The organism is Cribrihabitans neustonicus (assembly GCF_048820895.1).
In the GTDB taxonomy this organism is placed as follows: Bacteria; Pseudomonadota; Alphaproteobacteria; order Rhodobacterales; family Rhodobacteraceae; genus Cribrihabitans_A; species Cribrihabitans_A neustonicus.
This window is the reverse complement of sequence record NZ_JBMERQ010000007.1, coordinates 109,331-158,279: the sequence shown is the minus strand read 5'-3', so window position 1 is coordinate 158,279 and position 48,949 is coordinate 109,331. Positions and strand designations below refer to the sequence as shown.

Annotated in this window: 46 protein-coding genes (1 of these 46 only partly in view); 35 read left to right on the top strand and 11 right to left on the bottom strand. The window is 64.6% G+C overall.

What is annotated here, in order from left to right; genetic code table 11:
- Nucleotides 1–586, top strand: a 586-nt coding sequence (locus ACOHWE_RS15250; RefSeq protein ID WP_420667572.1) for a calcium-binding protein, incomplete at its 5' end; no start/stop codon positions are given.
- On the opposite strand, the gene ACOHWE_RS15245 is transcribed toward ACOHWE_RS15250, so the two are convergent.
- Nucleotides 508–1,110, bottom strand: coding sequence for a LysR family transcriptional regulator (locus ACOHWE_RS15245; RefSeq protein WP_420667575.1), 603 nt, complete (start codon nucleotides 1,108–1,110; stop codon nucleotides 508–510). The genes ACOHWE_RS15250 and ACOHWE_RS15245 overlap by 79 nt on opposite strands.
- Nucleotides 1,111–1,329: 219 nt before the next feature.
- Between ACOHWE_RS15245 and ACOHWE_RS15240 the strand changes: the two genes are divergently transcribed.
- From ACOHWE_RS15240 to ACOHWE_RS15225, 4 genes are all read left to right on the top strand, one after another.
- Nucleotides 1,330–2,994, top strand: a complete 1,665-nt coding sequence (locus ACOHWE_RS15240) for a GMC family oxidoreductase (RefSeq protein WP_420667571.1) — start codon at nucleotides 1,330–1,332, stop codon at nucleotides 2,992–2,994.
- A 213-nt stretch (nucleotides 2,995–3,207) separates the two neighbouring features.
- On the top strand, nucleotides 3,208–3,345 hold the full coding sequence (locus tag ACOHWE_RS15235; protein ID WP_420667570.1) for a hypothetical protein: 138 nt from the start codon (nucleotides 3,208–3,210) through the stop codon (nucleotides 3,343–3,345).
- A 484-nt stretch (nucleotides 3,346–3,829) separates the two neighbouring features.
- Complete coding sequence (locus tag ACOHWE_RS15230) at nucleotides 3,830–7,261, top strand: trifunctional glycoside hydrolase family 18/polysaccharide deacetylase/glycosyltransferase family 2 protein (RefSeq protein WP_420667569.1); 3,432 nt, start codon at nucleotides 3,830–3,832, stop codon at nucleotides 7,259–7,261.
- Nucleotides 7,258–9,825 (top strand): DUF3131 domain-containing protein, encoded by a 2,568-nt coding sequence (locus ACOHWE_RS15225; RefSeq protein ID WP_420667568.1) that lies wholly within the window; start codon nucleotides 7,258–7,260, stop codon nucleotides 9,823–9,825. The genes ACOHWE_RS15230 and ACOHWE_RS15225 overlap by 4 nt, the downstream gene beginning before the upstream one ends.
- A 60-nt stretch (nucleotides 9,826–9,885) precedes the next feature.
- Here ACOHWE_RS15225 and ACOHWE_RS15220 read toward each other — a convergent pair whose 3' ends face one another.
- Entirely contained in the window at nucleotides 9,886–10,515 is a 630-nt protein-coding gene (locus ACOHWE_RS15220) for a hypothetical protein (RefSeq protein WP_420667567.1), read from the bottom strand.
- Nucleotides 10,516–10,824: 309 nt separating this feature from the next.
- Between ACOHWE_RS15220 and ACOHWE_RS15215 the strand changes: the two genes are divergently transcribed.
- Complete coding sequence (locus ACOHWE_RS15215; protein ID WP_420667566.1) at nucleotides 10,825–12,219, top strand: MBL fold metallo-hydrolase; 1,395 nt, start codon at nucleotides 10,825–10,827, stop codon at nucleotides 12,217–12,219.
- A gap of 11 nt (nucleotides 12,220–12,230) precedes the next feature.
- Nucleotides 12,231–12,680, top strand: coding sequence for a protein tyrosine phosphatase family protein (locus ACOHWE_RS15210; protein WP_420667565.1), 450 nt, complete (start codon nucleotides 12,231–12,233; stop codon nucleotides 12,678–12,680).
- Between the two features lie 442 nt (nucleotides 12,681–13,122).
- Here the strand turns inward: ACOHWE_RS15210 and ACOHWE_RS15205 are convergent, their stop codons facing one another.
- The 5 genes from ACOHWE_RS15205 to ACOHWE_RS15185 all read right to left on the bottom strand — a co-directional run bounded on the left by ACOHWE_RS15205 (nucleotide 13,123) and on the right by ACOHWE_RS15185 (nucleotide 19,662).
- On the bottom strand, nucleotides 13,123–14,121 hold the full coding sequence (locus ACOHWE_RS15205) for a C45 family autoproteolytic acyltransferase/hydrolase (protein WP_420667564.1): 999 nt from the start codon (nucleotides 14,119–14,121) through the stop codon (nucleotides 13,123–13,125).
- Nucleotides 14,122–14,126: 5 nt separating this feature from the next.
- Nucleotides 14,127–15,578 (bottom strand): biotin carboxylase, encoded by a 1,452-nt coding sequence (locus tag ACOHWE_RS15200; protein WP_420667563.1) that lies wholly within the window; start codon nucleotides 15,576–15,578, stop codon nucleotides 14,127–14,129.
- 20 nt (nucleotides 15,579–15,598) lie between these two features.
- Nucleotides 15,599–18,340, bottom strand: a complete 2,742-nt coding sequence (locus ACOHWE_RS15195) for an aminotransferase class I/II-fold pyridoxal phosphate-dependent enzyme (protein ID WP_420667562.1) — start codon at nucleotides 18,338–18,340, stop codon at nucleotides 15,599–15,601.
- A gap of 51 nt (nucleotides 18,341–18,391) precedes the next feature.
- Nucleotides 18,392–19,360, bottom strand: coding sequence for a carbon-nitrogen hydrolase family protein (locus ACOHWE_RS15190; RefSeq protein WP_420667561.1), 969 nt, complete (start codon nucleotides 19,358–19,360; stop codon nucleotides 18,392–18,394).
- Between the two features lie 122 nt (nucleotides 19,361–19,482).
- Nucleotides 19,483–19,662 carry a hypothetical protein gene (locus tag ACOHWE_RS15185; protein ID WP_420667560.1) on the bottom strand — a complete coding sequence of 60 codons (180 nt, stop codon included), beginning with the start codon at nucleotides 19,660–19,662 and terminating at the stop codon, nucleotides 19,483–19,485.
- A gap of 340 nt (nucleotides 19,663–20,002) precedes the next feature.
- Between ACOHWE_RS15185 and ACOHWE_RS15180 the strand changes: the two genes are divergently transcribed.
- The 3 genes from ACOHWE_RS15180 to ACOHWE_RS15170 are packed head-to-tail and all read left to right on the top strand — an operon-like array spanning nucleotide 20,003 to nucleotide 22,829.
- Entirely contained in the window at nucleotides 20,003–20,722 is a 720-nt protein-coding gene (locus tag ACOHWE_RS15180; protein WP_420667559.1) for a hypothetical protein, read from the top strand.
- 5 nt (nucleotides 20,723–20,727) lie between these two features.
- A complete protein-coding gene (locus ACOHWE_RS15175) occupies nucleotides 20,728–21,723 on the top strand; it encodes a hypothetical protein (RefSeq protein WP_420667558.1) in 996 nt (331 codons plus the stop codon).
- A complete protein-coding gene (locus ACOHWE_RS15170; protein ID WP_420667557.1) occupies nucleotides 21,720–22,829 on the top strand; it encodes a hypothetical protein in 1,110 nt (369 codons plus the stop codon). Before ACOHWE_RS15175 ends, ACOHWE_RS15170 begins: the two co-directional genes overlap by 4 nt.
- 20 nt (nucleotides 22,830–22,849) lie before the next feature.
- Here the strand turns inward: ACOHWE_RS15170 and ACOHWE_RS15165 are convergent, their stop codons facing one another.
- The 3 genes from ACOHWE_RS15165 to ACOHWE_RS15155 form a co-directional block, all read right to left on the bottom strand.
- On the bottom strand, nucleotides 22,850–23,419 hold the full coding sequence (locus ACOHWE_RS15165) for a hypothetical protein (protein ID WP_420667556.1): 570 nt from the start codon (nucleotides 23,417–23,419) through the stop codon (nucleotides 22,850–22,852).
- 377 nt (nucleotides 23,420–23,796) lie between these two features.
- The gene (locus tag ACOHWE_RS15160; RefSeq protein WP_420667555.1) at nucleotides 23,797–26,307 is read right to left on the bottom strand and encodes an ATP-binding protein; all 2,511 of its coding nucleotides are present in this window, start codon (nucleotides 26,305–26,307) and stop codon (nucleotides 23,797–23,799) included.
- A 5-nt stretch (nucleotides 26,308–26,312) separates the two neighbouring features.
- On the bottom strand, nucleotides 26,313–27,029 hold the full coding sequence (locus tag ACOHWE_RS15155) for a response regulator transcription factor (RefSeq protein WP_420667554.1): 717 nt from the start codon (nucleotides 27,027–27,029) through the stop codon (nucleotides 26,313–26,315).
- A 252-nt stretch (nucleotides 27,030–27,281) separates the two neighbouring features.
- Here ACOHWE_RS15155 and phnD point away from each other — a divergent pair, with 252 nt between their 5' ends.
- From phnD to phnE (ACOHWE_RS15135), 4 genes are all read left to right on the top strand, one after another.
- The gene (gene phnD, locus ACOHWE_RS15150) at nucleotides 27,282–28,265 is read left to right on the top strand and encodes a phosphate/phosphite/phosphonate ABC transporter substrate-binding protein (RefSeq protein WP_420667553.1); all 984 of its coding nucleotides are present in this window, start codon (nucleotides 27,282–27,284) and stop codon (nucleotides 28,263–28,265) included.
- Between the two features lie 110 nt (nucleotides 28,266–28,375).
- Nucleotides 28,376–29,179 (top strand): phosphonate ABC transporter ATP-binding protein, encoded by an 804-nt coding sequence (phnC, locus tag ACOHWE_RS15145; RefSeq protein ID WP_420667552.1) that lies wholly within the window; start codon nucleotides 28,376–28,378, stop codon nucleotides 29,177–29,179.
- Complete coding sequence (gene phnE, locus ACOHWE_RS15140; RefSeq protein ID WP_420667551.1) at nucleotides 29,176–29,970, top strand: phosphonate ABC transporter, permease protein PhnE; 795 nt, start codon at nucleotides 29,176–29,178, stop codon at nucleotides 29,968–29,970. The genes phnC and phnE (ACOHWE_RS15140) overlap by 4 nt, the downstream gene beginning before the upstream one ends.
- Nucleotides 29,970–30,779, top strand: coding sequence for a phosphonate ABC transporter, permease protein PhnE (gene phnE / locus ACOHWE_RS15135; RefSeq protein ID WP_420667574.1), 810 nt, complete (start codon nucleotides 29,970–29,972; stop codon nucleotides 30,777–30,779). The genes phnE (ACOHWE_RS15140) and phnE (ACOHWE_RS15135) overlap by 1 nt, the downstream gene beginning before the upstream one ends.
- Nucleotides 30,780–30,822: 43 nt before the next feature.
- Here the strand turns inward: phnE (ACOHWE_RS15135) and ACOHWE_RS15130 are convergent, their stop codons facing one another.
- A complete protein-coding gene (locus ACOHWE_RS15130; protein ID WP_420667550.1) occupies nucleotides 30,823–31,755 on the bottom strand; it encodes a LysR substrate-binding domain-containing protein in 933 nt (310 codons plus the stop codon).
- A gap of 230 nt (nucleotides 31,756–31,985) precedes the next feature.
- Between ACOHWE_RS15130 and arsQ the strand changes: the two genes are divergently transcribed.
- The 21 genes from arsQ to ACOHWE_RS15025 form a co-directional block, all read left to right on the top strand.
- A complete protein-coding gene (gene arsQ, locus ACOHWE_RS15125; RefSeq protein ID WP_420667549.1) occupies nucleotides 31,986–33,164 on the top strand; it encodes an arsinothricin export permease ArsQ in 1,179 nt (392 codons plus the stop codon).
- Between the two features lie 30 nt (nucleotides 33,165–33,194).
- Nucleotides 33,195–34,271, top strand: coding sequence for a methyltransferase domain-containing protein (locus ACOHWE_RS15120; protein WP_420667548.1), 1,077 nt, complete (start codon nucleotides 33,195–33,197; stop codon nucleotides 34,269–34,271).
- Nucleotides 34,272–34,330: 59 nt separating this feature from the next.
- Nucleotides 34,331–35,602 carry an arsinothricin biosynthesis radical SAM protein ArsL gene (arsL, locus tag ACOHWE_RS15115; protein WP_420667547.1) on the top strand — a complete coding sequence of 424 codons (1,272 nt, stop codon included), beginning with the start codon at nucleotides 34,331–34,333 and terminating at the stop codon, nucleotides 35,600–35,602.
- Between the two features lie 29 nt (nucleotides 35,603–35,631).
- Nucleotides 35,632–36,693 (top strand): hypothetical protein, encoded by a 1,062-nt coding sequence (locus ACOHWE_RS15110; RefSeq protein WP_420667546.1) that lies wholly within the window; start codon nucleotides 35,632–35,634, stop codon nucleotides 36,691–36,693.
- 34 nt (nucleotides 36,694–36,727) lie between these two features.
- Nucleotides 36,728–37,894, top strand: coding sequence for an acetylornithine deacetylase (gene argE, locus ACOHWE_RS15105; RefSeq protein ID WP_420667545.1), 1,167 nt, complete (start codon nucleotides 36,728–36,730; stop codon nucleotides 37,892–37,894).
- Between the two features lie 61 nt (nucleotides 37,895–37,955).
- Nucleotides 37,956–38,789 carry a phosphate ABC transporter substrate-binding protein gene (locus tag ACOHWE_RS15100; RefSeq protein ID WP_420667544.1) on the top strand — a complete coding sequence of 278 codons (834 nt, stop codon included), beginning with the start codon at nucleotides 37,956–37,958 and terminating at the stop codon, nucleotides 38,787–38,789.
- A 71-nt stretch (nucleotides 38,790–38,860) separates the two neighbouring features.
- Entirely contained in the window at nucleotides 38,861–39,700 is an 840-nt protein-coding gene (locus ACOHWE_RS15095) for a PstC family ABC transporter permease (RefSeq protein ID WP_420667543.1), read from the top strand.
- 1 nt (nucleotide 39,701) lies between these two features.
- Nucleotides 39,702–40,553 (top strand): PstA family ABC transporter permease, encoded by an 852-nt coding sequence (locus ACOHWE_RS15090; RefSeq protein WP_420667542.1) that lies wholly within the window; start codon nucleotides 39,702–39,704, stop codon nucleotides 40,551–40,553.
- A gap of 84 nt (nucleotides 40,554–40,637) precedes the next feature.
- Nucleotides 40,638–41,414, top strand: a complete 777-nt coding sequence (locus ACOHWE_RS15085) for a phosphate ABC transporter ATP-binding protein (protein WP_420667541.1) — start codon at nucleotides 40,638–40,640, stop codon at nucleotides 41,412–41,414.
- 20 nt (nucleotides 41,415–41,434) lie between these two features.
- Nucleotides 41,435–41,929: a GNAT family N-acetyltransferase gene (locus ACOHWE_RS15080; RefSeq protein WP_420667540.1), complete on the top strand. Its 495-nt coding sequence runs from the start codon at nucleotides 41,435–41,437 to the stop codon at nucleotides 41,927–41,929.
- A gap of 261 nt (nucleotides 41,930–42,190) precedes the next feature.
- Entirely contained in the window at nucleotides 42,191–42,958 is a 768-nt protein-coding gene (locus tag ACOHWE_RS15075; protein ID WP_420667539.1) for an urease accessory protein UreD, read from the top strand.
- Between the two features lie 2 nt (nucleotides 42,959–42,960).
- On the top strand, nucleotides 42,961–43,263 hold the full coding sequence (locus ACOHWE_RS15070) for an urease subunit gamma (protein ID WP_420667538.1): 303 nt from the start codon (nucleotides 42,961–42,963) through the stop codon (nucleotides 43,261–43,263).
- Between the two features lie 11 nt (nucleotides 43,264–43,274).
- Nucleotides 43,275–43,478: a hypothetical protein gene (locus ACOHWE_RS15065; protein WP_420667537.1), complete on the top strand. Its 204-nt coding sequence runs from the start codon at nucleotides 43,275–43,277 to the stop codon at nucleotides 43,476–43,478.
- Nucleotides 43,478–43,783 carry an urease subunit beta gene (locus ACOHWE_RS15060; RefSeq protein ID WP_420667536.1) on the top strand — a complete coding sequence of 102 codons (306 nt, stop codon included), beginning with the start codon at nucleotides 43,478–43,480 and terminating at the stop codon, nucleotides 43,781–43,783. Before ACOHWE_RS15065 ends, ACOHWE_RS15060 begins: the two co-directional genes overlap by 1 nt.
- Nucleotides 43,780–44,100: an antifreeze protein gene (locus ACOHWE_RS15055; protein ID WP_420667535.1), complete on the top strand. Its 321-nt coding sequence runs from the start codon at nucleotides 43,780–43,782 to the stop codon at nucleotides 44,098–44,100. The genes ACOHWE_RS15060 and ACOHWE_RS15055 overlap by 4 nt, the downstream gene beginning before the upstream one ends.
- Nucleotides 44,101–44,107: 7 nt before the next feature.
- Entirely contained in the window at nucleotides 44,108–45,820 is a 1,713-nt protein-coding gene (ureC, locus tag ACOHWE_RS15050; RefSeq protein WP_420667534.1) for an urease subunit alpha, read from the top strand.
- A gap of 7 nt (nucleotides 45,821–45,827) precedes the next feature.
- Nucleotides 45,828–46,358: an urease accessory protein UreE gene (ureE, locus tag ACOHWE_RS15045; RefSeq protein WP_420667533.1), complete on the top strand. Its 531-nt coding sequence runs from the start codon at nucleotides 45,828–45,830 to the stop codon at nucleotides 46,356–46,358.
- Complete coding sequence (locus ACOHWE_RS15040; RefSeq protein WP_420667532.1) at nucleotides 46,330–46,995, top strand: urease accessory protein UreF; 666 nt, start codon at nucleotides 46,330–46,332, stop codon at nucleotides 46,993–46,995. Before ureE ends, ACOHWE_RS15040 begins: the two co-directional genes overlap by 29 nt.
- Entirely contained in the window at nucleotides 46,992–47,609 is a 618-nt protein-coding gene (gene ureG, locus ACOHWE_RS15035; RefSeq protein ID WP_420667531.1) for an urease accessory protein UreG, read from the top strand. Before ACOHWE_RS15040 ends, ureG begins: the two co-directional genes overlap by 4 nt.
- A gap of 120 nt (nucleotides 47,610–47,729) precedes the next feature.
- Complete coding sequence (locus ACOHWE_RS15030; RefSeq protein ID WP_420667530.1) at nucleotides 47,730–48,770, top strand: potassium channel family protein; 1,041 nt, start codon at nucleotides 47,730–47,732, stop codon at nucleotides 48,768–48,770.
- Nucleotides 48,771–48,847: 77 nt separating this feature from the next.
- A protein-coding gene (locus ACOHWE_RS15025) for an ATP-binding protein (RefSeq protein ID WP_420667529.1) crosses the window boundary here: on the top strand, nucleotides 48,848–48,949 show its 5' portion. Its footprint extends 3,132 nt past the window's final position; only the first 102 of its 3,234 coding nucleotides appear in the window; the start codon lies at nucleotides 48,848–48,850; its stop codon lies beyond the right edge, outside the window.

Below are 48,949 nucleotides of genomic sequence, written 5' to 3'. Positions count from 1 at the left end.
GATGCTGACCGGCAATGCCGACGGCATCGTCTCGCACGACTACCTGGCGGGGACGGCCGGTGCGGCGGACTTCTTCTACGGCGGCGCGGGCAACGACACGCTTGAGGGCTTTGGCGGCGGCGACCATCTGGACGGCGGTTCGGGCAATGACGTGCTGAGGACGGCCGGCAGCCCCGGCGGCATGATGAACACGCTCCTGGGCGGCAGCGGCGGCGACACGCTCCATGGCGGCGAAGCGGACGACATGCTCGACGGCGGCGCGGGCGACGATGTGCTGACCGGCGGTGCGGGCGCCGACCGCTTCGACTTCGGAATCCAGTCGGACGGGTTTGAATTCAGGTCTTTTGGCGCTGACACCATCATCGATTTTTCTGAAGGTGACATGCTTGAGGTAAATGGCTGGGGCTTGGGTTCTATGGATGCAAGCTTCAGCCTGCAGGGCAGCGACACCCTTATCCTTATTGAGCAGGGAACGTCTCATGAAGCCACAATTCTGCTTTCGAACTATCATCTCTCTGCGGACGGCTGGAACCTTTCCGGGGAATACCTGACAGTGCTGGGGGCTGGCACGAGTGAAATGCTCTGACTGCAGGCCCAAATGCGGCAGCGGTGCTGCACGGCCTTCTTTGCGGTGGGGGTGCGCGGCTGGTCCGACGGCATGGCATCCACTTCGTCTGGTGCGGCCAGGTAATACCCTGCGCCGATCTGGCGGCGCTCCAACTTGCCGAGAATCTCGCCGCTGACGCCGTGCGCCAGTTCGGTGCTGATAATCGGATGCGCCGTGCCAGGGCCGCTGAGCAGACGGCCTAGGCGAATGAACTCCGGGTCGACAATGGTGCCGGTTCTGAGCCTGCCCGAGACCTGTCCGCACCGCGGGCTGGTGCTGCGGCGGTACTCGGCCATCGCGTTCAGCAGTTGCGCAGCCTTGGGCAGGATCGCCGCGCCGCCCGAGGTCAGGCCCAGCCCTCGCGGCGTGCGCCGGAACAGGGTGATCCCGGTGTCCTGACGCAGCCGCTTGAACTGGTGGCTGACCGCCGGCTGGGTTAGGTACAGCACCTCCGCCGCCCGCGACACGCTGCCTTCGCGCGCGGCGGTGACGAAAGCGAGGATGCTGTCCAGGTTTGAGTATCTGTCCTTATTACGATCCCTATTATCGCGCTGAGAAATTTGGCATTAGGAATGTGCCGTAAGTCTCTTTATACCCATGGAAGATTCTGCGCCGGCAGGAAAGTGCTGCACCGCCTGCGCTCCGGTCCCGGTTCCGGCCCGGCTCACCGGCGGGCGGACCTTTCTCTGGGCGCTGCTGGGACAAAAAAGGGGGACACCGCCATGCCGGATAGTGGAACGGAATTCGACTTCATCGTGATTGGCGGCGGCTCCGCGGGCTGTCTGCTGGCCAACCGGCTGAGTGTTGATCCGGGCAACCGGGTGCTTCTGCTGGAGGCCGGCAAGGCGGACAATTACCTGTGGATCCATATCCCCGTAGGTTATCTTTATTGTATCGGCAATCCGCGCACGGACTGGATGTACAGGACCGAGGCGGACGAGGGATTGAACGGCCGCGTGCTGCGGTACCCGCGCGGCAAGGCACTGGGCGGCTGCTCGTCGATCAACGGGATGATCTACATGCGCGGCCAGGCCCGCGATTATGACAACTGGGCGCGGGTCAGCGGAGAAGAGGAGTGGAGCTGGAACAGCTCGCTCAGCGATTTCAAAGCCCATGAAGATCACTACAGGCTTGACGGCGGTGCCGATCCGGAGAGGGGCGGCAATGGCCGGGTTTCCGACATGCACGGCCATGGCGGCGAGTGGCGGGTGGAGAAGCAGCGGCTGCGCTGGGACGTGCTCGACAGCTTTGCAGAAGCGGCAGTGCAGGCGGGGATCGAGAAAACTGACGATTTCAACAGCGGCGACAATTCCGGTGTCGGCTATTTCGACGTCAACCAGCGCTCGGGCTGGCGCTGGAGCACGTCGAAGGCATTCCTGAGACCGATTAAGTCGCGCCGCAACCTGACAGTTTGGACCGAGGCGCAAGTCGAGAAACTAACGTTCAGCAAAGACGCCAGTGGCGGGCTGCACTGCTCGGGCGCGCGAGTCCACAGGAAGGGCCAGGTGCTGGATGTCACCGCCCGGCGCGAGACGCTGCTTTCGGCCGGGGCGATAAACTCGCCGCAGATTCTGCAGCTGTCGGGCATTGGTCCGGCGGCGCTGCTGCAATCGCACGGGATCGAGGTGCTGCGTGACGCGCCGGTGGGCGGGAACCTGCAGGACCACCTGCAGATCCGCGCAGTGTTCAAGGTCAAGGGCACCCGCACGCTCAACACCCTGGCGGGAAACCTGCTGGGAAAGGCGATGATCGGCGCAGAGTACCTGTTGAAACGCTCGGGCCCAATGAGCATGTCGCCCAGCCAGCTCGGCGCCTTCACCCGTTCTGACCCGCACCGAAGCCATGCCAATCTCGAATACCACGTGCAGCCGCTTAGCCTTGAGGCCTTTGGCGAGCCGCTGCATGATTTTCCGGCGATGACCGTCAGCGTGTGCAACCTCAACCCGACGAGCAGGGGCCATGTGCGCATACGTTCCGCCAATTTCCGTGATGCTCCGATGATCTCACCCAACTATCTGGCGACCGAGGACGACCGCAAGGTCGCTGCCGACAGTCTGCGGCAGGTGCGTGAGATCATGTCGCAGCCAGCGATGCAGCCTTATGCGCCCGAGGAATTCAAACCCGGTCCGCAATATCAAAGCGACGAAGACCTCGCCAAACTGGCCGGCGACATCGCCAGCACGATCTTCCACCCGGCAGGCACCGTGAAAATGGGCCACCCCGAGGATGAAAGCGCCGTGCTCGATCCGCATTTGCGGCTCAAGGGGGTGGCGGGGCTGCGTGTCGTTGATGCCAGCATTATGCCCGAGATCACCAGCGGCAACACCAACTCCCCCACCTTGATGATCGCGGAGAAGGCGGCCCGCTGGGTCCTTGCAGGCCAATAAGCCCGGGCCTTTCCCCCCCCTTTCACGCCCTCCGGAGGAGCCATGCGAAACTGGTTCTCCAACCTTCCCCTGACCAGGAAAAAGTGTTCGGCTTCGGGCAGTATATCGCCAGGCTTGGTCCGAAGAGGCAGTTGGGCGGCGCACAGTCTCCGCCGCTCAGTTGCAAGGAGCAACCAGAAGTATCGCCGCGCAGGCAGTTCAAGTAAGCGGTTCGTGTTCGCCGACAGCCTTTATAGCCTGACGCAAAACGCTGAAGGATGCCGAATTCCCGATCAGCCTAAGGACATCCGCCGGCCTACTCGGCAGCAGCACCCGGCCGAGGAGAAGATCCGCATCGTGCTGGACGGCTAGCGTGGCGGAAAGATCCCCGCCGGGCTGTGTTGCCGGTTTAACAGAGGATACGGAACCGGCGCCTGTCCGAGAGTGTGCTGGTTGCGAAGTTCAGTCTCCAACGCCGGTCAGGTCATCGCGGAATCGCCATCCGCGCCCTTGGGCATCTCAACGCGACGATGTTTCGGGGACCAAAAAATGAACCAATCGCGGCTGCTCACGCCGGACTGTTAACAGAGCATGGAGGTAATCGGGGAACTTTGTCGCAAATTTGAAGTTATTTTGACAAAGGGAACAGCAATCAGCAGGCTGGACCCTATCTGGCTTGATCTGCATGCCGTCGCGGGAAGAGTTGTGGGGACAACCGCCGCGGCCTGTCGGCAGCAGTGCTGGCCTGATCTGGGGGACGGGGGACCGTGGCTGACGTTGTCGGTAGTAAGTGTTTGGCAGCTGTGTGCCTGCCGACGTCTGGTGCGCATTTCTCGCTTATGCGGAGTGCGGCCGGGTGACGCGGTTTGTCTTTCACCAGGACAAGCTCGTGTCCAGCAAGGCTGCAGCCAAAGTGTTTGAGGATCCCCAGAGGATCCGCGGCCGCCGGGTGCGGGCTCTCGTTATTTTTGCCGTCACAGCTATTCTGTGCTGGGCGATATTGTTTCTCAACGGAGCGTTTTCCCTGCAGTCTGCCCTGCGCGAGATGAACCCGTTCTACGGCGCTGCGCGCGGACATGATCATGTTGCCGGAGGCGGTCACGACCTGTCCCATCACGCCGGTTATGCCAGCCCGGGCCCTGGTCAGTCATCTCCGCAGGCATCGGGCCTCTGCCGCGCAGGGCCCAAACAGCCTTATCTTTCTGCTATGGCTGACACCGCGGCACCCAGGGTTTTTGCTCACGTTCCGGTTGGCATGGAGCGCGCGCATCTGTCGCTGGAGGAGAGCTGCGGACATGCTGGTGTTGTCGTGCCGGATTGGATCCGCATTGGCGCGGAGCACGGCAGCCCGGGGGTATCTTTGGTCAGCAAAGATATGCGGATGGCAATGGAGGAATACATTGCCAGCTCTGAAATCAAACCTGTGGTCCTTCCGATTGTTCAGCTGGATCCGGCGTTCAAGGTGGGGGCCCTTCTCGGCAAACTTGCGGATTCTGAACAAGCTGTCTCAATTGCTGCCCGCCTCTCTCTGGCGGTCACCGCATTGCAAGCGCAAGGCGCGTGCCTTGATTTTTCCGGGCTGACGGCAGAAGGCGCCACGCGCCTGCGCCAGTTCGCAGCCTATTTCTCCGAAAGCTTCCGGGCCCAGGGGCTGACCGCCTGTGTTGTCCTGAGCGGTATGCAGCCATCATGGCGGGATCCAGACGTCGCTAAACTGTTCGACCAAGTTATTCTCAAGGTGTTTCAGCAGCCCTGGACAGGTTCGGTACCCGCCCCGCTCGCCCCGGAGAACTGGTTCGCAGAGGTAGCGGAAGGAGCAGTACAAGCGATTGGGGCGGACAAACTCATCATCGCGCTTGGTAACTATGCCGTCGAATGGACATCCGGCGTGCCGGAGCCGGAGACCCTGTCCTATGCGGCGGCGATGCACAGGATTTCGGCCGCGGGTGCGGGGCTTCGGTTCAGCGCCAAGACCTCCAACAGCTTCAGCCGATACCGGGATGAACAGGGGCGCCAGCGCCAAATCTGGATGCTGGATGCGGCTTCGGCTCACAATCAGATGCTCCGGTTGGAGCAATTGGGCGTCGCCAACATCGCTATTTGGTCACTTGGAAGGGAGGACCCCGGGGTTTGGAAAGTTCTGCAGAATTGGAATGCCACCCAGGATGTACTGGGTGCCGAACTTTCTGTGGCCGAGCTAGGGAACTTTGTGAACTACATCGGGGAAGGCGCGTTCATGAGGGTTGCTCAGCAGTCTTCCGCCGGGGTGAGGCAGCTCGAGTTCGATCCCGGTACCGGCCGTATCTCCAGCCAGACATACAGCATTTTGCCCAAACCCTACACCATCGAACGCTATGGAAAGGCCGGCAGCCGGAAACTGGTGCTGACCTTTGATGACGGCCCGCATCCAAAGTACACCAAGCAGATTCTGGACATTCTGCATGAAGAAAAGGTGCCTGCGGCATTTTTTGTTGTCGGCACCAGCGTCATGAATGCTCCCGAACTGATTGCACGGATGATCGACGAGGGACACGAAATCGGGGCCCACACGTTTTCGCATCCGCGAATGGATCAAATCTCGAAGACCAGGGCGGAGCTGGAGTTTTCTCTCCTGGACAAAATCCTGGCCGGGACGGCGGGCCGCAAGACGCTGCTCTACCGGGAACCGTTTCTGCGCAGCGGCGGTCCGATCAGCGCAGAGGGTGTCGCGTCATTGGAGGCCGCGCAAGCCCGCGGATCGATTATCGCCGGCATGGACATCGTGCCCAGGGACTGGGAAGGCTGGGACAGCGAGCGGATTGCAAGTCATGTTATCGGTCAAGTCGAACAGGGCGCGGGCAATGTAATACTGCTTCATGACGGCGGTCAGGACCGGACCGCAACAGTCGCTGCGGTCAGATCCATAATCGGCGCGCTCAAGGCTAAGGGGTATGAATTTACTGCCCTTGCAGACCTTCTCGGCACCGACAGGGCCTCGCTGATGCCGGTGGCGGCGGGGGGGGCGCCTGCCTTCGACCGGGTGTCCTTCTCCATGGTCTGGTTCGCGCAGCAGGCAGTCATTTTTGTGTTTTGGACTGTCCTTGTTATTGGTGTGCTGCGCTCCGCAGCGGTCCTTGTGCTGGCCCTTTCCAACCGGCGTGAGAAATACGTTCCGCTTCGCAGGCTGCCGAAAGTCGCAGTGGTCATCCCTGCTTACAATGAGGCAAAGGTTATCGCTCGAAGCATCGAAAGTGTGCGCGCCAGCGGTTATAAGAACCTCGAAATCATCGTGGTGGATGACGGCTCCACGGATGACACGCTGATTGAAGTCCTCAAATTCGGCCGCCAGAGCGGGATACGCCTGATTTCGCAGCCTAATCAGGGAAAATGGAGCGCCTTGAACCGGGCTATCTTAAGCGCCGGCACCGAATTCGTGGTTTGCATTGATGCGGACACCCAGGTTTGCAAATCCTCCATCGCCGAGCTGATGAGGCATTTCGCAGATCCGAAGGTCGGCGCGGTGGCCGGAAAGATCATTGCGGGCAACAGGGTCAACCTGCTGACCCGCCTGCAGGCGCTCGAATATGCGACCTCGCAGAACGTGGACCGCAAGGCCTTTGACAAGATCAACGGGATCCTGGTCGTCCCCGGGGCGATCGGTGCCTGGCGGGTGGAAGCGTTAGAAAGGGCCGGGCTTTTTACCGACGAAACACTGACCGAGGACACGGACCTCACCATTCAGGTGAATCGCGCGGGATACCGCGTGATTTATGAGCCCCGGGCCAGAGGCTATACCGAAGTTCCCGAGACGACAGGTGAGCTGCTGAGGCAGCGGCTGCGCTGGTCCCTCGGCATGTTCCAAAGCGCATGGAAGCATAAGAGGGCAGTTTCCGAAGGGCGCTCAGTGGGTCTCATTTCTATTCCGGACATGTTTGTGTTCGGCTACATCTTTCCGCTGCTGGCGCCGGTTGCGGATCTGTTCGTGATACTCTTGCTGTACAAGCTGGCAGCGGGCGGCTGGGCAGGAGATGTTGGCGCATCGCAGTCCGCACAACCCGCGCAGTATCTGCTGGCCTATCTGGCCCTGCCGGCGCTTGAATTCCTCGTTGCCGCTGTTGCCGTCGCTTCGGATGACGACGAAAGCAACTGGACTCTGCTTCTGTTCCCGCTGCAGCGCCTGATCTACCGTCCGCTGCTGTATTTCTCGGTCATTCGAGCCATACTTCGCGCAGTTAACGGCCGCTTGGCCAGCTGGGGCACCCTGAAACGACAAGGCCGGGACTACGGTCTCGCAGCAGCGAAAACATGAAACGCAGATCCTTCCTGAAATCGGCTGCTGCCAGCATGTCCGTGTTCCCGGCAAGCGGAATGGCCTCGGTGCTTCCGAGCCCCGTTGCACAGGCCTATCCGGTTCTCACTGGCATCACTGAGGATGTGTCGGTTCCGCATCTGATTGCGGTCTTGGATGCCTTCATCGACCGGAACCTGCCGCTGACCTGTGTGGTTTCCCCTTTTGGCAGGGATGGAAAGCCGCTTGCCCCCGGCTCCAAACTTGCTCAGGTGCTCAATGGGTACCAGCTTGGCAACAGCGGTCTTGAAATCGCGGCCTTCGTGCCCGACTTGCCGGTACTCTCCGAGCATTTCCAGGCCCGGGCGGCGTTTGAGGCCGTCCAGGCTGTGCAGAACACTTTGCGGACTTCCATTGCCGCCGGGAAATCGGGCCCGGCCGTGAAAACACTTGCCTGTGCGGAGGCGGCAATCCCCATGTCTCCCCGTGGCGTGCGGTCCGCCGGGGTTTTCAATGTCTTGGTTATCCCTGCCCGGAGCGGCAGCGTCCGGTCGGAGACATGGGACAACGGCGTGGTGCGGCTTTTCGGCGGCAGCCTTATATCCCTGAGCGGCCTTGCGGCACCGACGCACGGAACTGACCCGCAGGCTACCCAGAACCTCTATTATCTGCCTGCCGGAGACTTCTCCAAATATCCTGTTGCGCAGCTGAAACGGGCCGTGAACCATTTTGCCAGTACGCTGGAAGAGAAAGAGGTTGACGGTGAGCATTCGCTTCTCTCCGTGTCCGACGTCCAGCTGAGGGATGACTACCGCTTCAGCCAGTCCCTGTGCTTGCACCTGCTGCGGCCGTTGCCGGAAGAGGCAGCGAGGATGGGCGCGTTTTCTGCCTTTGCCGGGTTCCTGGCCAAGGAAGGAATTGCGTACACCGCCGGTCCGGATGTGGCGGCGGCGAACGGGCCGGGCGCCGACGGTTATTGGATCCCGATGGACATGCTGCCAGCGCCCGAGGCCTCCCGGTCCGGTCCGGCCGGAATGAGTGCCATCGGGGTCGACTTTCCGGGTGCAGCGGACCGCCCGGAAATAAAAACTGTCATGCCGCTGGGTCCGGGGATCGGAGTGCTATTTTCCGCTGACAGCACCGGGCCGCAAGGCTTGAGCCATAATGGCTTTCTCCACCTGCCCAGGCACGTGATCAGCGCGGGCAGGCCGGTTGCGTCATTGCAGCAGGTTTTGCACGGCACCGGGGACAGGATCGTCTTCGTGGAAGCCGATGCACTCCTTTTCCCGCCAGAGAGGAAGGCCCTGGAAGCCATGCTGAAGGAGCTGCACGCCGGTAGCACGGTTGAGTTTATCCCGCTGGATCAATACACCCGGCGGATTGCTCCGGCAGGACCCATCCCGAAGCGGTACCGCAGGGCGGCCGCGGCTGCTCCTGGGCTGTCAAAGGCACGCACTCCGCTATCGCAGAAGATGCGTGCGGAATTGCTTGACGATGCCCGCGTGGCTTGGCGGTACTTCGAGAACTTCACCGATCCGGGTACCGGCTTGTGCCCCGCAACCGTGAATTTCGCGCCGGGAGGGCGGCAGCACAAGGCTGTCACGATGTGGGATGTCGGCAGCCAAATAAACGGACTGATCGCAGCGTCGCAGATCGGCTTGATCAGCCGCAATTCCCTCGAAAGTGCCATCCACAGAATTCTGCCCAACATCGCGGGCCGCACATCACAGCAGCGCCACCTGCCGCAGGGTTGGATCAGGACCGACCGGCACAAATGGGGCAACAGGGATTTCGATGGCTCCGACGCCGGCCGCCTGCTTGCAGCCCTGGACAACCTGCGGCGTCACAGCAGGGCGGGGGACCAGCTTGCCGAACTGGTCGGTGCCTGGGATTTGGAGAAAGTGATTATCGGCGGCGAAATCTTTTCCGTTAAGGATGGAGTGCTGAAAACATCGTTTGTGTCCCACAGCGCCCACTATTCGGCTTTGGCATTCCGCCGCTGGGGTCTCTCTGTCAAATCCCCGTATGAGGTCTTCTCCCAGCGATCTGTCCCCGATGGGCAAATGGCCCTCCTGGAAGCGGCGGCCAGGATCGGGCCGATCGGTGCCGAGCCGCTGCTGCTGGAAGCTATGGAACTCGGCATGTCGGCTGAGAGCGCGTTTCTAGCCGACGTGCTGTTTTCGGCACAGCTGGAGGAATATGGGGAAACAGGGCGGCTAATTTGTGTGTCGGAAGGGCCAGTCGACAGGTCCCCATGGTTTTTCTACCAAGGATTGCAATTAGATGCCGGCAGCCGCACTTGGGCTATTGATACGGTCGGCCAGGAACCGGAATACAGAACCCCCGCCTTCCGCGAGGCGAACCTGGTTTTCAGCACTAAGGCCGCTTACCTTTGGTCTGCCTACCAGCCGCATGACTACTCCAGGAAGCTTCTCAGGTTCGCCCGTGACAAGGCCAGGACAGAGAACGGCTTTTGCTCCAGCATATATCTGAAAAGCGGTGAGCCCACATCCGCTTACACCGATCTGAACACCAACGGGGTCATATTGCAGGCCATCGCCCATCACCTGACAAACGCGGGCTGATGGCTGCCCGAAAGCCACCAGCCAACAGAGGCACCCGGAAGCGAGGTTCTTTCCGCTGCTTCAGAATGTGGCGCAACCGGATGCTGCAATCTCACCCGGAGCAACCGGATAGCCTGGCGCGGGGTTCATGATTACGGTTTGGATTCCAGTAATCCGGTTCATGCAGGCGTCAACCCAGCCTTCGTCGAGGCCGCGCCCGCCGACATAGATATCCAGCCAGTCATGGCCCTGATACCCGGTGTGGCAGGGGCCCGACTGGGGCTTCGGGCCATCTCCGCAGAGATCTTCGACGATGGCGTATCTTTTCAGGTTCTGGATATAAAATCTTGTGCCGGCAGGGTAGTCCATGTAACTGCGCCCGTTGCGTTTCGAGTGCCCTACTGCAAGGGTCACAGGATCGTCATAGGTGCCGGTTCCGCCTGCCTGCCTATGGATAACCGGGCGCGCGATTTGGGCTGAACCGCGGGGTGTATTGTCCCAGAAGCTGTAACCGGTCAGGAATATGTTCATGTTTTGTTCTTGTGTGCCGTCCGCGAAACGCCCGATTTCGCCGACAAACCCGTCTTCGATGCTCAATCGGGTACTCTGCGCGCCGTAGTTGTTTACCCCTGTTTCGACCCGTCCTCCGCATGCGGCGAGGGCAAGCAAAGCGCCGGATGCAAGTCCCGCTCTGGTGAAATTGACGTTCATACCATCATCCTATTCAACCCAATATCCAATTGCTGCGAAAGCACGGTCAGAGTGCAGCCGCCGATGGGGGGAAGTATTGCGCGAAATAAATTACAGCCGCTTAATGTAATTGGTAAAATTCTAAATAGATGCGGGTTTTGCGGAGCTGCGGCTTCGCTCCAAAACCCTTTTCATTTTGTTTAATTTGAAATGGAAGCTGCCGAAACCAGAGGGTTCGATTAACGGGTGACCCCGCCGGCCAGAACGCGGCGGACTGGTAGTGGAACGAAACCGATCGCCAAAGCGTTACCCGCGAGAGGAGGTGCCGCGATGACTTTGCGTTTCGAACAGATCCTGGCCGACGGCGTTGCCGAGTGCTCCTACTTGCTGGGGGATGATGCCGCTCATGTCTGTGCGGTCGTCGATCCCCGGCCCGACGTCGATATCTATCTGGAGGCTGCACGCCGCTTCGGCCTCGCTATCACCCATGTTTTCGAGACGCATATCCACGCCGATTTCATGAGCGGCGCACGCGAGTTGGTGGACCGTCTCGGCGGGCAAGCCAAGCTCTGTGTCAGCACGGAAGGCGGCGCCCAATACGGCTTTGATCACGAGGCCGTCCGCGATGGCGACGAATTCCGTTTCGGTGAATTGCGGTTGCGGGCCCGCTTCACACCTGGCCACACCCCCGAGCACATGAGCTATCTGCTTTATGAAGGTGAAACCGAGACCCCTTGGGGTGTACTCTCGGGAGACGCATTTTTCGTCGACAGCGTCGGGCGCCCCGATCTCCTGGGGGATGATCAGACGGAGGAACTGACGGAGAAGCTGTTCCACACTGTTCGCGATGTCTTCATGGCACTCCCGGACGGCGTGATTATCTATCCGTGCCACGGGGCAGGTTCGGCCTGCGGGCCTGACATCGGCGACCGAATGTCGAGTACCGTAGGTTATGAACGGCGTTTCAACAGCTACGCCCGGATCGAAAGTCTCAAGGATTTCAAGGAGGCGGTGCTGGGTGACGCGCCGCCGGTGCCAACGCACTATCCGCGGATGAAAAAGGTCAACGCAGAGGGGCCTGAGGTGCTGCGGAACCTGCCGCGCGCGGTACCCATGACCGCCGAGCAATTCGCAAAGGCGGCTAAGAACGGCGCCCAGATTTTGGATACGCGCGACATGATGGCGTTTGGTGCGGGTCACGTGAAAGGCGCGCTGAACATCGGAGCGCGCCCCGAACTCTCGGTTTGGGCCGGCTGGCTGCTTGACCCGGAGCGGCCGATCTATCTGGTGCTGAATGCGGATGACGATCTGCCCGGCGTGCTCAAGCTGTTGTGGCGGACAGGCTTCACCAAATTCGGGGGGTATCTCGCAGGCGGGATGAGGGCGTGGCGGGAAGCGGGCCGGCCTTTTCAGCAGATCCCGCAGGTGTCAGTCCACCAACTGAAGGAAGCAAGCGACATCACGCCGCTGGATGTCCGTAAGCCCGACGAGTGGGAAGCGGGGCACATTCCGGGAGCCACTCACGCATTCCTCGGCACGCTGCGGGAACAGCTCGACGGCCTGGACCGGTCGGCCGCCTACGCGACGTACTGCGCAAGCGGTTTTCGTGCAAGCATTGCTTCCAGTCTTCTCTCCGCTCACGGCTTCACGAACATCCGGAACGTCCCCGGCAGCTGGAAGGCCTGGACCGCAGCCGGCTACCCCGCAGAGAAGCCAAGCAATTGATGGAGGAACTAATGGACGAGATCGCGACTATTGGCAGCAATCACATCGTTGCCCTTTTCGCCCCCGGAGAGGACGCCCTTCGCAAGGCGGCCTCTTCGGGCATGGCCAGCCTTGTCGATTTCAGAACCGAGGGCGAGAAAGGCCTCTCCTTCGAAAAGGAGCGCCAGGTGGCGGAGACCTTGGGTGTGAACTATTTCCATTTTCCGGTGGCAGCGGAGGCGCTGAGTGACGAGCTTGTGGATGAGTTCCGGCGCTCTCTCGACGATCTGCCGCAGCCGGTATTCCTGCATTGCGCTTCTGGCCGCAGGGCGGGAGCGATGACGCTGATGGCTTTGGCGGCGGATAAGGGCTGGGATGGCGACACTGCTATCGCCGAGGGACGGAAGCGGGGTATCGACCTTGGGGAGGAGGCGATCGGCCAGTTCGTGAAGAAATACGCCGATCGCAAGAGCGGCGGCTGAGGCGGCCGCAGAGCTGCGCGGAAGGGGAAACCGCCAACTTGGAACTGGGACCTTCGCGGAGCCTCCGGAGTGCGGCACCTTATGGGGATTGGCGCATGAAATCGCCTGCCCGGAACGGGCCTAAGGCCAGGCGTTCAAGCCATGCAAGATTCCGAAGCAGGCGTCATCTGCTCCTCTCGTCGGCGCCTGCGCCGGTATCATAAGCCGCTAGCCTGTCCATCGCAGTCTGCGCGGTCATCGCGAGCCCATTCCCCTCCTGGAGCGTCGTGGCTTAAGTCTGCCTGCAGCGCCCGAGACGGGCGGCGACGACCCGCCCGGCGTGGACTTCAAGTCTCGCAGCGCCGCCAGGGCAGGGCGGCTGAAGGGATTGGGGGCGCCGGCCGGCCTGTCTTGAGCCGGCGCCTGCGGCCCGTCTTATCAGCATGGCGTGGTCCGGCAGGCGTCAGGGGCGCATGGCAGGCTGAGATCGGGGATCGGGGTAGCCGACCCCCAGGTGGCCGGTTTCAAACCGATCCAGCTGCTGCCGCCAGGTGCGGCCGGGCCAGAGTAGGTCCACGGAGCGTTCGGCCGGGTGGTAGGCGGCGGTATAGAGCGTGCCGAAGCCGCGGTCGAATGCCAGGGAATAGAGCGGCGGTTTGAGGAAAGCACCAACGAACTTTGCCTTGGGCTCCTCGTGCAATGTCAGACGCTGCAGGAGGAAGCGCTCCCGCTCGACGGAGGCGGTAAGGCGCGCGTGGCTGGTCCATTCGACGCGTTCCTGATGGTTCGTGGCAACCGCCGCGCGGGTGATGAGGGCAGGGCGGTCGGGGGCCAGGAAGGCGGTGAAATAGTTCCGGTGGCGGTCCAGCACCGTCACGTTGTAGCTCATGTGGCAGGGCACCCGGCGCAGCACCTCCTGCGCCTCCTCCAGCGTGCCGCAGGTCTGCAGCAGGTAGCGCAGGATCAGGGGTACGCCGAAGCCGTCCCTGATTGCCCGGCGCCCGCCAAAGGTGAGCGAAACGGAGAGCCCGGCATCGTTCAACCCGTCCAGCAGGCCGAACAGCCCGTCCGATGTTCCCATGACCTGCCGCCCGTCCCAGCTCGTCTTCAGATAAACAGCGTCAAAGGCCGCCGGGTTGTAATCGTAGTTGCGTACCAGAAGCGGTTCCTGGCCGGGCCAGACCGCCTGGCTGCACCCCGCCAGATAGCGTGGGGGGCAGTAGAAGCTGAGGAAACGCGCCTCCATGTCGCCGCCGCCCACCGCCGTGCAGAGCTGGTCGTAGATCCCTACGATTTCCGGCATGTGGGTCTCCAGCGCCCGGCGGCATTCGGCATAGGTCGGCCGGCCTGCCAGGCCCTCGCAGGCCCACCAGTCCAGGTAGGCGGCGCGGTATTCAGAAAAGAGCCCGGACAAAACCTGTCCAGGCTCGGTTTCTTGCAGGGCGCGGAAAGTAAGTTTCATGCCCCCTACATAATCTTGAATGCCGGGTCCTCAAAGGCCTGGGCCGAGGGCAGCGGGCGCGCGGTATAGGCTGACTTGATGCCGTCGATCCAGCGCTTCGATTTGTCGGTCAGCTGGAAGCCCTTGGTCATGGACCGGCCGCGGGTCACCAGAATGCCGAGATCGGCGCCTTCGTAGCGGTAGTCGCCCGCGTTGGAGATGCGCAGAAAGAACGCTTCGTCCTCACTTTCGACTGCGCGGCGGTGGTAGTCGAAGCGGTCAAACACCACCTTGCCGTCCGGACGCATCCGGTAGATGCCAGACTCCGGCGCGGAGGTGACGATGTCGACGTTATCCTCGGTGTGCTTGATCACCATCTGCGACCAGGAATCGATCATATCCGGGTCTGCCCAGCGGTCGTTGAGCTCGCCCACGTCCAGCTTGAACGGCTTCTTCGAGAACTCCAGCAGGTGGAACAGGAACAAAGGCGCATCGGCATGGGCAAAGGCCGCGTGGTTGGTCATGGAGGACGCCCCGGTGATACGCGGGTTCAGCTCGCCCAGCCAGATCTCGCCGGTCTTTTTGTCGATCAGGAAATCCAGCTCGAAATAGCCGCGGTAGCCTTCCTTGCGGAGCTGTTCGCCGAACTTAAAGGTCAGCTCCCGCGCCCGCTCGCGGGTCTTGGGCGGGAAGGCGGTGGAGAAGATCTCGTTGCCGCACCAGCCGCCGCGGTAGGGCGTCAGCTCCTTGAAACCGACCAGCTCGGTCATCAGCGGCCCGACGATGGTGCCCTCGGAGGTCGCGCAGGCCTCGATCGCAGAGCCGCGGCAGTCGATCCGCTTCATGATCTTGATTTCGCCCTGGCCGATGATCTCGTGCTCGTGCTTGCGGAAATCGGCTTCGGATTTGATGAAGAAGGTCGTGTGGCCGGAATCTCCAAAGGCGCTCTGCAGCACCAGGTCGTTGCCCAGATCCGCCTTCTGGCAGATCTCCTTCAGATGCTCGTAGCTCTCCACCTCGGACAGTGTGTTGGGCACCGACGGCACGCCCGCCTTGTTGCCGACGCGGACGGTTTCGATCTTGTTGTCCATGTTGGTGCGCAGCTTCGCTTTGGGGAACCACAGCTCGCCGCCAAGCTCCTTCACCAGCTCCTCGGTCTTTTCGTCGAACATCAGGAACACGAACTTCGGCTTGCCGCCGCGGGTCTTGACGTAGTCGATCACTTCCTTGTGCTGCAGCAGGTAATTGTTGATGTCCTCGATCGACTGGAATTCGTCATGCGGCAGCTCGGAGGGCACAAGGACATTCGGATGGCGGCCGTCGAAACAGTCCATGTAGCAGATGTACTTGAAATTCTTCACCCATTCATCAAGTCCAAGAAGATTAAAGTTCGTCGCTGAGACAAAATAGACCGGGTCCGGGTTGGTGTGAAAATAGCGGCGGATTTCCGAAATGTTTTTCAGAACTTTCTTCGGCATGTATGTTCTCCCTGTGAATTCTATTTCTTGACGGACATCAAAGCCTCTTTGGTGAACACGCGCAGCCCGAGATCCTCGCGGTAGCCGTGGATCTCGCTCACATCGAGCGCCCGCATGAAGGACAGGATTTCCGGGCTGATGACCTGCCCCGGCACCAGGATCGGAAAGCCGGGCGGGTAGGGTATGATAAAGCTGGTTGAGACCAGTTCCTCCCCCGCCTCCAGGCGCTGCATCAGGCGGTCGTCGGTCGGGATGTAGTCGCAGTTGTCCTCGTTGTAGGCGAGGAAGAAGGCGGTGCGGATGTCGCCTTCCGGCGTGTCGGTGCCCGCCCGGAAAGCATCGTGAAAGCGGCTGAAGTCGGGCAGCGGCGGGACGTGCTCGATCAGGGCGGAAACCCGGTTTTCGAACGAGCGGCGCTCCATCTTGGAGGCATCGTCCAAAAGCTCGTCCAGTTCGTTTGCGATCTCCACCAGCACTTCTATCAGATAGGCGACCGAGGACCGGGTGGTGCCGATATTGGTCATGAACAGCACCGTGTTGCGGGAGGTCTTGTTGATCTGGATGCCGTATTTGTCCATCAGGATCTTGGTCTTGAAAGTATCGCCGTCCCAGCCGGTACCGCCCACTGCAAGGGTGACGCGGGTCGGGTCCAGCACGAACTCGTCCTCCCGCCACATATGCCAGGTATCGGCCCAGCCGTGATCGGGGTCGTAATAGGCTTCCACCCCGCTGTCGCGGAACTGCTCGGGGATCATCTCCCCGGCGGTCAGGATCCGGAAGTATTTGTTCAGCAGCGGATTGTCGGAAATGGCACGGCGGATCGACATCGCGCTTTCGATCTGCTTCTGCACAAACTCGAACCCCTCCAGCTCCACCTGGCGCCGCCCGACGTCGAGCGAGGCGATGATCTGGTAGTTGGGGGAGGTCGAGGTGTGCGTCATGTAGGCTTCGTGGAAGGACTGCTCGACCTCCCCTTTGAAGTCCTGGTCGTTGACATGGATCATTGAGCCCTGGCGCAGTGCGGTCAGCGTTTTGTGGGTGGACTGGGTGGCATAGACCCGCACCCGCGCATCTGGCGGCGGCACCAGCCGCGTGTTCAGCCACTGGGCCTCGTCCGCGTCTTTAAGTTCCTTCTGCTGGGCTTCCCAGGCTGCTGCGGCCTCAGGCGTGCGCAGCGTGTGACGAAGCGTGTTGGCCACCCCCATCGCGGTGCGCTGCCGGTAGGTCGGGTCAAAGCGCGCAAATCCGAACCAGGCCTCGTCCCAGAGGAAGATCAGGTCCTTCTTGATTGCGAGGCATTCCTCCATCACCCGCTGCACGTTGTAAACGATGCCGTCGAAGGTGCAGTTGGTGAGCAAAACCATCCGGACCCGGTCCAGCTTGCCCGCGGCCTTCAGCTGCAAGAGCGTGTGCTTGATCTCGCGCAGCGGCACCGCGCCGTACATCGAGTGCTCGTGCAGCGGGTAGCTGTCCATGTAGACCACGCTCGCCCCCGCCAGCACCATGCCGTAGTGGTGCGACTTGTGGCAGTCGCGGTCGACCAGCACGATGTCGCCGGGCCGGACCACCGATTGCACCACGATCTTGTTGCAGGTGGAGGTGCCGTTGGTGGCAAAGAACGTGTGCTTGGCCCCGAAGGCGCGCGCCGCCATGTCCTGGGCTTCCTTGATCGGCCCGCGCGGCTCCAAGAGGCTGTCGAGCCCGCCGGAGGTGGCGGAGGTTTCGGCGAGGAATATGTTGGACCCGTAAAAGGCCCCCATGTCCTGGATCCAGTGCGACCGGCTGATCGACTTGCCGCGGCTGATCGGCATGGCGTGGAAGACACCGGTGGGCTGTTTCGAATATTCCTTGAGGGCGGTGAAGAACGGCGTCTTGTAGCGGCGGTCGACACCGCGGAGGATGTTGAGGTGCAGCTCCTGGAAGTCTTCCTGATTATAGAAGACGCGGCGGCAGCGGCCCAGATCGAGCCCGGCAATATCCTCGGCCGAGCGGTCGGTGACTAGGTAGGCGTCCAGCTCGGGGCGGATCTTCTCGATCAGGCGGCAGGATTCGGGGCCGTATTCATGCGGCTCGATCGCATCGACCTCTTCCGCTTCGCTCACCCGGGTCAGGTACTGGCTGAGGATCGGAAGCTCGATCTTGGATTTCAGCGACAAGCCGGGACGCACCACCACGGCCTGGACGTTGTAGTTGAACAGGACGCCGATCAGCGCATCCTCCAGCGAGGGCACGATCACCGGCTCGTAAATGAACGGGTCTTCGACCCGGCGCATTCTCAGCAGGTTCTGCCTTAGAAACCGCTCCTGGGATTCCGAGACATCATCGACGATCAGAACCTCGAAGTAGGGCCGCCCCAGGGCGCGGGCTTCGGGGGCGAGTGCGGCCTCGTCCTCATAGTCCTCGTTGTCGATCTCCTCCGAGGTCAGCGGGATCGACCGCCGCCGGTAGGCGCCGGAAGTCAGCGCCCGAGCGATGCGCCGCACCGCGATCGAAAGATCCCCGGTATTGCCCTGGTGCAGGAGCCGCCGCAGGTGCTCAAAGGCATGGATGCCGGGAAATGCCCAGTACCGTTCAATGGGAGCCAGCACCTCGAACAGGTGCTCGGCCGTGTTCATCAGCTTCTTGCCTTGCCGGCTGTCTGCGCTGTGCCGCGAAAGGCCTTCGGCGGCCTCCCGCAGTGCGCTCCACCGGTCTGCGCGCAGTTGTGTCGCGCTGTAATAGTCTCGGATCGACGGGAATTTCTTTTCAGATTGCAAGTTCAAGACCTGCCCCCCTTTCTGTCGTGTCCGGACCAGCGCCGCTATCCGGTCCGGTTAACCTGAGCCCGCCTTTCCGGGAAAGGCAGAGTAGTATTGCGGCGATAGTATCGATTGGTCGGCCTGTTCCAGCGAGGTCCGGGGATCCGGCGTCTGCAGTCCGCGGGCCGAGCCCTGCCTGGGCGTCTCCAGCGGGCCGAGCGTCTTGAGGTAGGCATCGGCGCCGCTGTTGCGGTCGTAGACGGTGAATTCGGCCTCGCGGTCGCGGAAGCTCTTCAGCACCTGGCCGAGCCCCTTCAGGCCGGTCTCGCGCTGGCGCCGGACCTGGTCGAGGTCGATCTCGATCGGGAACAGGTCCTCCTGGCCCGCCGACTGGTGCAGCACGGTGGCCGCGGGATCGACCACCAGGGACCGGCCGACCCCGCCGGCGCCAAGCCCGTTCACGTCGATGACATAGCACTGGAACTGCGCCGCCGTGGCGCGGGCAATGGCGAGTTCCGCCTCCCGGTCGGTGGTGCCGGTCAGCACCGGGTGCAAGAGCACTTCCACCCCTTGGCTGGTGAGCTGGCGGGTGGTTTCAGGGAACCAGATGTCGTAGCAGATCGACAGCCCGAAGCGGCCGACCTCCGGCACGTCGAACACGCAGAATTCGGTGCCCGCCGAAATCCCGGCTTCGTAAGGGCGGAAGGGAAACATCTTGGAGTATTTGGCGACGATCTCGCCTTCGGGGTTGATCACCACGGAGGTGTTGAAAATCCGGCCGTCTTCAGCCTTTTCAAACATGGAGCCCGGGATCAGCCAGATGCCGAAGCGGCGGGCATCTTCCTGGAACTGCTGGATGGTATCGTTTGGAAAGGGCAGGGCAAAGCGGTCCAGGGGACCGAAGGGCGCAAGTTCGGAAAACAGGACCATCTGTGTCCAGGGAAACCGGGCCATCAGGATCTCGATGCGGTGCCGCATGGCCTCGACGTTCGAGTGCAGGGCGGCGACGTGCATCTGAACACCAGCAATCGCAAAAGGTGTCATATTTGGCGGTTCTCCAGCTGTCTGTGTTACGGCCAGTCTATTTGCGGTTCACTGCCGTGGCTAGGGAATATCCCTGCCGCTGCCGGCCGGGAGGGGGCACTTGGATCGGTGCGGCGGTCGAATCATCCCGCAGCGGCTACCACAGCCCCCAGGCCATCGCGATTGCCAGGAAGGAGATCGGGAAGGCCCAGCATGGCGCTGATCACCAGCGTGCCGGAGGCGGCCGAGGTCACGAACCAAGACCACAGGCGGCGGGTGTCAAAGGCCTCGATCTCCGGCTTCACGCCCGGATCGGTTATCATCTGGGCAGCGCAGGAAATGACCCCGCGCTAATACAGTTTCGGTCAAATACCATGCAAGAGAAAGTAAAATCCCCGCCAATCTTCGAGCTTTGCTGTTCGGCGGGTTCTCCAACATGGTGCAGGCCAGCACGATGGAGCCCCTGCGCAACGTGCCGCGTGCATTCCGGGCTGGCGAGCGGCGTTCGCAGGAGCGGGTTTGGGGGCAAGGCCGGGACGGCGGGGGGGACCGCTGAAGGCTGCTTGGGGCCGGGCGCGCTACCTATGCAAGACAATACTCTTGGTGATTGCCTCCAGGGCTGGCATTATTCTCCCGCAGGGTGATTTTGCAGGAGGTTACTTCATGCGGTGGGCCCTAATTTCAGTAGCCCTGGCTGCATCCGCCCCGACCTTCGCGCAGGAACAGGTGGCGATTGCGCGGCCGTTTGACGGGGTGGTGAATGATCATTTCGACGAGGCCGCTAAGACCTCTGGCGGGGTGCTGGCAGGTCTCAGCGTAGCGGCCGCGGGCCCTTCTGCTTTCGACCCCTCCAACGTGCTGGTCGCAGCGCCGCCGCTGGCGGGCAGCATCATCTGTGTGCGCGGCGTCAGCCGGGACGGGCTCTACTGGACGCGCACGCCCTATGCCCTTGAGGCTGGCGGTTCGGAACGCAGCGCAGTCCGGCTTCAGCCCTTCGCCAACATCGAGTATGAGCGCCACCTGCGCGAATATGCCCGGCAAGACGTGGCGCTGGTCGCCTTCACGGCTGCCGATCGGAACTGTTTCGAGGAGCAGGCACTGTTTCTGCCGGAACTGCCGGCGGGCGGCGGGGCGAAGGAATTGCAGCTCCTGGTGAACTCCGGCTCGCGGCGCACGGAGGTGGAACTGGCACCCGAAGGCGCGGCGGGCGGCGGGCCCGTGCAGGGCAGCTGCGCGATGGTCGGGCACGAGCGGATTGCCTTCGACACCCGCTGCCGGGTGCCTTTCGGCCCTTTGCAAGTCCCTGCCGTGGCGCTCTTGCGGATCAGCCTGGATGACGGCCTGTCCCCGGTCACCAAGACATACCGCGTGCAGCTTCGGTAGGCGTCATGGCGGACCAGACCCAGCAAACCAAGCCACAGGCCAAGCGCGGCGCTGTGGCGTTCGTCCTGGCGGGCCTGGTCCTCACGGGCGTGATCGCGCTCGGGCTGATGGCCGTAGTTACTTGGTGGTTCTCGGCCGCGAAACCGGTGCTCTTTGCCGACGTGCAAACCAACCATGTGTCTTACAAAGCCGACCGCAGCCATTTGGCGATCCTGCCCGTGCGCGGTGCACTTCTGGTCGCCCCCGATGGCGTCTGCGGCGTGGTAGAGGAGGAAGCGGATGGGAGGAAGGTGCCGCGCCTGACCGCCCGCATCACCCCGCCAACCGGGGCCACCGTGGAGTATTTCGCCCTTCCAGGCCTTATCCAGATTAACATCCGCCCCGAGTCCGCGGAGGAAAGGATCCTGGTCGAGGGGCAAGGGGCAAACTGCCAGGTGCAGGGGCGTATGACAGTGCTTCTGCCTGACGAAATACTCCGTCAGAACCTGCCTCTGCCTGTCTTCGGACGGCTGGAGGTGAGCCAGGAAATTGGTATGCCCTCGCGCCCGGACCCCGGCGATTTGCAGGTCGTCACATCCTTTGGAGAAATGGTGCAGCGGCTGCCAAGGTACTTTATCCACGGCGGCACCGCACAGATCCTCGGGCGCTCCTCCTCCCCATTGGACAGCGGCAAGCTGTATCCGGTCGCCGAAAGCAGCTTTCCCATCGTGCGCGGCAGCCGGATAGAGGTGTCGGGCGGGGAGGTCTCGGGCAATGTGATGCGGCGGCCGGGGGAGGCGGCGATGGATCTGCAGTTCACAGTGAATGCCGAAGAGCTGAAACTCTTCCGGCCGGGCAGCCACCAGCAATCCGAGGTCATCGCCGTTGGCCCGATTGCGCGCGCCTTTGGCGACCCGACTATCGCGCCGTTCCTGGTGGCGTTCCTGGTTGTCAGCTTCTTCCTGCAGCTGTGCTTTGGCTTTTACACTGTGTTCGCGGAATGGCGAAAAGGAGACTCATGACGGTTCGGCTGATCCTGGTGTGCTTCGTCTTGGCCGCAGCTCCGGTTTCCGGCGTCCGCGGCGAAACCGTCTTTGTCGCCGCCGCCTTTGCGGAAAAGGCCAACGGGTGGCTGTTCGGTTCGCGCATCGACCGCAGCTGCTGGATCGCCTTCCCCTGGCACCTGGTCGACCGGAGCGGCGGCGAAGGCGGGCTGCGGTATTTCGACCAGTCCGGCCGCGCTGGCGAAACCGGCCGCCCCGCGCGCGCGGTGAAGATTGAAGGCGTGCAGGCCGCGCCCGGTCTGGAGGATCTCGCCTTCGCCCGGGTGACCAGCGGTCGCCGCGCAGGCGAATGCCCCTCGCGGCTGGGCCTGCCAAGCAGTTTCGCCTTTGCCGACGCTTTGCGGGCGGGCGGGCCCTTGCAGCTCACATTTATGCAGGAGGGCACGTTCCGCCGGATGGAAATGGAGCACACACTTGCCACTGCGGATGCGGAGCGCGGCAGCCTGCTGCTTCTGCGCCCGCGCAGCCCGAGGGACTTGGGTTTCCTGCAAAAGGGCATCAGCGGTTCGGTTGCGGAGGTCGACTGGCATGGCCGACTGCGCCCGGCCGCGATGGTGCTGGGGGAGGCCGGCGCCGGAGCCGAAGCCGTAAGGGCGCTGCGCTTCGACCGGATCCGAACGGCGTTCGAGGCGCTGGAGGCACAGCACGCCGGCCCGGGTACCGAACCGGCAGCGGCGGAGAGACTTGGCTTCGCGGTTGTCAGCCTGGCGGCGGACGTGCGGGACGGCTCGGCGCAGCTCACTGCGCTTTCGGGACAGGGCACCTGCTGGCGGGCAGCACCGCCGGCAGGCAGCCGTGCCGTGGAATTGGTGCTGGAAGTTGCTGAGGCCGGGCGCCGCCTCGGCAGCCTGGTCCTGGCCGCGGCACCGGACTGCGCCCCGCCAGCCCGGGCGATCGTCGAGGGCCGGGAGCCGGGCGCGCTTTGGGAGGTGCTGTCCTCGGGCTGCCAGGCCGGACCGGAGCCGCAACTCTGCCGCATCAACCGAGCCGCGCCTTACGAGATCCGTCTGAAGCTGCTGCCGCAGGCCGGGTTCGCTGGACTTTCGCGTATCGCGCTGCAGTGAGCGGGCGCCGCTGGACGGGCTCAGTCCATCAGCTCGGCCGAGATCGGATAGGTGCCGAGATTTCCGCAGTGGACCAGGCCTACCAGCTGCGAGCGCTCCGCCAGATCGGCAGACAGCTGACATTTATAGCTTGCCGATCCCCATTTGACCGGGCCTTCCCACACGATGCCGGGGCCAAGCACTGCCACGGTTCCGCTGTACTCATCCTCCGGTTCCCGGTTCGAGAAGGTCGTGTACCAGGTCGCCGTTCCCGCGCCTGCATCGCCGTTGGCGGCCTGAAACACGAACCCGGTCTGGATGTTCGGGTATAATGGGCCGGGCCGCTCCGGCTTTCCGACGCGGAACCGGATGCGCGGCAGCGCGGCGATCACGATGCGCAGCGCCGCGTTCCTGAGATCCACGTTGTCCGAGGCAAAGACCTGCCGCATGCAGGCTTTGCGGATGTCGATATTGTTGGTGGCAACCGCATCTGAGAGATAGCCGATCACCAGATCCGGGTTCGGATCCCCGCAGGCGTCGCGCCAGCTTTGCAGCGCAGCAGCTATGCTTTGGGCGTTGGACTGGGGGCTCGCCGGGGCTGGAGAGATCACAAGCCCCAGCACGACGGAAAAAAGGCACTTTTGAACATCGATGCACCGGGTTGCAAAAAACTAAACAAGGTAAATCTGGCACCTGTTACAGGGCCGGGTCAAGTTTGCGGCCGGGTCGGCCGGGCATCAGCGGCGGCCAAAATCGGGAAAATAATCGAAACTACTGATAATGATTTCCAGGGTGCCCGGTGTTTCTGCCTCCCGGCAGCTTCGATGCGCGCTCCGGTAGTTTGCTGTTCCTGCAGCCAGGCCGGGATAAGGGCAACGCATTCCATTCCGGGGTGCAGCATCTCCTGTATTTATTCTGTTTTTCTATGGCCTTCTGCCTTCTGCCGTTGCCCCGCTCTGCGGGCATGCAGTTCCGGCCAGTCTCTGCGTCAGGCCGCTGCCAGCCGCGCCGCCCGGATCAGCTCCAGCAGGCTAGGTTCCGTCAGCGGTTTTTCGATTGTCGAGAGCGGCACTGTGCCGTGCAAACCCGCAGGCGCCGGCGGGACGCGGCGGGCGGACATCACGATGACATGGCAGCCCTCCTGCACTTCACCCGCAAGCCGCGCGAGGTCCCAGCCGGAGTGGCCTGCATCGAGGTTCAGATCGCTCAGCATTAGATTCAGAGCCGGCAGCTGCCGCAAGAGCGCCGCGCCTTCGGCATGGCAAGCCGCTTGCCGCACGTCGAGGCCGAAGCGTTCCAGCGCCGCGGCAGCCGCGGCGAGGTAGGCCGGGTCGTCGTCCACCACCAGCGCGGTGCCTTGGAACTGCGGCGGCGCAAGGGGGAGGCCGGCCTCTGCATGGGGCGGGAAGTCCATGGTGACGGTGGTGCCTTCGCCGGGGCGGGAGGCAATCGTGAGCCGGCCGCCCGACTGATGCACAAAGCCGTCCACCATGGACAGCCCCAGCCCGGTGCCGCTGCCATCGCTGCGCGCGGTGAAAAATGGGTCGGTCGCCTGCTGCAGGATCTCGGGCGTCATGCCGCAGCCGTCGTCGCTGATGCGGACGCGGGCGCCGTCACTGCTGCCCTGGCTGCCGCCCCCGACGCAGACCCGAACGGTGCCCGCGCCTTCTATTGCCTGTCCCGCATTGACGCACAGGTTCAGGATTGCGCTTTCCAGCTGGCCAGGGTCGATGCGGGCCAGCACCGCTTCGCCGGGCAGTTCGAATTCCAGGCCGGCCGTTTCCGGCAGCGCTATTTCGAGGAGATCCGCCATTCCTTCCACCAGTTGGGCGATATCCGTGACCTGCGGCTCCAGATGCTGCTTGCGGGCAAAGGCCAGAAGCCGCTCGGTCAGGGAGGTGCCAAGATCCACCGCCGAGCCAATCCGCGCCCGCAGGCGGCGCGCCTCCGCACCCTCGGCCCCGTCCAGGAGATGCAGGTTGCCCGCTATGCTGGAGAGGATGTTGCCGAAATCATGCGCCGCCTCACCGGTGACTTTGCCCAGCGTTTCGACCCGGCGGATCTCCTCCAGCCGTTCGTCTATGCGTTTGCGCTCGGTGGTTTCCGACAGGAGCCAGACTGCGCCGCCGTCGGGCAGGGGCGAGTGGCGCAGCTCCAGCACGTGACCCGCGGCATCGCGCCATTCCTCGAACCCGCCGCGCTCAATTGCGCTGGCCTGCCGGGCAAAGGCGGAGCGCGCGAGCAGGTCCTGCATCGCAGGCGCGGGGCCGTCTGCGGGCGGCAGCCGCAAGAGCGTGCGCAGCTTCCCGTTTTCGGCCTCGATCCGGCCATCGGCGGCAGTGATGGCGATGCCGTCCTGAATGTTGCGGAAGACGCGGGCAAACAGCGCGTTCTGGCGCCGGATCTCACCGGTGCGCCGGTCAAGCTTGCGGGCGTTGTCGCGGAACACCTGAAAGGCGAGGAACAGCTGGCCGATCTCGTCCTCCGCCACCCGGGGCGCGGGCAGGGTGCTGCGGTGGTCGCCCGCGGCCAGCTTGCGCATGGCGCCGGCCACCCGCCGCAGGTTGCGCGCGACGTAACGGGAGACGAACAGGGCAGAGAGCACCGCCACCAGGAGGCTCGCTAGCGTCAGCGCGACAAAAGAGTTGATCGCAAACCCGAGGTTCGAGGAGGTCTCCGCCCGTGCCTGCGACAGCCGCGCCTGGGCTTCCTTCACCCGCTGTTCGGCGGATTTGTTGATACGGCCGGTTTCCTGGCGGATGCGGAACAGGGCGTTTTCGGCATCAAGTCCGGCGGCAATCTCACGGTGCTTCAGCAGGAAGACCAGAGCGCTGCGCACAGCCGCCTGTTCGATCTCGTCAAAGGTTGCGCGATGAACGGGCAGCAGCCTTGCGGCCAGGGCCTTTCGGTCTTTGGCATAACGGCGGGAGAACTCGCCCAGTTCGATCATCTCCTTCGCCTGCACCGCGCCGATGACGCTGGCGGTGAGCCCTTGCAGCCCGGCCCAGACCTCGCGCTCGGCCAGCGGCAGGGAGGTATCGCCGGCAAGCCGCCGCACCCTCCGGGAGAGCCGCTGCATGTCTCGACCGATTGCGGTCAGCTCCGCCTTGCGGGCGGCCTGCGGCTCCAGCGCCGCGCTCAGATCGCCAATGGCGATGCGCAACCGCGCCACCGGCAGGTCCAGCGCCGGATCGCGCGCCAGATGTGTCTCGATGCTGCGCAGGTTCGCAAGCACGGTCTGGGCTTCGGCCTCCAGCTGGAACGGTGCGAACAGCGCAAACAGGAAGGGCGCTGAGGTTGCCAGGTCGGCGGAGCGCCGCGACAGATCGAGCGCGGCGGAGACCTCGGCCAGCGTGTCCTGATGCAGCGTGTTCATCCACAGCTCGGTGCGGTTCAGCACCCGCATGCCGATCAGGCTGACCAGCAGGATCAGGGCAAACAGCGTGGCGATGGCTGCCGAGAGGTGAAACCGGACGCTGAGCCGGGGCAGGGGCGGCATCGCGTTCAGCCCGCAGAGAGGTGGAAGACGTAGCCCTGCGCGCGCCGGGTCTGAAGATGCACGGGCTTGGAGGGCACCGTCTCGATCTTGCGCCTGAGGCGCAGGATCAGCACATCGATGGTGCGGTCGACATAGCGCTGCATGTCCGAGCCCAGCTCTTCCAGGAGTTCGGGCCGCGGTATCACGCGCTCCGGGTTGCGGGCGAAGTATTCCAGCAGCCGGTATTCGGCGTTGGTGAGCGGGATTTCCTCGCCGTCGCGGTTCAGCAGCCTGCGCGACTGCACGTCGACGCGCATGGTGCCAAAGGCGATGCCTTGTCCGTTCGCGGGTTTCAGGCTGCCAAGCCCGTAGCGGCGGAGCACCGCGCGGATGCGGGCGACCAGTTCGCGCGGATTGAAGGGCTTGATGAGGTAGTCGTCGGCGCCGGTCTCCAGCCCGATGATCTTGTCGATCTCGTCCCCGGCGCCGGTCAGCATGACGATGGGGATATCGTAGCGCTCCCGGATGTGGATCGCCAGCGTCAGCCCGGATTCCCCCTGCAGCCGCAGGTCGATCAGCGCGAGATCCACCGGCGGCGGGTCGCCAAGCGCGAGGAAGGCGGCGATGTTCTCGCAGCAAATGGGCTCGAACCCGCTGCCCCGCATCAGCGCGGCCAGCGTGTCGCGCACATCCGGGTCATCATCCACGATGGCAATCAGCGGCTCAGCCTTGCCCTGCTGCATGCGTCCCTCCTCCTCAACGGGGGTTTTCGTCTTATCCGGAGACGCCTCCCCGCGCCGTTCCGGAAAATACTAGCATCTCTAGAGGCCAGCGCAGGAGTTTGAAACATTGTTAACATCAAAACCGCCAATCTGCTGTCCGGTTAACATATCGCGTCTGGCCGCCGCCGCGCGCAGGCCTCTAACGTGACAATCACGAGTGCCCGTGACGTGCGGAAGATTGATCCGGCAGCGGCGCTTCAAAGGGAGGAAAACATGGACAAATTCGTAACCCGCGCCGTGGCGGCGCTGGGCATCCTGTCGGCCGCGGCGGTTTCCGTCAGCGCGGCGGAAGACTGCGCCGAGCGCGGCGCGCTCGATGCGCTCTATTGCGACGCCGACGGCGATCTGGTGGCCGACACGCCCACCGATCCGGCCAAGCTGAGCAACCCCGACACGCTGGTCTTCGCCTACACCCCGGTCGAGGACCCGGCCGTCTACGCCGATATCTGGGAACCCTTCATCGCGCATCTGGAAGAGGTGACGGGCAAGGACGTGCAGTTCTTCGCAGTGCAGTCGAACTCGGCCGAGGTCGAGGCGATGCGCTCGGGCCGCCTGCATGTGGCAGGCTTCTCCACCGGGCCGACGCCCTTTGCGGTGAACCTCGCTGGCGCGGTGCCGTTTGCGATCATGGGCGCCGAGGACGGCCAGTTCGGTTACAAGTTGCAAGTCTTCACCCAGGCCGGCTCCGACATCGAGAAGGTGGAGGACCTGGCAGGCCGCCGGGTTGCGCATACCTCGCCGACTTCCAACTCCGGCAACCAGGCGCCGCGCGCGTTGTTCCCGGACCTGGGTGTGGTGCCGGACAAGGACTACGAGGTGATCTATTCCGGTTCGCACGACCAGTCGATGCTGGGCGTGGTTGCGGGCGACTATGACGCCGCTCCTGTGGCCTCCGAAGTGGTGGACCGCATGGCCGAGCGCGGGCTTTATGACCCGGCGGACGTGCGCAAGATATGGGAGAGCGATCCGTTCCCGACGACCTCCTTCACCGTGGCGCACAACCTCGACCCGGAGCTGACCGAGAAGATCAAGGAAGCCTTCTTCAGCTTCGATTTCGCCGGCACCAAGCTGGGTGACGAGTTTGACGGCGTGAGTAAGTTCATCCCGATAACCTACAAGGATCAGTGGGCAGTCATCCGTCAGATCCAGGCCTCCAACGGAGTGGAATACACGCCCCAGGGCCTCGCCGGGAAATAGCCCCTCCTCACAGCCTTGCCCCGGCCGGTCTTGCGCCGGCCGGGCACACCTGCGGCCCCTGCCTGGCACTTGCGGCAGGGGAGGGGCCGTGCTTTGTCCGAAAGGCCGCCATGCTTAAAATTTCCAAACTGACCAAACGCTACGGCTCCGGCGACCCGGTGCTGAAGGAGCTGGATCTGACCGTGGAGGGCGACCAGGTCACCTCGGTGATCGGCTCCTCCGGCGCGGGCAAGAGCACGCTCCTGCGCTGCATCAACCGGCTGGTCGAGCCGACTTCGGGCTCGATTGAATTGAACGGCACCGAGTTCACTGCCCTGAACCGCCGCCAGCTGCGCGACGCGCGCCGCCGCATCGGCATGGTGTTCCAGAGCTTCAACCTGATCGACCGGCTGACGGTGATGGAGAACGTGCAGTCCGGGCGGCTGGGATACATTTCCACCTGGGCGGCGCTGACCAGGCGCTACCCGCGCGAGGACATCCGCCACGCCTATGAGCTGATGGAGCGGGTGGGCATCGCCCATTACGCCAACAAACGCGCCGACGAGCTGTCGGGCGGCGAGCGCCAGCGGGTCGGTGTGGTGCGCGCGCTGATGCAGCGGCCGGAGATCCTGCTGGCTGATGAACCCACCGCCTCGCTCGACCCCAAGACCTCCGAGCAGATCATGTCGCTCCTGCGCGACCTGGCAAGCGAACTGAAGCTGCCGGTGATCATCAACATCCACAACGTGACCGAGGCCAAACAGTACAGCGACCGCATCGTCGGGATGCGCTACGGACGGATCATCTTCGACGATCTGCCGGGCGCGCTGGGCACGGCCGAGATGGATGCGATCTATGCCGGTGTGCCGGCCCAGGACCGTGCGCAGGCTGGCGTCGGCACGGGTGCGGGGTCCAGTGTCGGGGCCGCGGCATGAGCAGCACTCCGGACACCTGGCGCAAGCCGCCTTTCATTGCGAGCCCCGTGCTGCGCTACGGGCTTTATGCGGCGGCGGGGCTATATTTCTTCGTCACCCTGGCGACGCTGCCGATCGACTGGGACCGCGCCGCCGAGGGGCTGACGCGGGCGCAGCGCATCTTCAGCGGTGCGTTCCCGCCCAGCTTCGACCGCGCGGGCCTCCTGATCGACGGCTTTCTGGAAAGCCTGAAGATCGCCATCCTCGCCACCGTGGGCGGCGTCGCGCTTTCGGTGCCGCTGGCCTTCATGGCGGCGGGCAACATCGCGGTGCGGCCGGTCTACCTCCTGGGCCGGGCTGCCATCATCATCGCGCGCAGCTTCCACCCGGTGATCGTGGCGATCATCTTCGTGAAGGCTGTGGGCTTCGGCCCGCTCGCAGGCGCGCTGACGCTGGTGGTCTATTCCATCGGCTTTGTTGCCAAGCTCCTGGCCGAACGGATCGAGGAAATCGACTTCGGACAGGTCGAGGCGATGCGGTCCGCTGGGGCGGGCTTCGTCGCGACGCTGGCATATGCGGTGATGCCGCAGATCATGCCGCGGCTGGTGGGGCTGGGAATCTACCAGCTCGACAGCAACCTGCGCGCTTCTGCCGTTGTCGGCATCGTCGGTGCGGGCGGTATCGGGGCGACGCTGGCCAATGCCTTCGGGCGCTATGACTACGACTTTGCCCTCGCCATCACTATGGTCATCGTCGGCGTGATCCTGGTGTCGGAAGCGGTGAGCGGATTTGTCAGGAAGCGGATCGCATGATGACCACTCAACCATTGCAACAGTCACTCGACCACTGGTCCCGCTTCACCCTGCGCCAGCGGCTGATGCGCTATGGCGGGCTGGCGTTGACGCTCCTTGTGGTGGGCTGGGCGCTGGGCAGCATCGACGTGATCTGGGAATGGGTCTGGGACGCACCAGCGCAGATGGGCGACCTCTTCGCCCGCATGATGCCGCCTGATCCCAGCAACCTGCCTTCGATCCTGGAGGCGATCTGGCAGACCGTGAACATCGCAACGCTGGCGACGATGATTGCCGTCGTCGTGTCGCTGCCGGTCGCCTATATCGCCGCGCAGAACACAACGCCGAACCGGGCCGCGCTTTGGCTGGGGCGGTTCATCCTGGTCTCCTCGCGTTCGGTCAATACGATCATCTGGGCGCTTCTGTTCGTCGCCATCTTCGGCCCCGGCATCGTCGCAGGCATCGCCGCGATCATGTTCCGCTCGATCGGCTTCCTCGGCAAACTGCTGGGCGAGGCAATCGAGGAGATCGACCGCAAGCCGGTGGAAGCGCTGGAGGCCGCGGGCGCTTCCCAGTTCAAGATTGTGCTCTATGCCATCGTGCCGCAGGTGATGCCCGCCTTCTTCGCCGTCGCTATCCTGCGCTGGGACATCAATCTGCGCGAATCCACCGTCTTGGGGCTGGTGGGCGCGGGAGGCATCGGGATGATCCTGCAGGGCGCCATCGACACCTTCAACTGGCCTGAGGTCTCGATGGTCCTGCTTACCATCCTGGCGCTGGTGGTGTTTGGCGAGTTGGTGTCCTCCGCCCTGCGCAAGCGCATCCTGTAGCCGGAAGCCCGCCCGCCGGCGCGCTTGAAGGCCCTGGCCCCGGTCAGGGCTTTCCCGGCTGCACGGCGTCCGCCTGCATCTGCGCATCCCGTGACAGGCATTTGCGCGCCCAGGTGAAGAACTCCTCGGTCGAGCGGCGTTCGGGCGCGGAATGGTCCTGAACGAACCAATAGCTGTAGCGGGAGGTCATCCGGCAGGAAAAAGGCGCCACCAGACGGCCGGTCCTGAGGTCATGCGCAGTGAGCGCAAAGCGTCCGAGCGCCACACCGGTGCCGCCGATCGCGGATTCCAGCATGGTCGCGTCTTCGTCGAAATGTATCTCGGCGGGGTCGCGCGGCCGCTCGTGTCCGGAAGCCGCAAACCAGTCATCCCAGCTGTCCGGGTTATCGCAGCACAGGAGGGTGACGCCGGACAGCGCCTGCGGCGAGGCGGGATCGATCTGCCGCGCCAGGCTGGGCGCCATCACCGGGGCGACGAACTCGTCGGCGATGTGGCGCGCCCGCACTGCGGGCCAGTTGCCGACGCCGTAGCGGATCGCCGCATCGATGCCGTCGCACCGGAAGTCCACCAGCTCGCGCGAAGCCGAGATTCGCAAGTTCGCGCTGCGCACCTCGCCCAGCATGTCCGACAGACGCAGTGCCAGCCACTTGCTGGCCAGCGCGGGCAGCATCGAAATGGTCAAGGTGTCCCGCTCCGCCGGGCTCTGGATGCTGTTCCAGGCGGTGTTGAGGATACAGGCGCTGCTGCGCACCGCTTCGGCCAGGCTCAAGGCTTCCGCCGTGGGGACGAGCGTGCGGCCGTGGCGGCAGAACAGCGGCTTGCCGAGCTGGTCTTCCAGGTCCTTCAGCCGGTGGCTGATCGCGGTTTGCGTCACCAGCAGCTCGCGCGCCGCCCGCGTAGCGCTGCCGAGCCGTACGGTCGCCTCAAGGGCGAGCAGTGATTTCGAGCTCGGAAGCCTGTATGCAGTTTTGTTCATATACCCATGAATAAATCAGATTTTGAAATCGGCAAATACCCGTTTAAGCAGAATTAACGCCGCCTGTCAGGCGGCAGTAACGGTCTCCTGCATCTGGACCAGAAGAGGCGGGCGCCGCGGCTGGAACGCTGCGGGGCCAAGGGCGGTGCTGTGCCCGGAAGACGCCAAGGCTAGCGCAGGCGGACAAGGTGCGGGCGGCGTCTCTTCCCGCCCGTCAGGGAGTGTATCGCATGGCAGACCAAACCGCCGCAAAGGCAACGCCCGTCAGTCTCTGGCCAAATTGGCCGGTGCTGGTTTGGATGATCCTGATCACTCTTTTGATTGGCTTGGTCGCGGGCTTCAGCGCGGGGGAGATCATTTCCACCTTCAACAGCGGCTGGGGCTATGCGGCGGGGGAATTCGCGCTGATCCTCCTGCCCTCTTTCGCGATTGCCGCCGCCATAGACCGGCAGAAGATCGAGGTCCCGCAGACCCTGTCGGTTGGTTTTGCGCCAGTGGCGGGGGCCGGGATGATCTGTCCGGACACTGCCTACGCGGCGTTGTCGCCGATGGTGCAGACCCGCAAACTCTCGCTTGCGTTTGGCGCTTACGCGGGCTTCAAGCTGTTGTTTCCCGCAGGTCCCCTGATCGTCGCCACCAGCCTGGGTGTGGCCGATGCCCGTCTGCTGGCCTACTGCGCCGCGATTTTCGCGCCGGTCTGGGCCGCCGGGCTGATCTTTGGCCGCGTGATCGAGCGGCGCCTTGGCCTGGATAGCGGGCAGACCGGGCGCGGCGCGGGGACTGCCTCGCTGGAGCTCTTGTGGCCCTTTGCCCTCCTCGCCGGGCTGCTGGCCTGCGGTGCGCTTATGGACCTCGCCTTCAGCCCTTGGCTCGATTTCGCCACCAATCCCAAGGGCGCGCTGCTGCTGACCGCCGCGGCAGCGCTCGGCATGGTGCCGGCGGGGGAACGGCGGGGCTGCATCGATGCCGCCATCCGCCGCACCGGCTCGCTGCTGCTGATCATCGGGGCGGCAAGCGCCTTCAGCGCCTTTGTCACCGCGGTAGTGCCGGTAGCGGAGATATTCACTGCGCAGAACGGCGCCGCCGCGCTGCTCACCCTGTTTGCGATGACGGCGCTGTTCAAGCTCTTGCAGGGCTCCAGCATGTCCACCTTTGCCGCCGCGGGCCCCGTCGCGGTGCCGATTGTGGCGGCCTCGCAGGTTTCGCCGGTGGCGGCGGTGCTGGCGGTCTGCCTTGGTTCCTTCGTCGCGATTCTGCCCAACGACAGCTTCTACTGGCTGGTCCGCCGCAGCGCCCTGGCGGGGGAGCGCGAGATGAGCGCCACCGCGATCCTGGCCGGCGGCTCGGTGCTGCAGGCTTTCCTGGGCCTCGCACTGCTCCTCACCCTTCAGGGGCTTGCCCTGATTTGATCCACCTTTCCCAAATCCCGAGAGTTGACCATGGATATCAAGCAGGCCGTCTTGACAGGCTACAGTGACCGGATTGCCGCCGCCGATGGCGCGATGGGCGCCGAGGCGGCGCAGGTCTGCCGCATGAACGATCACGACCCGGCACTGTTGAAGAACGTGCCGCCGGAGATCATCGCCCGCGACTACGGCTGCGGCAACCCGGCCCGCTTCGCGCGGCCAGGCGACGTGGTGCTGGATCTTGGCAGCGGCAGCGGCAAGATTTGCTACGTCCTGGCCCAGATTGCGGGCCCTGAGGGCCGGGTGATCGGCGTCGACATGAACCGCGACATGCTCACCCTGGCGCGCCGCCATCAGGCGGGTTTTGCCACCGCCACCGGCCTCGACACCCTGCGCTTTGCTTGGGGCTCGATCGACGATCTCGCCAGCGACCTGGAGCAGGTGGAATCGCTGGTCGCCGGCCGCAGGCTGGAGGGGCTGGAGGATTATGCCGCGCTCCAGGCCGCTCTGCAGGACCAGCGCCGGAACGCCCCGCTAATTGCCGATGCTTCGGTGGATCTGGTGGTCTCGAACTGCGTCATCAACCTGGTGGACACGGCCAGCAAAGATAATGTGCTGAAGGAAATCTACCGGGTGCTGCGCCCGGGCGGGCGGATTGCGCTGTCGGACAATGTCTCCAACGTGGAGGTGCCGCGGGAGCTGCGGGACGACCCCGAGCTGTGGGTCGGCTGCTATTCGGGCGTCTACCAGGAGCAGGCCTTCTACGCGGCGCTGCGGGCCGCTGGCTTCACCGGGCTCACCGTGGCCGAACGCGCCGCGGTGCCGGAGAAGACCATCGGCAGTGTCACCTTCCAGTCGGTCACCGTGACGGCCGTCAAACCGCTGGCCGCCAGTCAGGAAACCGGGCAGACCCGGGAACTGCACCCGGTGATGTACAAAGGCCCCTGGGCTTCGGTCCGCGACGATGCCGGGGCCTTTCTGGTCAGCGGGGAAGTGACCCGCGTGGATGCAGCCACGGCTGAACGGCTGCGGCAGGAGCCCTACGCCGGGCAACTGCATTTCCCCGGCGATCCCGCAAAGCCCGCCCCCGCCGCAAGCTGCTGCAGCTGAAGCCTGCGCGCATCCCCGTTTTCTAAGCCATCGATTTCACGCCAAGGGAACTTCAGACCATGCCGTCCTCCATTCTCGTGTCCATTTTCGAAGGCGGCTACCAGCCGCTCAACGCTCTCACAGGGCTGGCCGCGCTTCGCAATGCCGGCCACGACACCGACTTCCTTGATGCCTATGTCGAGGGCTACGACATCGAGCGGCTGAAATCCTACGACACGATCATCTTTCCGGTGCCGCTCTACGACAGCCTGAACTCCGCCATCCAGCTCTCCAAGGAGCTGGACGCCGCCGGCTGCACCGCCGAGAAGGTGATGTTCGGGCAATATGCCACTATCAACGCCTCTTACTTGAGTGGCCGCTACGCCGACCACGTGGTGAGCGGCGAATGGGAGGTGCCGCTGGTCTCGCTGATGAACCGCAAGGCAGGCGCCCAGGAGCCGGTGGTGAACGTCTACAGCCACGCCGCCTCGCCCGAGCAGACGCTGCAGATGCTCAAGCTGCGCGGCACCATGGCGAAACCCCTGCGCCAGGCCGCGCCGCATCTGTCGAAATACCCGCAGCCGCACCTGACCAATCTGATGGGTGAGGAAAAGGTCGTCGGCGGCTTGGAGCTGACCCGTGGCTGCCACCACAAATGCACCTATTGCTCGGTCTATTCGGCCTACGACGGCAAGGTGCTGCTGGGCGATGTGGACCAGATCATCGAGGACATTGACATCCTGGTTGAGCAGGGCATGGAGCACATGACCTTCATTGATGCCGAATTTTTCAACGCCACCCGCCGCAGTTTCGACGCGCTGGCGCGTATTCATCAGCGCCACCCGGAGCTCACCTTCGATTTCACCACCCGCGTCGACCACATCCTGGAAAACCGCGACCGGCTGGGGGAGCTGCGCGAGCACGGCGTGCGCGTGATCACCTCGGCGCTGGAGTTTCCCAAGGAGGAGGTGCTGCAACAGGTCCGAAAGGAGGTCACGGTGGAGGATCTCAAAGAGTCGGTCCGCCTCGTGCAGCAGTCAGGCATTACGCTCAACCCAACCTTCATCATGTTCAACCCCTGGGTCGGGCTGGAAGATTTCCCCAGGTTCCACGACTTCCTGGCTGAGACCGGCATGGAGGAGGCGGTCGACCCCGTGCAGTACGAAACCCGCCTGCATCTCTACAAGGGCTCGCCGCTGCTGAAGAACGACAGCATCCGCGCGCTGCGGCTGGAGGAGCAGGAATTCCACTACGACTGGTTCCACCCGGACCCCCGCGTGGACGAGCTGTTCCGCGCCTCCGTCACGCCGGTGGAGGAAGGCCAGTTCAAGCGCTGCTGTCTGAAGTGCTGAAACGCGCTCGGTGAAAGAAGGGAACCGCGATGAAGAAGCTGGATGAACTGATCGCTAACGCTGCGAAACTGGCCGCAGCACAGCCGGCCCACGGCGAGACGCTGGACTGGAATGGCCAGGCCTTGGCCGGAACCGTGGCCGAATGGCAGCAGGCGCAGCTGTGCAAGCCGGGCCCGCGCCTTCTGATCGACGTGCCGGCCGCAGCGCTGGAGGGCTGTCCGGAGCCCGCCGCCAGCGCGCCCGCCTGGCTGGTCCAATCCACTGCGGCGGCGGCACAGGGTTTGGTCCTGCCGGAGGGCTGGCAGGTGTCGCAGCGGCTGCCCTCGGACCTCTTCACGCTGGAAGAGGCGCTCTTGGCCTGGCTGCCCAACGCGGGTTCGATGCTAGCTATCCAAGAGGCACTTTTGCAGCGGCAGGACCGGGAGGCCTGGATTCAAACGGGTGCGCTCCGGCAGGTCATGGCGCCTTTCCTGCTCAATACCACCTCGGGGAACCAGCTGCCCCTGGTGCTGGCGGAATGCGCCCGGGTGCTGGAGACAGGCGGCAGCTTTGAAACACTGGTCCTCGCGCCGGATGAGCCCCTGAGCGGCTCCCAGATTGTGTGCGAAGGTCACCTCTGCCGGCACTTTCCGAAGGAGGACGTGCTCGCGGACGTGCTGCTGCGCGCTGGCTTCCACGGGGTGACGCTGACCCCGCTTCTGGACCGCCCGGCGGTGATCACCGAAGGGGCCGAGCTGCGCGCCTTTGCGCTCAGCGCCTATACCGGCACCAAGGGCGTCTGCCTGGAGCAGGGCGATGCTGCAGTTTACCTCGGCCCCTGGTCGCAGGTGGCGGACGACGATGGCCATGTCTACCCCCGCGGCGTGCGCATCGCGGTCTGCGCGAAGACCGCCGCGGTTCTGCAGCGCCCGCCCTATGCCGGAAGTTTCGCCATTATCCCGGCCTACGGGCGGCCGCCCCTTGAGGAAGCCGCGCTGTTCGACTGCAGCCAGACCGCGGTGCGGCCGGTGGCGGAGACCAAGGGGCGCGCGCCGCTGGGCAGTTCCGGCAGGCTGGCCGCCGATTGTTCGGGCGGGGATTGCGGATGCTGAACCGCGAATACGCCGCAGCAGTCAGGGGGCAGGCATGACGCCGCTGGAAACGGCCACTGCGCTGCTGGCCAGGCTGGTCTCCTTTCCGACGGTTTCGATGAGCAGCAATCTGGAACTGATCGGTTTTGTGCAAAGCTACCTGTCCGACCACGGCGTCACCTGCACGCTGCTGCCGAATGCCGATGGCAGCAAGGCCGGGCTGATCGCAACCATCGGCCCCAGCGTGCCCGGCGGCGTGGTGCTGTCGGGGCATACCGATGTGGTCCCGGCGGAAGGGCAGGACTGGTCTGCCGATCCCTGGACTCTGCGCAGCGAAGGCGGCCGTCTCCTGGGCCGCGGCGCCTGTGACATGAAGGGGTTCTGCGCAGCGGTTCTCGCCATGGTGCCGCAGTTCCAGGCTGCGGACCTGAAACGCCCGGTTCACATCGTCTTCAGCTATGACGAGGAAATCGGTTGCTTCGGCGTCCAGCCCCTGATCGCGCATATGGCCGGAAACCTGCCGCCGCCGGAGGCAGTGATCGTGGGCGAGCCCACCGGCATGTCGATCGTGAACGGGCACAAGGGCACCTGGTCGCTGATGACCCGGGTGACCGGCTACGAGGTGCACAGCTCGATCTGCCATACCGGCGTCTCTGCCGTCATGGCCGCGGCGCGGCTGGTGTGCTGGCTGGAGGACCGGATGCTGGAAAACGCGCAACGGGCCAAGACCGCGGGGCAGGGGAGCGGGTTCTCGCCGCCGTACACCACACTGCACGCGGGCCGCATCAAGGGCGGCACGTCGGGCAATACCACCGCGGGCTACTGCAGCTTTCCTGCCGATATCCGGGTGATGCCGGAGGAAGACATGGACCGCTGGCTGTCGCGCTATCTCGACCGCACCAATTCGCTGCAGGCGGAACTGCAGAAAATCCGCTCCGAGGCGGGCATCACCGTGGAAGTGAAGGCGCGGGTGGCGGGCCTTGCCCCCGAAAAGGACGGCGCAGCGGAGGCGCTCGTGCAGGAACTCGCCGGCGGCTGCGCGGTCAGCCAGGCGGGATTCGGCAGCGAGGCCGGCCTGTTCCAGGAGGCAGGCTACTCCACAGTGATCTGCGGGCCGGGCGCGATGGCGCAGGCGCATCAGCCGGGCGAATATCTGGAGGCGGCGCAGCTGCAAGCTTGCCTCAGCTTCCTCGGCGCGTTGCCGCGCCGGCTCGCGGCATAAGTCCCAACGTGAAAGATTGTCCCGCAGGCGCGGGGTGCAAGGACCTGACAGGAGACACAAAATGAGAAGATCCCGACGCGTGTTCGCCCTCGCGGCTCTGGCTGGCGGACTGTTTGCTGCGTTCGGCAGCTCTGAAGGGCGTGCGCAGGGCGTGCCGGATATCCGCCTTGCAGGCTCCAGCACCATCGCCCCGGTGATGCTGGAAATCGGCAAGCTGTATGAGGCGGGCGAGGGCAAGGCGCGGATCTTTGTCGAAACCGGCGGCAGCAGCAAGGGCATCGCCGATCTGCGCAGGGGGCTGACCGATATCGCCATGGTCTCGCGCGAGCTGAAGCCATCGGAAGCGGATCTGACCGCACATGTCATTGCCCGCGACGGCATCGCCGCGCTGATCCATGCTGAGAACCCGGTGCAAGAGATCAGCCGCGCAGACCTCCGCGCCATCTTCACCGGAGAACTCACCAACTGGTCGCAGGCGGGCGGACCCGACCGGGAGATCATCGTGGTCTCCAAGGGCGAGGGCAGTGCCACATCGGTGGTGCTGAACACGTTCCTGGGGGTCACCGCGGATCAGATCCAAGGCGACCTGGTCGCCGCCGAAAATGCGCAGATGATCAAGACCGTGTCGCTCACCCCGGATAGCATAGGCTATGTCTCGATCGGGGCGGCGATGGTCGACATCGGCTTTGGCGTGCCGGTCAAACTGATCGCGCTGGGCGATGTGCCCGCAACGCTCGAGAACGTGGGCGATGGCAGCTACAAGGCGACGCGCCCGCTTAACCTGGTGACCACCGGTGCGGAAGCGGTGGAATTGCAGGAACTGGTGGGCTTCAGCAAGTCCGAAGCGGTCGGTGACATCATCCGCGATCTGTCCTACACGCCGGCCAGCCAGTGAACGCCGGAACTGCACATGCGGCAGAGGCCGGGCGTCCTGCCGGCAGGGCGCGGGTGCCGCTGGAGGAGCGCTTGCTGCACGTCCTGCTTGCTGCGGTCTTTGTCTTCGGCTGCCTCGCGGTGCTGGTGGTGGCCTGGGTTATCCTGCGCGGCGCGGCGCCGGCTCTCGCGGCGGTCCCGCCGCTGCAGTTCCTCACCGATCCGAACTGGTATCCCACCCGCGGGCTGTTCGACCTGAAGCCAATGCTCGCCGGCAGCTTGCTGGCCTCACTCGGGGCGGTGGCGATCGCGGCGCCGGTGAGCATAGCCGTGGCTGCGGCGATGCACTTCTTCCTGCCCCTTCTGGCCGCCGCGGCGCTGCGGCGCGGGCTGTTCGTGATGGCGGCGATGCCCACGGTGATTCTCGGTTTCTGGGGGCTGACTCAGGTGGTGCCCCTGGCCGCCCGCGTGGCACCTCCGGGCTTTGCCTTGATCAGCGGCATTCTGGTGCTGGCGCTGATGATTGTGCCCACGACTGCGCTGCTGATCGACACCGCTCTTGCAAAACTGCCGCGGCCGCTGGTGCACGGCGCGCTGGCGCTGGGCGCACCGCCTGGGCTTGCCTGTTTTGCGATGGCGCTGGTGGTCATCCGGCGCGCGGTCTTGTCGGCGGCGCTGCTGGGGCTCGGGCGGGCCCTGGGCGAGACCATCGTGGTGCTGATGGTGACCGGCAATAAGGCGGAACTTCCGCAAGGCCTGTTCGATCCGGTCCGAACCCTTACTGCCAACGTCGCGCTGGAGATGGGCTATGCCGAACCGCTGCACGGCTCTGTGCTGTTTCTGAGTGTTCTGATCCTGTTTGTGCTGGCCACTGGGATGGCACTCGCTATCGGCCTCCTCGATGCCGGGCCGACCACGCAGGTCGATGTCTGAGATGGCTGCCCCACCCCTCCACAAGCCCGGCCGCAGGCTGGCCGAACGGCTGACGGCGCTGGTTTTCTACGCCGTGAGCGCGGCCGTCTGCCTGATCTACGGCAAAATCGTGTTTGACATCGCACTGCAGGGGCTGGGAGAGCTCGGCCCCGCCTACCTGACCGAGGCGCCGCGCCATTCCGGCCGGGCCGGCGGGGTGTTGCCCATTCTGGTCTCGACTCTGGCGGTGCTGGGGGTCGCGGTTGCTGCAGCGCTGCCGGTCAGCTTGGCGCTGGCGCTCTTCGTGACCGAGTACCTGCCAGCCGGCTCGCGCGCGGTGCGGCTGTTCCGGGCCAGCATGCTGGTGCTTGCCAGCGTGCCCTCCATCGCCTTTGGCCTTTTCGGCAGCAGCTTCTTTGCACAGGCGCTGGGATTGGGCACCTCGCTCTTGACCGGCGGGCTCACACTGGCGGTAATGATCCTGCCGATCTGTGCCTTTGCCTTCGAGGAAGTGTTCCGGCTCCTGCCCGCAGGCTACCGCAGTGGCGCCTATGCGCTGGGTGCCGGCAAGGCGCGGTTCATCTGCCGCATTCTGATCCCCGCCTGCGCGCCGGAGATCGTGACCGTGCTGCTTCTTGGCAGCGGGCGGGCGCTTGCCGAGACCGCGGCGCTGATGTTCACCAGCGGCTATTCCGACCGGATGCCCGAAAGCCTGCTCGACCCGGGCCGGGTGCTGTCGATCCACATCTACGACCTCGCGATGAATATTCCGGGCGGCGACACGCGCGCCGCGGCCGCCGCGCTGCTGCTGATCGCGCTTTTTCTGCTAATCAGCTCGGCCGGGATGTTTTTTTCCACCCGCGCCAGACGCTGATCCAAGGGAGCTTGTCCTATGCTTTCACCTACTGCCCTCCGGGCCCGGCAGCCCGCCACTCCGGCATTGCCCGCGCCCCGCGCGTTGCCGGGCCTTCCTGTGCTGCAGGCCGAGGGCCTCACCGTCACGCTGGAGGGCCGTGATATCCTGCGCGATGTAAGCCTGACGCTGCACCGGAACGAAATCCTGGCGGTGATCGGCCCCTCGGGCTGCGGCAAGTCCACCTTCGTCACCACGCTCAACCGGATGATCGAACATACCTTGCCGGCAGCGCAAGTAACTGGGCGGATTTCTCTCCATGGCGCGCAGATCTACCCCTCCAGCGTGCCGCCTGCCGCGCTGCGCAACCGCATCGCCATGGTGTTCCAGCGCCCCAATCCCTTCCCGTTCTCGATCCGAAAAAACATGGAGTTTGCACTTAAAGCGGCAGGTGACCGTGACCGCGCGGGCTACGGTGCCAAGATCGAGACGGCGCTGCGCGCGGTTAACCTCTGGCGCAGCCTAAAGGACCGGCTGCAAGACCGCGCCACCAACCTATCCGGGGGGGAGCAGCAGCGGCTGTGCATCGCCCGCGCCCTGCTCAGCGACCCTGATGTGATCCTGTTCGACGAGCCTTGCAGCGCCCTCGACCCGATCTCCTGCACCGCGATCGAGCGGCTGATCCACGATCTGCGCCAGCGCTGCGCGGTGATCGTTGTCACTCACAACCTGGCCCAGGCACGCCGGATCTCGGACCGATGCGCCTTCTTCTGGCAGCAGGGCGGCACCGGCGTGGTGCTGGAAACCGGCCCGACGGAGATGATGATGACGGGCGCACAGAACGAAATCACCCGCGCCTATATCAACGGCGAATTCTGCTGAAGCAGGAAGAGGAAAGGAAGATGCCAACCATGCTGCGCGCCATCAGGCAGGCCCGGCCCGAGGACGCCGGAGCGGTCGCGGAGATCACCAACCGGATGATCCGCGAAACACTGATTACCTTCGCTTCGGAAGAAAAGACGGCAGAGCAGATCGCTGAAACCATAGAGGAGCGCGGGCCGCGGTTCCTGGTTGCGGATTTCGCAGGCCGGATCTGCGGCTTTGCAACATACGGCGCCTTCCGCAGCGGCAGCGGTTACCGCCACACCAGGGAACACAGCATCCAGCTCGCGCCCTTTGCACAGCGGCGCGGGCTAGGGCGCTCGCTGATGGCCTGCCTGGAGGAGGTCGCCCGGGGCGAGGAAGTGCATGTGCTGGTTGCGGGCATCAGCGGTGCCAACCCGGGCGCGATAGCTTTCCACGCCTCAGTGGGATTTGCCGAGGCCGGCCGCGTGCCGCAGGCGGGGCGCAAGTGGGATCAGTGGCTGGATCTGGTGCTGATGCAGAAGCAGCTGTGAGACCGCCCGGCGGCATGTTCCGTTTGGTCTCGCAGATGTCCTCCCCCTGCCTGTCTTTTAGCCAAACCGGTGCGGGGCTGCTGAAGATTTCGGCGCGGGTTCGGGCAAAACGCGCCAGCGCGCGGCCCGGCATAGTCTCTCCGCCTGCCGTCTGCTCAAAGATGGGGCCGAAGGATTCCGGGGGACCGCACCATTTCCGCCATCGCCACACCTGCTGTTCCACGCTCTGCCGCGGCGCAACCGCGCTCGCAGGGCGCGTTGTTGCTGTCGGTCAAGCAGGCAGGGCCGGGCTCGGGGCTTGACCGCTTCCGCAGCTCGGGCGCGATGAAGGCGCTGTTTCCGCGCCCGCGCGGCGGTGGCGTCGAGGCGATCCTGATTAATACCTCGGGCGGGCTGACCGGCGGCGACCGTATCGATGTGGAGGCGCGGGCGGGCCGGGGCAGCAGCCTCACGCTCACCACCCAGGCGGCCGAGCGCGCTTACCGGGCCAATACGGGCGAGGCCGTTGTCAGCACCCGGCTCGAGGCGGACTGCGGCGCCGAACTCATGTGGCTGCCGCAGGAATTGATTCTCTTCGATGGCTGCGCGCTGAACCGGAGCTTGGCCGTAGACCTGGCGCCGGATGCGCGTTTCCTGATGGCGGAGGCCGTGATCTTTGGCCGCGCTGCGATGGGCGAACAACTGCACAGCATCCGCCTGCGCGACCGGATCCGGATCAGCCGCGGCGGCGTGGCCGCGTACCGCGATGGCATGGACCTCAGCGGCGATGCGTTCACTCATATGGCGCGGCGGGCCATCGGTGCCGGGGCGGGCGCAATGTCGAGCCTGGCCTATGCCGCCCCGGATGCCGAAGCGCATCTCGCGCCACTGCGCCGCTGTCTGCCTGCAACCTGCGGAGTCAGCCTGCTGGCGCCGGACCTGCTTGTGGCCCGCTTGCTGGCGGCGGACAGCTTTGCGTTGCGCCATGTGCTCATCCCCATTCTCGACCGTCTCAGCTGCGGCCGGCTGCCTGCCTCCTGGAGATTGTGACAATGAACCTGACCCCCAGAGAAAAAGACAAGCTGCTGCTGGCGATGGCTGCCGAGGTGGCGCGCCGCCGCCTTGCACGGGGCGTGAAGCTCAACCATCCGGAGGCGGTCGCACTGATCACCGACGCGGTGGTGGAGGGCGCGCGCGACGGTCGTTCGGTGGCCGATATGATGGAGGCCGGCGCCGCGGTGATCACCTGCGCCGACTGCATGAAGGGCGTGCCGGAAATGATCCGCGAGGTTCAGGTCGAGGCCACCTTTCCCGATGGCACCAAGCTGGTGACCGTCCATAACCCGATCCGCTGAAGGAGACAGAGATGACCAAACCTGTTCACGCATGGATCGCCGCGGTTGCGGCCCTCACGGCCCCCGCAACCGCCCAGGCCCATGCCGGCGCGCATCTGCACCCTCACGCCGCGGGAAGCTGGCTGGCTGCCGCCCTTGTTTGCGGCCTCTGCTTGGCTCTTGCCGCGGTGGCGCTGCGCCGGGTCTTTGCATCGCGCCGGGCAGGGCGGCTCTGATGATCCCGGGCGAAGTCTTTCCCGCGCCGGGTGAGCTGACGTTGAACGAGGGCGCCCCGGTGCTCACGCTGATGGTGGCCAATACCGGCGACCGGCCGGTGCAGGTGGGCTCGCATTACCACTTTGCCGAAGCCAACCCGGCGTTGGACTTTGACCGGGACGCAGCCCGCGGCAGTCGGCTGAATATTGCCGCCGGCACCGCGGTGCGGTTCGAGCCGGGCCAGCGTCGTGAGGTACAGCTGATTGAAATCCAGGGTGGAAGGCGCATTTACGGGTTCAATCAACTGATCATGGGTGCGTTATGAAGTACGATTTTTACACCGATCCTTTCGCGATGCTGAAATTCCAGACCCAGGCCACCCTGATGGCAATGGAAGCCAGCGCGGTGATCTGGATGCGGGTCATGGGCTGGGCCGGGGTCTGGTCGGTCCTGCCCAGCGAGAACTCCCGAATGGTGACGGAAAAGCAAAAGGCCTTCCAGCAGGCCGGCACCAAGCTCGTCCTTGGGGCGATGCAGGGCCAGGAGGCCGCGAAGACCCTGTCCCAGGCGATCAAGCCGATCCGCCGCACCACCAAGTCCAACGTTGGCCGGCTGGCCAAACGCGGCCCGAAAAGGAAGTAGCCCGGAGATGCCTGCCACGATCAAACGCGCCGACTATGCCGCGATGTTCGGCCCCACCGTGGGCGACCGTCTGCGGCTGGCAGATACCGATCTCATCATCGAGGTCGAGCGGGACCTCACCGGGCCTTATGGCGAGGAAGTGAAGTTCGGCGGCGGCAAGGTGATCCGCGACGGCATGGGCCAGTCCCAGGCGGCCCGCGCAGAAGGAGCGGTGGATACCGTGATCACCAATGCGCTGATCGTGGATTACAGCGGCATCTACAAGGCCGACATCGGGCTGAAGGACGGGCGCATCCTCAAGATCGGCAATGCGGGCAACCCCGATACCCAGCCAGCGGTGGAGATCATCGTCGGCCCCGGCACCGAGGTGATCGCGGGCGAGGGCCGCATCCTCACCGCGGGCGGCTTTGACAGCCACATCCATTTCATCTGCCCGCAGCAGATCGAGGAGGCGCTGCATTCGGGCCTCACTACCATGCTGGGCGGAGGCACCGGGCCGGCCCATGGGACACTGGCCACCACCTGCACCCCCGGTGCCTGGCACCTTGGCCGCATGCTGCAGGCCGCGGACGCCTTCCCGATGAACCTGGCCTTTGCCGGAAAGGGCAATGCCAGCCTGCCGGCCGCGCTGGAGGAGCAGGTCCTGGCCGGCGCCTGCGCGATGAAGCTGCACGAGGACTGGGGCTCCACCCCCGCCGCCATCGACTGCTGCCTTTCGGTGGCCGATGCGATGGACGTGCAGGTGATGATCCACACCGACACGCTGAACGAAAGCGGCTTTGTCGAGCAGACGCTGGCGGCGATCAAGGGCCGCACCATCCACGCCTTCCACACCGAGGGCGCGGGCGGCGGCCATGCGCCTGATATCATCCGCATCTGCGGCGAGGACCACGTGCTGCCGTCCTCGACCAACCCGACGCGGCCCTTTACGGTCAACACGGTGGACGAGCATCTCGACATGCTGATGGTCTGCCACCACCTCGACAAGTCGATCCCGGAGGACGTGGCCTTTGCCGAAAGCCGCATCCGGCGCGAGACCATCGCGGCGGAGGACATCCTGCACGACATGGGGGCGTTCTCGATCATCGCGTCGGACAGCCAGGCGATGGGCCGGGTGGGGGAGGTGCTGATCCGCACCTGGCAGACCGCCGACAAGATGAAGAAGCAGCGCGGCCGCCTAGCCGAGGAGCAGGGCGGCAACGACAACTTCCGCGTCCGCCGCTATATCGCGAAATACACCATCAACCCGGCGATCGCGCATGGGCTCGCGCATGAGATCGGCTCGGTCGAGGAGGGCAAGCGGGCGGACCTGGTGCTGTGGGACCCGGCCTTCTTCGGGGTGAAGCCGGAGATGGTGCTCCTGGGCGGCAGCATCGCGATGGCACAGATGGGCGACCCGAACGCCTCGATTCCGACGCCGCAGCCGGTCTACTCGCGGCCGATGTTCGCAAGCTACGGCCGCTCGGTCGAGAACTCGGCGGTGACTTTCGTATCCGGCGCGGCGCTGGCCGATGGCATCGGCCACCGGCTCGGGCTCGCCAAGACGCTTCTGGCGGTGGAAAACACCCGAAACATCGGCAAGGCGGACCTGAAACTGAACAATGCAACTCCGAAAGTGGAGGTCCACCCGGAAACCTACGAGGTGCGCGCCGACGGCGAGCTGCTGAATTGCCAGCCCGCCACGGAACTGCCCATGGCGCAACGCTATTTCTTGTATTGAGGCGACTATGACAGAGCTTCCCATTGCCCAGACCCTGCTGCGCCAGCCCGAAGGCACCGCTGCCGATACCGTGACGCTGAGCTACGAGGCGCGTTTCCTGCGCCGCAAACGGCTGGTGGCGGATGGCGGTCTGGCCTTCCTCGTGGACCTGGAGCAGACCTCCTCGCTGGAGGAGGGCGATGCGCTGGAGCTGGCGGACGGGCGGCTCCTGAAGGTCCGCGCCGCGCGCGAACCGGTGCTGGAGGTGACCGGGCCCGACTTGCCGCGGCTCGCCTGGCATATCGGCAACCGCCACACCCCCTGCCAGATCGGCGCGGAGCGGCTCTTGATCCAGCGCGATCCGGTGATCCGGCACATGCTGGAACACCTCGGCGCCACCGTGCGGGAGGCCGACGAGCCCTTCACGCCGGAGGGCGGCGCCTATGGCCACGGGCGCACCCACGCGCACGAACACGGCCACAGCGCGCATCACCATGGCCACGACCACGGCCACCCGCACGCCAATGCCCATGACCATGCTGACGGCCACACCCATTGACACCCGGCTGCTGACGCTCACGCAGTGGCTGTCGCCGGCCTATCCGGTTGGCGCCTTCGCCTATTCGCACGGGCTGGAACAGGCGATCCGAGAGGGCTGGGTCCTGGATGCGGAGAGCCTCGGCGAATGGCTGGCGGAGATTGCCGCCTTCGGCAGCGGCCGGAGCGATGCCATCTGGATATGGCTGGCCTGGCGGGCGGAAAGCGAAGCGGACGCCTTGATGCTCGACGCCGAGGCCCGCGCCTATGCCGCCGCGGCCGAGCGGCTGCGGGAGGGCGCGCGCCAGGGGGAGGCCTTTGCGCGCGTCACCGCGGCTGTCTGGAACCTTGCGCTGCCGCCGATGCTCCTCCCCGTGGCGCTGGGCCGGGCCGCGCGGCTGATGGACCTGCCGCCCGAGGCGGTGGCGGCGCTCTACCTGCAAGCCTTCCTCGGCAACCTCGCTGCTGCCGCGCAGCGGCTGATGCCGCTGGGCCAGACCGATGCGCAAGGTGTGCTCGCCGGGCTCAACCAAACCTGTCTGCGCGTCGCGGCGGAAGCGGCAGGGGCGGGGCTGGAGGACATCTCCTCTACCGCCTTCCTGTCCGATATCGCTGCGATGCGCCACGAAACCCTGCAACCAAGGCTATTCCAATCATGACCAGAATGAACGGCCCCCTGCGCGTCGGCATCGGCGGTCCGGTCGGCGCGGGCAAGACCACGCTCACCGCGCGGCTGGCCGAGACCCTGAAGACCCGCTTCTCGATCGGCGTGATCACCAACGACATCTACACCCAGGAGGACGCCGAGGCGCTGATGCGGTTGCAGATCCTGCCGCAGGACCGCATCATCGGGGTGGAGACCGGCGGCTGCCCGCATACCGCGATCCGCGAGGACGCCTCGATCAACCTTGCTGCGGTGGCCGAAATGCAGGCGCGCCACCCGGACCTCGACATTGTGCTGATCGAAAGCGGCGGCGACAACCTGTCGGCGACCTTCAGCCCGGAGCTGGCCGACGTGACGCTCTACGTGATCGACGTGGCGGCGGGTGAGGAGATCCCGCGCAAGGGCGGCCCGGCACTGACCCGCTCGGACATTCTGGTGATCAACAAGACCGACCTCGCCCCGTATGTGGGGGCCTCGCTCGAAGTGATGCAGCGCGACGCCACCGCCGCGCGGGACGGGCGGCCATTCTTCCTTACCAGCCTGAAGGCGGGCGAGGGCGTGGCAGAGGTGACCGCCTGCCTCTGCGGAATTTCCGGCCTGCCGGGTTAATAATCTCGTGCTGCCGAGCCGCGGGGAGGGGCTTGCTGCCGCCGGCATGCTCTGCGAGTGTTGCGGCCAGGCCCGCGGGCCAGGCCCCGAATTGCAACTGACCCGAGACCTCCAGCGCCGATGCTCAACAGGCTGATCCTCAAGATGTACCGGGATATGCTGGATCTCCGGCTGTGGCTGCTGGCGCTTCTGTGCCTGGCGTTTGTGCTGATCTCCTGGGGGCTGTTCCTGCTGGCGGGCGAGACGGCGCTGACCTCCAGCGCCCTGACGTTTCTTTATTTTGCGGCCACCACCGCCTCCACCGTGGGCTATGGCGATCTGTCCCCCCAGACCCACGCTGGGCGTCTGGTCGCGGCGCTCTGGTTCTTCCCGGGCGCGCTGCTGATCTTTTCGGCGGTACTGGGGCGGCTGGCCGGGGCAATGGTCGAAAGGATAAGGCGCATGGCGGAAGGACAAGGCAGTTTCGAGACCCTGGCAGGGGCAACCGTGATCGTCGGCTACCAGCGCGAGCAGACGCCGCTGATCGTGGAAAATCTGATCGCAGGCCAGGACGGCGACGAGAAAATAGTGCTGCTGACCAAGGACGCCGAGGCCGAGGTGCCGCAAGGCGTCCACTTGGTGCGCACAGAGCGGCTGGATGCGCTGGCCTCGCTGCGCCGGGCGGCTATCCCGCTGGCGCAAAAGGCGCTGGTGTTTGCCAACAGCGACGCGGAGACTTTCAACGCCTGCCTCGCGATCCGCGAGCTCAACCAGTCCGTGCATGTGGCGGCCTTCTTCGAGGACCGCGATACAGCGCGGCGCGCGGCGCGCATTGCCGAGGTGGAAACCGTGGTCTCCAACGCCTCGGAAGCGCTGGTTCGGGCGGCGCAGGATCCGGGCGCGGGGCAGATTCTGATGGCGCTTTCCGCCGCCAACGTGGGGGCGACGATCTATTCCGCGCGGGTTGGGGGCCAAGTCGAAACCGCGCGGCTGGAAGCCGCGATTACCGCCTGCGACGGGACGCTGATCGCAGTTTCGCAGCCGGAAGAGACGGCTTATGTCTTCCGCCCCTTCCCGCAGGTGCTGAAGGCCCAGGGCATTTTCTACTACTTGGCAGCGCACCGCCTGCCCGGTGTGAAGCTGCAAGAGGCGATGCCGGGCGCTGTGCCGGTCATCGTCTGACCGTGCACGTGAAATCAACGCCTTGATTGGTGTCCTGCGCTGTTGCAAGGTGCCTTGCGCATAATAAGGACAGGCCCATGACGTTTGACAGTTGCGATGCCAGCTTCCTGACCGGGGGCGGCGAGATGGGCAAGCTGATCCGCGAAATGGACTGGTCCGCCACCCCGCTCGGCCCGATC

What these genes read in the sequence shown, in the direction of transcription:
- ACOHWE_RS15155 (WP_420667554.1), bottom strand. Translation starts at nt 27,029, where the DNA reads ATGCAGCAGGGCAAGGCTGAGCCGCTGATTGCCATCGTGGATGATGAC.
- ACOHWE_RS15070 (WP_420667538.1), top strand. Translation starts at nt 42,961, where the DNA reads ATGAACCTGACCCCCAGAGAAAAAGACAAGCTGCTGCTGGCGATGGCT.
- phnD (WP_420667553.1), top strand. Translation starts at nt 27,282, where the DNA reads ATGGACAAATTCGTAACCCGCGCCGTGGCGGCGCTGGGCATCCTGTCG.
- ACOHWE_RS15055 (WP_420667535.1), top strand. Translation starts at nt 43,780, where the DNA reads ATGAAGTACGATTTTTACACCGATCCTTTCGCGATGCTGAAATTCCAG.
- ureE (WP_420667533.1), top strand. Translation starts at nt 45,828, where the DNA reads ATGACAGAGCTTCCCATTGCCCAGACCCTGCTGCGCCAGCCCGAAGGC.
- ACOHWE_RS15180 (WP_420667559.1), top strand. Translation starts at nt 20,003, where the DNA reads ATGCGGTGGGCCCTAATTTCAGTAGCCCTGGCTGCATCCGCCCCGACC.
- ureC (WP_420667534.1), top strand. Translation starts at nt 44,108, where the DNA reads ATGCCTGCCACGATCAAACGCGCCGACTATGCCGCGATGTTCGGCCCC.
- arsQ (WP_420667549.1), top strand. Translation starts at nt 31,986, where the DNA reads ATGGCAGACCAAACCGCCGCAAAGGCAACGCCCGTCAGTCTCTGGCCA.
- ACOHWE_RS15175 (WP_420667558.1), top strand. Translation starts at nt 20,728, where the DNA reads ATGGCGGACCAGACCCAGCAAACCAAGCCACAGGCCAAGCGCGGCGCT.
- ACOHWE_RS15190 (WP_420667561.1), bottom strand. Translation starts at nt 19,360, where the DNA reads ATGACACCTTTTGCGATTGCTGGTGTTCAGATGCACGTCGCCGCCCTG.
- ACOHWE_RS15065 (WP_420667537.1), top strand. Translation starts at nt 43,275, where the DNA reads ATGACCAAACCTGTTCACGCATGGATCGCCGCGGTTGCGGCCCTCACG.
- ACOHWE_RS15040 (WP_420667532.1), top strand. Translation starts at nt 46,330, where the DNA reads ATGACCATGCTGACGGCCACACCCATTGACACCCGGCTGCTGACGCTC.
- ACOHWE_RS15130 (WP_420667550.1), bottom strand. Translation starts at nt 31,755, where the DNA reads ATGAACAAAACTGCATACAGGCTTCCGAGCTCGAAATCACTGCTCGCC.
- phnE (WP_420667574.1), top strand. Translation starts at nt 29,970, where the DNA reads ATGACCACTCAACCATTGCAACAGTCACTCGACCACTGGTCCCGCTTC.
- ACOHWE_RS15215 (WP_420667566.1), top strand. Translation starts at nt 10,825, where the DNA reads ATGACTTTGCGTTTCGAACAGATCCTGGCCGACGGCGTTGCCGAGTGC.
- ACOHWE_RS15220 (WP_420667567.1), bottom strand. Translation starts at nt 10,515, where the DNA reads ATGAACGTCAATTTCACCAGAGCGGGACTTGCATCCGGCGCTTTGCTT.
- ACOHWE_RS15080 (WP_420667540.1), top strand. Translation starts at nt 41,435, where the DNA reads ATGCCAACCATGCTGCGCGCCATCAGGCAGGCCCGGCCCGAGGACGCC.
- phnE (WP_420667551.1), top strand. Translation starts at nt 29,176, where the DNA reads ATGAGCAGCACTCCGGACACCTGGCGCAAGCCGCCTTTCATTGCGAGC.
- ureG (WP_420667531.1), top strand. Translation starts at nt 46,992, where the DNA reads ATGACCAGAATGAACGGCCCCCTGCGCGTCGGCATCGGCGGTCCGGTC.
- ACOHWE_RS15100 (WP_420667544.1), top strand. Translation starts at nt 37,956, where the DNA reads ATGAGAAGATCCCGACGCGTGTTCGCCCTCGCGGCTCTGGCTGGCGGA.
- ACOHWE_RS15060 (WP_420667536.1), top strand. Translation starts at nt 43,478, where the DNA reads ATGATCCCGGGCGAAGTCTTTCCCGCGCCGGGTGAGCTGACGTTGAAC.
- ACOHWE_RS15090 (WP_420667542.1), top strand. Translation starts at nt 39,702, where the DNA reads ATGGCTGCCCCACCCCTCCACAAGCCCGGCCGCAGGCTGGCCGAACGG.
- ACOHWE_RS15210 (WP_420667565.1), top strand. Translation starts at nt 12,231, where the DNA reads ATGGACGAGATCGCGACTATTGGCAGCAATCACATCGTTGCCCTTTTC.
- ACOHWE_RS15170 (WP_420667557.1), top strand. Translation starts at nt 21,720, where the DNA reads ATGACGGTTCGGCTGATCCTGGTGTGCTTCGTCTTGGCCGCAGCTCCG.
- ACOHWE_RS15205 (WP_420667564.1), bottom strand. Translation starts at nt 14,121, where the DNA reads ATGAAACTTACTTTCCGCGCCCTGCAAGAAACCGAGCCTGGACAGGTT.
- argE (WP_420667545.1), top strand. Translation starts at nt 36,728, where the DNA reads ATGACGCCGCTGGAAACGGCCACTGCGCTGCTGGCCAGGCTGGTCTCC.
- ACOHWE_RS15225 (WP_420667568.1), top strand. Translation starts at nt 7,258, where the DNA reads ATGAAACGCAGATCCTTCCTGAAATCGGCTGCTGCCAGCATGTCCGTG.
- ACOHWE_RS15110 (WP_420667546.1), top strand. Translation starts at nt 35,632, where the DNA reads ATGAAGAAGCTGGATGAACTGATCGCTAACGCTGCGAAACTGGCCGCA.
- ACOHWE_RS15160 (WP_420667555.1), bottom strand. Translation starts at nt 26,307, where the DNA reads ATGCCGCCCCTGCCCCGGCTCAGCGTCCGGTTTCACCTCTCGGCAGCC.
- ACOHWE_RS15120 (WP_420667548.1), top strand. Translation starts at nt 33,195, where the DNA reads ATGGATATCAAGCAGGCCGTCTTGACAGGCTACAGTGACCGGATTGCC.
- ACOHWE_RS15185 (WP_420667560.1), bottom strand. Translation starts at nt 19,662, where the DNA reads ATGATAACCGATCCGGGCGTGAAGCCGGAGATCGAGGCCTTTGACACC.
- phnC (WP_420667552.1), top strand. Translation starts at nt 28,376, where the DNA reads ATGCTTAAAATTTCCAAACTGACCAAACGCTACGGCTCCGGCGACCCG.
- ACOHWE_RS15200 (WP_420667563.1), bottom strand. Translation starts at nt 15,578, where the DNA reads ATGCCGAAGAAAGTTCTGAAAAACATTTCGGAAATCCGCCGCTATTTT.
- ACOHWE_RS15240 (WP_420667571.1), top strand. Translation starts at nt 1,330, where the DNA reads ATGCCGGATAGTGGAACGGAATTCGACTTCATCGTGATTGGCGGCGGC.
- arsL (WP_420667547.1), top strand. Translation starts at nt 34,331, where the DNA reads ATGCCGTCCTCCATTCTCGTGTCCATTTTCGAAGGCGGCTACCAGCCG.
- ACOHWE_RS15030 (WP_420667530.1), top strand. Translation starts at nt 47,730, where the DNA reads ATGCTCAACAGGCTGATCCTCAAGATGTACCGGGATATGCTGGATCTC.